The 57671-nt window shown below is 50.3% G+C and carries 39 protein-coding genes and 2 tRNA genes (1 of these 41 running past the window's edge); 13 read left to right on the top strand and 28 right to left on the bottom strand.

From position 1 onward, the window contains the following. The 5 genes from MJZ25_08575 to MJZ25_08555 all read left to right on the top strand — a co-directional run. Positions 1-149, top strand: partial view of a hypothetical protein gene (locus MJZ25_08575; GenBank protein ID MCQ2124221.1) — the 3' end only. 1108 nt of this gene lie to the left of the window's left edge; 149 of the gene's 1257 nt are visible here — the last part of the coding sequence; the start codon falls outside the window, past its left edge; its stop codon occupies positions 147-149. Between the two features lie 78 nt (positions 150-227). After that, a complete protein-coding gene (murD, locus tag MJZ25_08570) occupies positions 228-1574 on the top strand; it encodes a UDP-N-acetylmuramoyl-L-alanine--D-glutamate ligase (protein ID MCQ2124220.1) in 1347 nt (448 codons plus the stop codon). 108 nt (positions 1575-1682) lie between these two features. Further along, positions 1683-1766, top strand: a tRNA-Leu gene (locus tag MJZ25_08565). A gap of 195 nt (positions 1767-1961) precedes the next feature. Further along, positions 1962-2045: transfer RNA gene (locus MJZ25_08560), tRNA-Leu, on the top strand. After that, a complete protein-coding gene (locus tag MJZ25_08555) occupies positions 2019-2165 on the top strand; it encodes a hypothetical protein (GenBank protein ID MCQ2124219.1) in 147 nt (48 codons plus the stop codon). The genes MJZ25_08560 and MJZ25_08555 overlap by 27 nt, the downstream gene beginning before the upstream one ends. A 68-nt stretch (positions 2166-2233) precedes the next feature. Here the strand turns inward: MJZ25_08555 and MJZ25_08550 are convergent, their stop codons facing one another. Both MJZ25_08550 and MJZ25_08545 read right to left on the bottom strand, forming a co-directional pair. After that, the gene (locus MJZ25_08550) at positions 2234-4480 is read right to left on the bottom strand and encodes a carbohydrate-binding protein (protein MCQ2124218.1); all 2247 of its coding nucleotides are present in this window, start codon (positions 4478-4480) and stop codon (positions 2234-2236) included. Positions 4481-4676: 196 nt separating this feature from the next. After that, positions 4677-6965 (bottom strand): carbohydrate-binding protein, encoded by a 2289-nt coding sequence (locus MJZ25_08545; GenBank protein ID MCQ2124217.1) that lies wholly within the window; start codon positions 6963-6965, stop codon positions 4677-4679. A gap of 216 nt (positions 6966-7181) precedes the next feature. Here MJZ25_08545 and tgt point away from each other — a divergent pair, with 216 nt between their 5' ends. Then, a complete protein-coding gene (gene tgt, locus MJZ25_08540) occupies positions 7182-8318 on the top strand; it encodes a tRNA guanosine(34) transglycosylase Tgt (protein ID MCQ2124216.1) in 1137 nt (378 codons plus the stop codon). A gap of 145 nt (positions 8319-8463) precedes the next feature. Here tgt and MJZ25_08535 read toward each other — a convergent pair whose 3' ends face one another. Next, entirely contained in the window at positions 8464-11154 is a 2691-nt protein-coding gene (locus MJZ25_08535; protein MCQ2124215.1) for a CIA30 family protein, read from the bottom strand. Positions 11155-11368: 214 nt separating this feature from the next. Beyond that, entirely contained in the window at positions 11369-13858 is a 2490-nt protein-coding gene (locus MJZ25_08530; GenBank protein MCQ2124214.1) for a pectate lyase, read from the bottom strand. A 363-nt stretch (positions 13859-14221) separates the two neighbouring features. Here MJZ25_08530 and MJZ25_08525 point away from each other — a divergent pair, with 363 nt between their 5' ends. Continuing rightward, positions 14222-15997 (top strand): long-chain fatty acid--CoA ligase, encoded by a 1776-nt coding sequence (locus tag MJZ25_08525; GenBank protein ID MCQ2124213.1) that lies wholly within the window; start codon positions 14222-14224, stop codon positions 15995-15997. A gap of 189 nt (positions 15998-16186) precedes the next feature. Here the strand turns inward: MJZ25_08525 and MJZ25_08520 are convergent, their stop codons facing one another. From MJZ25_08520 to rpsO, 6 genes are all read right to left on the bottom strand, one after another. Beyond that, positions 16187-17353 (bottom strand): 3-phosphoglycerate dehydrogenase family protein, encoded by a 1167-nt coding sequence (locus tag MJZ25_08520; GenBank protein MCQ2124212.1) that lies wholly within the window; start codon positions 17351-17353, stop codon positions 16187-16189. A gap of 112 nt (positions 17354-17465) precedes the next feature. Further along, positions 17466-19217, bottom strand: a complete 1752-nt coding sequence (gene ispG / locus MJZ25_08515; GenBank protein MCQ2124211.1) for a (E)-4-hydroxy-3-methylbut-2-enyl-diphosphate synthase — start codon at positions 19215-19217, stop codon at positions 17466-17468. Between the two features lie 43 nt (positions 19218-19260). Beyond that, positions 19261-19983 carry a tRNA threonylcarbamoyladenosine dehydratase gene (locus tag MJZ25_08510; GenBank protein MCQ2124210.1) on the bottom strand — a complete coding sequence of 241 codons (723 nt, stop codon included), beginning with the start codon at positions 19981-19983 and terminating at the stop codon, positions 19261-19263. Positions 19984-20052: 69 nt separating this feature from the next. Beyond that, positions 20053-21756, bottom strand: coding sequence for an HD domain-containing protein (locus MJZ25_08505; protein MCQ2124209.1), 1704 nt, complete (start codon positions 21754-21756; stop codon positions 20053-20055). Between the two features lie 146 nt (positions 21757-21902). Next, on the bottom strand, positions 21903-24173 hold the full coding sequence (gene pnp / locus MJZ25_08500) for a polyribonucleotide nucleotidyltransferase (protein MCQ2124208.1): 2271 nt from the start codon (positions 24171-24173) through the stop codon (positions 21903-21905). 26 nt (positions 24174-24199) lie between these two features. Continuing rightward, positions 24200-24472: a 30S ribosomal protein S15 gene (gene rpsO, locus MJZ25_08495; protein MCQ2124207.1), complete on the bottom strand. Its 273-nt coding sequence runs from the start codon at positions 24470-24472 to the stop codon at positions 24200-24202. A 247-nt stretch (positions 24473-24719) separates the two neighbouring features. Between rpsO and MJZ25_08490 the strand changes: the two genes are divergently transcribed. Together MJZ25_08490 and MJZ25_08485 are read left to right on the top strand one after the other, a co-directional pair. Next, a complete protein-coding gene (locus MJZ25_08490) occupies positions 24720-25502 on the top strand; it encodes a hypothetical protein (protein MCQ2124206.1) in 783 nt (260 codons plus the stop codon). A 47-nt stretch (positions 25503-25549) separates the two neighbouring features. Continuing rightward, entirely contained in the window at positions 25550-26575 is a 1026-nt protein-coding gene (locus MJZ25_08485; protein MCQ2124205.1) for a histidine phosphatase family protein, read from the top strand. 97 nt (positions 26576-26672) lie between these two features. Here the strand turns inward: MJZ25_08485 and MJZ25_08480 are convergent, their stop codons facing one another. Next, the gene (locus MJZ25_08480) at positions 26673-27203 is read right to left on the bottom strand and encodes a hypothetical protein (protein MCQ2124204.1); all 531 of its coding nucleotides are present in this window, start codon (positions 27201-27203) and stop codon (positions 26673-26675) included. A gap of 216 nt (positions 27204-27419) precedes the next feature. Here MJZ25_08480 and MJZ25_08475 point away from each other — a divergent pair, with 216 nt between their 5' ends. After that, positions 27420-27704, top strand: a complete 285-nt coding sequence (locus MJZ25_08475; GenBank protein MCQ2124203.1) for a hypothetical protein — start codon at positions 27420-27422, stop codon at positions 27702-27704. Positions 27705-27711: 7 nt separating this feature from the next. Here MJZ25_08475 and tsaA read toward each other — a convergent pair whose 3' ends face one another. Beyond that, complete coding sequence (gene tsaA / locus MJZ25_08470) at positions 27712-28422, bottom strand: tRNA (N6-threonylcarbamoyladenosine(37)-N6)-methyltransferase TrmO (protein MCQ2124202.1); 711 nt, start codon at positions 28420-28422, stop codon at positions 27712-27714. 101 nt (positions 28423-28523) lie between these two features. On the opposite strand from tsaA, the gene putP reads away from it, so the two are divergent. After that, entirely contained in the window at positions 28524-30065 is a 1542-nt protein-coding gene (putP, locus tag MJZ25_08465; GenBank protein MCQ2124201.1) for a sodium/proline symporter PutP, read from the top strand. 125 nt (positions 30066-30190) lie between these two features. On the opposite strand, the gene MJZ25_08460 is transcribed toward putP, so the two are convergent. From MJZ25_08460 to MJZ25_08410, 11 genes are all read right to left on the bottom strand, one after another. Beyond that, a complete protein-coding gene (locus MJZ25_08460) occupies positions 30191-31540 on the bottom strand; it encodes a hypothetical protein (GenBank protein ID MCQ2124200.1) in 1350 nt (449 codons plus the stop codon). A gap of 8 nt (positions 31541-31548) precedes the next feature. Beyond that, positions 31549-33630, bottom strand: a complete 2082-nt coding sequence (locus tag MJZ25_08455) for a transglutaminase-like domain-containing protein (GenBank protein MCQ2124199.1) — start codon at positions 33628-33630, stop codon at positions 31549-31551. Continuing rightward, positions 33627-34904, bottom strand: a complete 1278-nt coding sequence (locus tag MJZ25_08450; GenBank protein MCQ2124198.1) for a DUF58 domain-containing protein — start codon at positions 34902-34904, stop codon at positions 33627-33629. Before MJZ25_08450 ends, MJZ25_08455 begins: the two co-directional genes overlap by 4 nt. Before the next feature lie 90 nt (positions 34905-34994). Further along, positions 34995-35906, bottom strand: a complete 912-nt coding sequence (locus tag MJZ25_08445; protein MCQ2124197.1) for a MoxR family ATPase — start codon at positions 35904-35906, stop codon at positions 34995-34997. 28 nt (positions 35907-35934) lie between these two features. After that, positions 35935-36684: a glycosyltransferase family 2 protein gene (locus tag MJZ25_08440; protein ID MCQ2124196.1), complete on the bottom strand. Its 750-nt coding sequence runs from the start codon at positions 36682-36684 to the stop codon at positions 35935-35937. A 14-nt stretch (positions 36685-36698) separates the two neighbouring features. After that, a complete protein-coding gene (locus MJZ25_08435; protein MCQ2124195.1) occupies positions 36699-37766 on the bottom strand; it encodes an NAD-dependent epimerase/dehydratase family protein in 1068 nt (355 codons plus the stop codon). An 8-nt stretch (positions 37767-37774) separates the two neighbouring features. Next, the gene (locus MJZ25_08430) at positions 37775-38221 is read right to left on the bottom strand and encodes a hypothetical protein (GenBank protein MCQ2124194.1); all 447 of its coding nucleotides are present in this window, start codon (positions 38219-38221) and stop codon (positions 37775-37777) included. A gap of 90 nt (positions 38222-38311) precedes the next feature. Beyond that, complete coding sequence (locus MJZ25_08425; GenBank protein MCQ2124193.1) at positions 38312-39973, bottom strand: glycoside hydrolase family 43 protein; 1662 nt, start codon at positions 39971-39973, stop codon at positions 38312-38314. A 15-nt stretch (positions 39974-39988) separates the two neighbouring features. Then, positions 39989-42049, bottom strand: coding sequence for a family 43 glycosylhydrolase (locus MJZ25_08420; GenBank protein MCQ2124192.1), 2061 nt, complete (start codon positions 42047-42049; stop codon positions 39989-39991). A gap of 176 nt (positions 42050-42225) precedes the next feature. Further along, on the bottom strand, positions 42226-43269 hold the full coding sequence (locus MJZ25_08415) for a histidine phosphatase family protein (GenBank protein MCQ2124191.1): 1044 nt from the start codon (positions 43267-43269) through the stop codon (positions 42226-42228). A gap of 175 nt (positions 43270-43444) precedes the next feature. Then, entirely contained in the window at positions 43445-44995 is a 1551-nt protein-coding gene (locus MJZ25_08410) for a carbohydrate binding domain-containing protein (protein MCQ2124190.1), read from the bottom strand. Between the two features lie 313 nt (positions 44996-45308). On the opposite strand from MJZ25_08410, the gene MJZ25_08405 reads away from it, so the two are divergent. Together MJZ25_08405 and MJZ25_08400 are read left to right on the top strand one after the other, a co-directional pair. Then, complete coding sequence (locus MJZ25_08405) at positions 45309-47162, top strand: type IIA DNA topoisomerase subunit B (protein MCQ2124189.1); 1854 nt, start codon at positions 45309-45311, stop codon at positions 47160-47162. A gap of 2 nt (positions 47163-47164) precedes the next feature. Then, positions 47165-49702 (top strand): DNA gyrase/topoisomerase IV subunit A, encoded by a 2538-nt coding sequence (locus MJZ25_08400; GenBank protein MCQ2124188.1) that lies wholly within the window; start codon positions 47165-47167, stop codon positions 49700-49702. 112 nt (positions 49703-49814) lie between these two features. Here MJZ25_08400 and MJZ25_08395 read toward each other — a convergent pair whose 3' ends face one another. The 5 genes from MJZ25_08395 to MJZ25_08375 form a co-directional block, all read right to left on the bottom strand. Next, the gene (locus MJZ25_08395; GenBank protein ID MCQ2124187.1) at positions 49815-51068 is read right to left on the bottom strand and encodes a tetratricopeptide repeat protein; all 1254 of its coding nucleotides are present in this window, start codon (positions 51066-51068) and stop codon (positions 49815-49817) included. A gap of 174 nt (positions 51069-51242) precedes the next feature. Further along, the gene (locus tag MJZ25_08390; GenBank protein MCQ2124186.1) at positions 51243-53267 is read right to left on the bottom strand and encodes a fibrobacter succinogenes major paralogous domain-containing protein; all 2025 of its coding nucleotides are present in this window, start codon (positions 53265-53267) and stop codon (positions 51243-51245) included. 114 nt (positions 53268-53381) lie between these two features. Next, complete coding sequence (locus MJZ25_08385; GenBank protein ID MCQ2124185.1) at positions 53382-55433, bottom strand: NAD(+) synthase; 2052 nt, start codon at positions 55431-55433, stop codon at positions 53382-53384. Between the two features lie 413 nt (positions 55434-55846). Then, the gene (locus MJZ25_08380) at positions 55847-57367 is read right to left on the bottom strand and encodes a sigma 54-interacting transcriptional regulator (protein MCQ2124184.1); all 1521 of its coding nucleotides are present in this window, start codon (positions 57365-57367) and stop codon (positions 55847-55849) included. A 71-nt stretch (positions 57368-57438) separates the two neighbouring features. Further along, the coding region (locus MJZ25_08375) for an LL-diaminopimelate aminotransferase (GenBank protein ID MCQ2124183.1) at positions 57439-57671 on the bottom strand (233 nt) is incomplete at its 5' end.

The raw sequence follows: 57671 nt of genomic DNA, 5'->3' as shown, positions 1-57671 counted from the left end.
TTGATTTCAGATTTCTCATGGAATCTAGTCCGGGTGAATTTGGAGTCATGGCATATCTTTCTTTAAAGGCACGATTCTCCATCGAATGGCTCCCCGGAAATGGTTTCTACAGCAACTTCGGTTTAGGCATCGGTGCACACTTCTGGTAATTGATTGCTAAATTTTCATTGTTGAAAAGGAGATCCCGGCTCTGAGGCCGGGATGACATTTGAAGATAAAGGTTTGATATGAACAACAATTTGGTTTCTCCTGTTGGTATTCTCGGCTTTGGCGTTGAAGGCCAGAGCACTTTGCGTTACCTGTTCCGTGAAGGCGTCAAGGACATTGTCGTGATGGACAAGAACCCGGTGAACTTGCCGGAAGTTCCTGCCGGCGTGAACGTAAAGGTTTGCAGCGGCGAAAAATACATGGACGGTCTTAAGGATTGCGTTACCGTGGTACGTTCCGCAGGCGTGTACCCCATGAGTCAGGAACTGTTCAAGTTCCAGATGAACGGTGGCATGATGACTAGCCAGATCCAGTTGTTCTTGGAACAAACTAAGTCCAACAAGGTGGTCGGCGTTACCGGAACCTTGGGCAAAGGCAGCACCGTCAGCATGATCAGCCACATTCTTGATAAGTGCGGCAAGGCAAACATCATCGGCGGCAACTTTGGCGTGCCCGCTCTTGATTTGCTGGAAGACGATTCTGCAGACCGCATCAGCATTCTGGAATTGTCCAGCTTCCAGTTGATGACTTTGTCTCTTTCTCCGGATGTGGGCGTGGTGTTGCGTGTCTCCACCGAGCACTTGGACTGGCACAAGACTGTTGAAGAATACCGCGACGCCAAGGCCAACCTGGTGCGTTGGCAGAAGGCTAACGGCACCTGCGTGTACCTGAAGGACGCCGCACCTACCGCAAAGATTGCAAGTGAAAGCCCGGCCCGCAATAAGCTGGCAGTAAGCTTCGGCGACGGCGATGCAAATATTGACGGTTCCGTTCTGACCATCGGTAGCGACAAGCTGTACTTGAGCGACTGCAAGGTCCGCGGCATCTACCAGCTGGAAAACATGGCAGCAGCTACTTTGGCATGTACCGCCCTGGGCATCAAGGTTGCAGACGCCTTCGAAGCATTGAAGAGCTATGAAACCCTCCCCTTCCGTATGGAATTCAAGGGAGAAAAGAATGGCATCGAATTCTACAACGACAGCTACGCCACACGCCCCGACGCAACCATCGCAGCAACTGGCAGCATGAAGCGTCCCTTCGCACTGATTCTGGGCGGTTCCGAAAAGAACGCAGACTTTACAGAACTCAGCGAAATCCTGGTGAAGGATCGCCCCAACCTGAAGCGTGTGGCTTTGATTGGCGCAACCGCCGAACGTATGCTTGACGACCTGAAGAAGGCTGGTGTGGACGCAGCAGGCATCCAGACGGCAATCTTCCCCACTCTCGAAGAAGCTTTCGCAGACAGCCTTAACATCGGCGAAGGCGGCACCGTCATCATGAGCCCCGCCTGTGCAAGCTTCGGCCTTTTCAAGAACTACAAGGTTCGTGGACAGGTCTTCGACAAGTTGGTAGCTGAAGTTAAGTAAAGGAAATCCCGGGTCGGGATGACAAAAAAAAAGTCATATTTTTTGAGCAAAAACCCTTTACAAGATTTCAGTTATTAGTTATCTTTGAGCCGTTCCGTTAAGGACCTCGCGGTCGTGGTGGAATTGGTAGACACGCTAGCTTGAGGTGCTAGTGGGAGCGATCCCATGACAGTTCAAGTCTGTCCGACCGCAGAAGAAAAACTCAGCAGAAATGCTGAGTTTTTCTTTTTAATGCAAACTTTGTTTTCTGCAAAAATTTCACGACTATGCTTTCCCACAGTTTCATTTTGCGGACTTTTACCAAAGATTTTTTCAGAAAGATTCTCCCCTTCACATTTACAAAAAATCAAAATGTTGTTATCTTTGTGCCGTTCCGTTAAGGACCTCGCGGTCGTGGTGGAATTGGTAGACACGCTAGCTTGAGGTGCTAGTGGGAGCGATCCCATGACAGTTCAAGTCTGTCCGACCGCAGAAGAAAAACTCAGCAGAAATGCTGAGTTTTTCTTTTTTGATCCTACCGCCTCAACGAGGCTCCAGGATGACGATTTAGAAAGCACAAAAGAACCTCCCGAACATCGGGAGGTCTTTTAATTTTCGTTAGCTAGAAGGTCCCGACCAGGCGAATGTATTATCGCCGCGCGGGCGACCATCCAACAAGATTACTTGGCAGAGTTCACCAGCATCTTCTTGGAGCCGCTAACCTGCTTGAGCATGTACACGCCCTTGGCAAAGCCAGCTGCATTCAGAACCTGAACCGCATTCTTGCCGGTGAGGCTTACAGTGCCCTTCAGGTGGCCCTGGAGATCGAAGACATTGTATTCTGCAGCAGAAGTCACATTGAACTGCACAGATCCGATAGCCATGTCAGGATTTTCTTCTTCCTTGCCAGGAATAGGTTCGGTATCCGGAGCGTCCTTGCCTTCGAGGAAGTTGATGTAGTCAATGTCCATCCAGTCGCCAGTTACGGTGAAGCGGATGATATGAGAGCCAGCAGTGAGAGAAATGTTTCTCTTGACCTTGTTATAGTCATCGTAGTTTTCTTCACCAGATGCAGCCTTCGGAACCATGATGGTATCGGTAAGAGCCTTGCCGTCAACGGAGAGCTGGAAGCCGGAAGTTTCGTTTGCAGAAGCAACTGCGGCGTACATAGTGTAGTCGCCATCCTTGGCAACATTCACTGTGTATTCAAGCCATTCACCCTTCTGGTTGTAGCCAACGATGTAACCGGTAGCCTTCTTGTAGATATCTACGCCTGTACCCTTACGGTATTCGGTTTCGCCATGGTCTTCTTCATCGTTTTCGTAGTAGGAATCGTTACCTGCGCCGTAGCCCGGTTCGTCAAAGTTTTCCATTTCCAGCTTACCCGGAATCGGAGTTGCCTTGCCGCCAAACGGAGTCTGAGGTTCCGGTTCACGCTTGGTGCCCTGGAATTCCCATTCGAGAATACCCATGGTGGAGTCCTTGGAGCCCTTGAACACGAAGAACAACTGGTCAACAACACCGGACAAGCCCTTCAATTCGCAATCGTTGTCAGTATAGGCCTGCCAACCGCTGGTCTTTGCAAGTTCGCAAGTACCAGCCAAAGTACCGGTAACGCTACCCTTACGGATTTCAATCTTGTTGCCATCGCCAACGTTAGCAGCCTTGATACGAACATTTTCTGCACCATTGCCGAAGTCAACGCCAGTCACGCGAATCCAGGATTCCTTGGTGCCAAGCGGAGTAAGCACATGCTTAACAGCCTGACCCTTGGTCCAGTCGGTACGGCTACGAACGTTGCGCTGCTTGGAGCTGGTCAAAGCCTTGTAAGTTCTGTACGGGTCAAAGTTCTTGATCTGCTTAGGACCTTCACGGGTGAAGGAAAGCTTGTTCATCTTGTCGCCGTTCCAAGTGAGTTCATCGATAGAAACGCTACGATGGTTTTCCTTGTTGGGGCTGTTGGTGCAGACGCCTGCCTGGGTACAGGAACCCGGATGTTCGTCAGCAGTGACCAAGCGACGGTCATGATAAACAGCGTACCACTTGCCCTTGAATTCAGCAAAGCCCTGATGGTTGTTACCACCTTCGTTGTGAGCATCAGGTACAGCGGAAATGCCCGGAATTACAGTACCCACAAAGTTGTAGGGACCCATAATTTTGCTGGACATACTATAGTCAATCACCTGCGGCAGGGTATTGAAGCTCAAGTAATAAGTATTATCCTTTTTGTGGATGTAGGGAGCTTCGAAGGAACCCGGTGCATTGATTCTGGTAAGAGAATTCTTGTCGACGGTAATCTTGCCGTTGTTATCGGTAAACTTGATGATATCCAGGTTGTTACCATAGGGACGCTGATTATTTTCGCCGCCACCGAAAACCACATAGCCGGTACCATCTTCTTCGATAAAGATACCCGGGTCAAAGCAGTGAGCGATGTTATCGCAGCCACCAATCACGCTGGAGCCATAGTGGGCAGCGATGTAGTTCACGCCATGAGTTTCCTTAACCGGATCACGATAAGGACCTGCAATATTGTCGGCAGTAATCATACCCACGCCACTAGCACCGTTAGGATAAACGATGTAGATACGGCCCTTGTGGACAGCAATGCCGGAAGCCCAGGTGTTATTCGGATAGTCACCGAATTCACGCTTGGAACGGAAAATCATACCATGGTCGGTCCAGTTCTTCATGTCTTCAGAAGAGAATGCATTCAGACCGACGATGTCGTAGTTATAGTTTTCCTGGGGAGAATGATCATCCACGTCGGTCAAGACGTAGAAGGTATCACCATCAGAAGCTGCAGAAGGGTCTGCCAGATAGTGATAAGTGGAAAGCGGATTGTCAGCAAGGCCAAAAGTAGCGAGGCCAGCGACGAGAGTTGCACCTACAGCACGCGGTAGAGCTTTCTTAAAATTCATATTCATACACACTCCGAAGTTTTTGGATATAAAATATCCCCCACCCAATCCCTTAATCTTTAAATTAAATCCATAATTATTCCAAAGTGAACTAAGCAAACAACCATTTATGGACATTTTATCCATAGGAAGCACGAAATGCTCCCGAGTCGCATGGGCCCAGGAGCCAAAATTTGGCTAAAATCGCCGTTTTTAACGATTTTTAGTGGATTTTCTTGATAACGCCGGTGCTGCGGTTGCGGATCAGGCTAACGCCCTGAGCGCCCTTGGAAGAGGACTTCCACATGTCACGAGCTTCAGCAAAGCTGTTTGCACGGAAGGAAGCCAACTTCTGACCATTGAGGCCGAACACGTCGTACATGGCTGCAGAGCTCATATCCAGGCGGAGAGAGCCCGCAATAGCCTGGGAAGTGTCTGCCGGAGCGGTAGTATCGCCCGGAACCACGGTGGAATCACCCGGAAGCGGCTGATCATCATCAGCACCAGAACCGGAAACGAAGTTGATGTAGTCGATATCGAACCAGTCAGCAGTTGCGGTGAAGCGGAGGATATGTTCACCAGCTTCCAGCTTCACATTGGCCTGAACCTTGTTGTAGTCATCAAAGTTCTGTTCTTCGCCTTCAGCCTTCTTTGCTGCAGGAACCTTCACGTCTTCGGTGATGTCCTTGCCATCCATAGAAAGCTTGAAGGAGGAGCCACCATCGGAAGCTACAGCAGCAAACATGGTGTAGTCGCCAGACTTTGCTACGTTCACGGTGTATTCCAGCCATTCATCCTTCTGGATGTAGCCTACGACAACGCGGTTGTTGGACTTCTTGTAAAGATCAACAGACGGAGCGTCATCCTTACGATAATCGCTATCACCATGGTTTTCAGCATCGTTATCTTCGAAAGACTTCAGATCGCCGCCACGGCCTACACCCGGAACATCGAAGTTTTCCATTTCGATCTTACCCGGAATAGCCCATGCCTTGCCACCAAACGGCTTCTGCGGTTCCGGAGGAGTGGTACCACTGCCTTCGAAGCCCCATGCCTTGATGGCCATGGTAGAGTCCTGAGAACCCTTGAACACCATGAACAACTGATCAACAATGCCAGAAAGACCTGTGACTTCGCACTTGTTTTCTGCATAGGAGGTCTTAGAACCAGTATTCTTAAGTTCGCAAGTACCAGCCAAGGTACCGGTTGCAGAACCCTTGCGGATTTCAATCTTGTTGCCATTGGCAGCACTACCAGCTTCTACAACAAAACCAGTTGCACCAGTACCGAAATCTACGCCAGAAACGCGGATCCAGGATTCCTTGGTGGAAAGAGGCAGCAAGAGGCTACCAGAAACCTTACCAGGAGACCAGAGAGAACGGCTACGAACGCCTCTCTGCTTAGAACTGGTAAGAGCCGGATACCAATCGTACGGGTCGAAGTTTTCGATCTGTTCCGGACCTTCGTTGGTGCAAACCACCTGCTTGATGGTACCATCGGCATTGTAGAACATTTCGTCCACGGAAACGCTACGATGGTAACCTTCGTTCGGCTTTGCCATGCCGTCATCAGCCGGGATGATTTCCAAGCCATCGTGGCCCTTGGCAATACGACGGTCATGATAAACAACGTAGGAATGGCCCTTAAATTCGGCAATACCGTGATGGTTGTTGTTACCGTTAATGCTTCTGCCATTCATGCTGGGGTCACCAAGGATGGTGCCCTTCCAAGTAAAGGGGCCCATAGGGCTAGAACCCATACCATAGTCAATGGTAGGTGCGCCCTGCTGCCAACCGGTACTGTAGGAGAAATAGTAGGTACCCTTGTGCTTATGGATGTAGGAAGCTTCCAACATCTTACGAGTAGAAAGGCCGTTCACCTTCACATGAGAACCTGTACCAACCGGAGCGTCCTTGGCATCATTCAGCTTCACAACGTCAAAGTTATCTGTATTGGGGCGGCTAGTGCTTTCGCCACCACCCCATGTCACATAGGTAGTACCATCGTCATCGATGAAGATACCCGGGTCAAAGCACCAGGAAACGCCATCGCAACCGATAATGCCACGACCACCAACAAGTTTATCCTTACCCTGGCCTACAGCGTTGGACCACGGGCCGGCAATGCTATCGGCCTTGATGTAACCAATACCGCCGCCACCGCCATCGGGGAACACGATGTAGAGCTTACCAGTCTTGGGATCTGCGGCAATGCCGGATGCCCAAATATCGTTAATACCGCTGATCTGACGGGCATCATAGATGATACCGAAGTCAGTCCAGTTCTGCATGTCCTTACTGCGGAAGCCGTAAAGGGCATAAATCTTATAACCGTTAGAATTGTACGGAGCCGGGTCATCGGAGTCCGTAATGATGTAAAAGTATTCATCATCGGCGGCTGCACCAGGGTCAGCCAGGTAATGATAGGTAGAAATCGGGTTATATGCCAGGGCACTTACGCCAAGACCAAATGCTGCTGTCAACCCAAGACAGCGCTTGAACATGTTTTTCATGCATCACTCCATACACGGGAAAGCTGCACCACGCAGACCATCCCACCTATAAATTACCCATATTCCAATATGAAAGAACACATACAAATTCAATCTCTATGGACAAATTGACAACGGCCAAAAGTTTACAAAGTTTAGGAACGGCGTGCGGACTATGAAAAGGAACAGTGTGCGGACTATGGGAAATTTTGGAAAAAAAGCTATCTTTTACGTATAATGAATCGTTTTGAACTTTTGAAGACCTCCAAGAAGTCCAAGGCACGCCTGGGCGTGCTCCATACGGACCACGGCGACATCCATACGCCGATTTTCATGCCCGTGGGCACCGAAGCTACCGTAAAATCGGTAACTCCCGCCCAGCTTAAGGACTTGAAGGCCGAAATTATCTTGGCAAACACCTACCACCTGTACCTGCGCCCCACCACCCCGAAGATCGCAGCCGCCGGCGGCATCCACAAGTTTATGAGCTGGGATCGCCCGGTTTTGACCGATAGCGGTGGATTCCAGGTCTGGAGTTTGAAGGATTTGCGCAAGATCAAGCCCGAAGGCGTGGAGTTCAGAAGCATTCTGGACGGTTCCAAGCACTTTTTCAGCCCCGCCACCGTGATGCAGGCCCAGCGCGAAATCGGCGCCGACATCATCATGGCTTTTGACGAGTGTACCCCCTACCCCAGCACCGAGAAGGAAGCGGAACATAGCCTGAATTTCACCCTGAAGTGGACCAAGGAAGCCATGGACTGGCTGAAGGCCAATCCGGAAATCCACGGTTACGAACAGAAGTTCTTTGGCATTGTGCAGGGCGGTATGCATAAGCACCTGCGTAAACAGGCCATCGAACGTATTGCGGAACTGGAGCCCGATGGATTTGCTATGGGCGGCCTCTCCGTAGGCGAACCCACGGAAACCATGTACGAAATCGCAGATTTCTGCACCGACTACCTCCCCAAGGACCACGCCCGCTATGTGATGGGCGTCGGCACTCCCTGGAACCTGCTGGAACTTATCGGCAGAGGCGTGGACATGTGCGACTGCGTGATGCCCACCCGTAATGCAAGAAACGGCATGCTCTTCACCAGCGAAGGCGTTTTGCGCTATAAGGCCGCCCGCCACGCCGAAGAATACGACAAGCCCGTGGATCCTAATTGCGATTGCTACTGCTGCCGAAACTTCAGCCGCGCCTACCTACGCCACTTGCACCACGCAGGCGAAAGCCTGGGCTTTACTCTGGCAAGCATTCATAACCTTCACTTCTATCTGCACCTGATGCAGGAAGCCAAGGACCACATTGCCGCAGACGATTTCGAAGAATGGTCTAAGGCAAAGATCGAAGTCCTGCAGAGAGATTTGCAGTAAGCGCAGCGCCCCGCGATAAACCATTAAGAAAAAGTCCCGCGATAATCGCGGGGCTTTTTTTTAACGCAATTCGCGCCTTTTTCGCAAAAAAAGAACCTCCGGAAACCGGAGGCCCTTTCAACACTTTTGTGCTATTTTCCGTGAATTAGCGGAGGGTGATGCGAGCAGTCTTAGCTTCGCTACCGCTCATGACGCGAACCATGTAGTTGCCACTGGAGAGAGCCGGCAGAGCAATCTGGTTTGCACCAGCATTCAAGTTTTCGGAGACATTAGCCACAACGTGACCCATCATGTCGAAGACTTGGACGCGAGCCTTGCCAGACTTTGCAACGACAACATTCAGCATGCCGTTCTGGACACTGAGCTTGATGGAGCTCTTTGCAGCAACAGTCTTGATGCCAGCGGACTGAACGAAGCAAGTCACGTCGTCAACATAGAGGTACGGAAGATCCGGCTGATAGTCAAAGCCCTTGTAACCAACGACTTCCCAAGACATCTTCTTGATGCCAGCCTTGTTCAATTCAACTTCTTCACCCCAAGCAGGCTGATAGATTTCATCCCAGGTAAGTTCAACTGTAGTCCAGCCAGATTCAGTAACCTGCTTGGCCTGATGGTAAGCATAGTCCTTAACCTGACCATCCTGAATCTTGAAGATGTGAGCGTTACCCTTATAGCGGTAAGAAATACCGGAGCAAGTGCTCAAGTCAAGACCCTTGGTAGTGTCAGCCATGGTGTTAAGGCCAAGAGCAACAAAGGGAGCTTCCTTATAGGTACCCTGATTCCAGACAATGCCTTCGATACCAACAAAGCCCTGAGTACCATTGGTCGGGTCCTTAGAACCAAGGAAGTTCACCACATAGCCCGGAAGAGTTGCATCGTAGGTATTGGTAATGGAGGACAAACCACCATTTTCCTTATCATTATAAGCATACCAGGTACCGCCGGTCTTCAAAACTTCGTCACCATCTTCCACGTCATCAATAAGAACGGCGGGGCCGAGAACCTGCTGAACAGAAGAAGAAGAAGTCACAGCAACCTGCATAGAAGAGGAGGACTTCGGAGCTGCGATAGAAGAGCTGGACTTAGCAACCGGAGTAGAAGAACCACCTGCAATAGCAGAAACGGTAACACCGTCGCAACGGACATCGTCCACATAGAGGTAGTTGTACTTCGGCTGGTTCATGTTATCGGGAACATCAAGAGCTCCCTTAACTTCCCAAGCAAAGCGCTGAACCTTGTTCATACCGCTCTTGAGGTTAAAGTGGTTAGCCTTATCGCCCCAGTCTTCCTGGTTGAACTGGTCCCAAGTAAGTTCCACTTCCTTCCATTCAGCAGAGCCATCCTTGGCAACGTGATGGAAGTTCCAGTTGGTCACGAGAGAAGTTTCAACGCGGAAGTTATGAGCTGCGCCCTTGAACTTATAGCTAATGGCATTGCACTTGCTCAAATCAATAATAGTGGTGTCACGCTTCAGGTTCAAGCCGATAGCGACATACGGAGCGTACTGGTAAGCACCCTGAGAAAGCTTGATGCCTTCGATACCGGCCATGTACTTGGAAGTATTCTTGTCACCGCTCTTTGTGGGCAAGAGAACGTCGTAGACATCCTTACCGAAATCATTGGTAAACTTACCGTTGGAAATGGAAGTCTTGCCGAGACCGTCGGTATTGTCATCGGAGTCAGCAAATGCAGACCACCAACCACCGGTATATGCAAAACGGTCACCGTCTTCCAAGTCATCGATGATGTCAGTGGCAGCACCATTAGCGACACCAGTAGAGAAGCCGCCGTTACCACCGGAAGAGCCACCATTGCCGAGGCCGCAATCAGAATAGTTGTGGGAACCAGACAAGTAACCCTTAACGATGTTACCAGAGGTTGTAAAAGTCAAACCGTTATCAAAAGCGAGGTTCTTGAAAGCAGCAGAACCTTCGTTCATTGCAGAAGCAGACCAGTTAGCCCAGGAAACCTTGTTGGTGTTCATCCAGGAGTTCCAAGCATCGCTTGCAGACTGGTTTGCACCGCCGTTACCATCAGCAGAAACGGTTCCCCATTCGGAAGCGAAAACGGGAACGCCCTTGCTCATAGCTTCTTCGGCACGGCTGTTGTAGCCACCATTGCCAACGCCATGAGTTGCTGCATAGAAATGCAAGGTACAAGCGTAGTTCCTCTTGGGGTCAGAAATGCTTGCTGTTGCGCACTGTTCCGGATGGCTGGACCATTCCGGGCTACCGATAAGGACCAGGTTGTCGGAATACTTACGGATTGCAGAGATTACGGAGTTTGCGTGAGAAGCGACAGTACCCATATCGGCACCGACAGGTTCGTTCCATACTTCGAAAATCACGTTGTGATACTTACCATACTGCTGAGCTGCATATTCAAAGAACTTGACTGCGTCGCTGGTATAACCGGTACCGCTTTCAATATGCCAGTCAATGATGATATAAATATCGTTGTCCACTGCTGCGGAAACCATGTTCTTCAAGTATGCCTTCTGAAGATCTTCACCGCCAGTGATATAGCCACGACCCTTATCGAAATCACTCTTGACACCCATAGCGAAACGGACCACTTCGATACCCATTTCAGAAACCATGCGGTTCAAGGCCTTTTCAGTGTAGAAGTTCGTAGAGCTATCTGCTGCAGAACTCCAGAAAAGGCTCATACCCTTCACCTGAACAGCAGAATTTGCATACTGGGGGCAAGTGCCAGACAGTTTACCACCGTTAGCCTTGAGCGGACCATAGGTGCTCACAGGACCAACACGGCTTGCACTCAATGCCATTGCAGATGTTGCAGCGGCGAGAAGAGCGGCAGCGACAATTTTCTTCATTTTACATCCTCATTATAGGTTTATTCCAATCCCAGTGGAATTATTCCCAAAATACCCAGCGCAAAAATAGAATTGCTTTCTTATACGGAGTGTAATTATTTGGAAAACTTGTTTTTTTGAAAAAATTTCGCCATTTTGAAAATAGAGTTTTACACGTAAAAAAAAGAGACTTCCGACGTTCGGAAATCTCTTTGAAAAGTTCTGTATACAAGAATTACTTCTTCACGATTTTCTGCACCAGCAATTGGCTTCCTACCAAGGCACGCACCAGATAGACACCCGGCTGAACATCGTTCAAGTCAAAGGTCATTCCATTAGCCCCCTGGGCAGGCAAAGCACGGACCTTGCGGCCATCCATGCGGAGGATGTCGAGGCGACGAACTTCACCACTTACTTCCAAGCGGCATTCGCGGGAATTGTAGAAGAGCGGATTTGCATTGGCAGCAACTGTTGCGGTAAAGGATTCGGTTTCGCCTTCACCGGAGCCTTCGGTTTCGCCTTCACCGGAGCCTTCGGTTTCGCCTTCACCACCTTCGCTGCTGGAAGATTCAATCACAGCTCCATCCAGCTTGATTACGATCAGGTAGAGGTTCGCTACATCGCCCTTGGTAATGGAGTGAGCACCCTTGGCAAGTTCCACTTCAACAACGCCGTTGCTTGCAGAAACCTTGTTGCCGTCAATCTTCACAGCACCGGTAAATCCATCGTTGAATACCAAGGTCATCTTGCCAGCGGATTCCAGAGTGAAATCGATGCTGGTAGCGGATTCCATCTTGAGGCAGCGGGAAAGGGTTTCGCCAGCGTAGTCCACGGTTCCCTTGCTGGTGGAGAGAGTTCCCATGAAGTCAAATACGTCGCTGGAGAGAGCGTCTTCGGTGAAGTTATGAACGATGTCGCCCTTGATGGAACCGGTTGCACCTTCGGAGCCGCCAACGGAACTGGAGCTTGCAGGCTTAACACTGGAGGAACTGTTCACGGAGCTGGAGGAGTTGTTCACGGAGCTGGAGGAGCTTGCAGGAACCACAGAGCTACTGGAAGTTACCGGAGTTTCAATGGGAGCCATGCTGCCTTCGCCCTGCACAGCCTTCAAGGAAGTCTTGTAGGCAACCAAGGCGTTCTTCAGTGGCTGATTGACTTCGTAGAGTTCATCGTCGGCAGCAGTAAAGGTCCACTTGAAATCGCCACCCTGGACGCGGCCCGCATACTTGGTAACGTTAGCCTTGGCATCGGCCGGAGCGTCTGCAGTGTATTTGTACATGGAGCCGCTCAAGTCAAAGTTGTTGTGCTTGTTTCCGCCAGCATAGGACGTTACGGTAGAAGGCATTTCCTGATTGCGGCTGGTAATGACGTAGGCGTCAAAATCCTGCTTGGTATTGATGGAGCCAACAGATACTTCAGAACCCTTCAAGGTGTACTTGCTTGCGCCATAAGGAATGAAGGTTCCGCCCTCGATGTAGTTGTTGAATGCCTTGATGGAACCACCGTTTTCCTTACTGAAAGTTGCGTAGTTGGTGGGATCACGCTTTTCAGTTCCGGCGTAAACATCGGAGCCCTGCATGGAGGTCATCATGGGGTACTTGCAGTTACGGAAATAGTTTGCTTCTGCGAACACAGAGGAGCCCAAGGTGGAGCCGATACCGTACTTGGCGTTGCCATCGTAGTAGTTGTTGTAAACGTGGGCGCTGTAGAAGCGGACGCGAGGATGACGGCTATCGGAATGGTCATACCAGTTGTGATGATAAGTGATGTACAAGCCTTCGGTGGTACCTTCGGAAAGACCCAGCAAATTGGACTTGCCGTTATCCCAGAAATGGTTGTAGCTGAAAGTAATGTAAGTAGACTTCTTGCAGTCCAAGGCACCATCGCCCTTAACCTGGTCCTTGTCGGAACCGGCATCGCCGTAGAACATGTCGTTGTTGTGAACCCAAACGTACTGGTTGTTCTGCTGAAGGCCGATGTTGTCGCCTTCGGAGCTGTTCACGTTCATAATGCCCATGTTACGGACTTCCACGTTCTGGGCGCTCTTGAGACGGATGCCCCAGCCATTGGCCGTAGCGTCGTTACCCACGCCTTCCACAGTGACGTAGGAGTTTTCGGAGCTACCAGTTTCAATGACCATGTCGCCAGCCACGAGAGAATCAGAGTCGGTCACGGTACCGATAAAGCGGAAGTCCACCGGACGGGTTTCGTAACCCTTCTTCATGCAGTTCAAAATACCCTGGAAGCTAAGGCAGGTTTTCTTTGTACCCTTGGAATCCATGGTCACGTCCATAGTCACCTTATTCTTGGTATTTTCGGTGACATAAACAACCACAGCACCACTCTTCAAAGTACCATCGGTATTGTAGGCGCCAGGAACGCGGCCATTGCTGAAACCAAAACCGGAGCGATCGTGAGCCTTGACGGTCACAGTCTTTTCTGCAGAAGCTTCACCATTATCGGACTTCACCTGAAGGGTATGGGAACCAGCCTTGAGACCAAGGACATCGGCACGCATATAGGAGCCGTAGTTACGGATCAACTGGTTGTCGATAGCCTTGCCGTCGGCAAGAACGGTATAGCTGGAGGCGCCACTGACAGGAGCCCATTCCACGAAAGCGGATTCAAGCCAGCCTTCGGCGGAATTCACGGTAATAGCGGCAGAAGCTGCGGAAGCGAAACCAAGAGCGGTTGCGGCAGCGAAAGCGGTTTTGAAAAGATTCATAGTAACATCCCTGTTAAATACACACCCGAGAACTTTATGACGGCTATTTTTAGTGCGTAGTCACATTGTTCTCATTTTCTTTCTCAAATATAAAGCAATTTTTATCAAAAGTCAATAGAAATTTTCTTTATTTTTAAACAATTCCACAAATTTACAAAACAAAATGTTCTCAAAATTTTTAAAAAGTTCTCAAAATTTTCGTTAAATATGCAATTTCATTCAAAAACGACCTTTTCTCGACCCTAGTTATTTTGTACAAAAACGTGTTAAATAACACACACTGCCGAAAAATCCCCTTTTTTGCCCATTTTTAATGTATCTTGTACCAAAACAAGTTTATAGCCCGAACTCCCGGAGATTTTAATGGAACCGCTACAGACTCCTTCCCTCGTCCACCTCTTCTTCACCAACTGCGAACGAGAGGATTTCGCCGGATGGTACCACCGCAAAAACGAACAGTGGGTGCATTTTTCCAGGCAGGATCTCCGCGATCACACCCGTTTCTTGGCATTGGCCTTTAAGAAGCACGGCATCAATCCGGGCCAGAGCATCGGCATTGTAGCCAACAGCTGCCCCGAATGGGTCATGACCGACATCGCCTCCCAAATCAACCACGCGAAAGTCGTTCCCCTGTTCCCCAACATCTCCTCGGAGAATTTCAATTTTCAGTGCGACGATTCAGACGTCCAGATTCTCCTTTTGAACAACGTAAAGGAACTGGATAAGCCCCTTCAGGAATGTCTGGGCAGATTCAAGGCTGTCATCTGCATCGACCCCACCTCCGAGCTTCCGGAAAATGGCGTTTATTGGAACGCCCTTCTGAAGGAAGGCGAAGAACTTTCCAAGGACGAGCAGTCCACCCTTTGGCTGGTCCGCCAGGTTGAAAAAATCCATTCCGACATGCCATTCAGCATCATCTACACCAGCGGTTCTACCGGCCGTCCCAAGGGTGTGGAACTGACCCACAGAAACATGCTGAGCCAGATCCAGGTCATCAAGCGGGAGTACATCCATCTCGACCGCAAAACCGACGTGGCCCTCGTCATCTTGCCGGTAGCCCACGTTCTGGAGCGCATGACCATTTACTTCTACATCATCAACGGAACCAAGGTCTATTTCGGCGACACTCCGAAGAACACTTCCAAGTTGATGGCAGAGGTTCGTCCCACCGTGATGATGGTGGTGCCCCGCATTTTGGAACGCGTGTACGAAAGCATGACCGGCGCAGCAGACAAGCTACACGGCCCGAAGCGCTGGCTTTTGAATCGCGCCATCAAGTTCGCCAAGATTGCAGACCCCACCAAGAAGGGTTTCAGCCTGGGCAAGATTATTTACGACAAGCTGGTCTACAGCAAGATGCGCGACGCTATCGGCGGCCGCTACCGCATTATCGTTTCTGGCGGCGGCGCATTGAACAAGTCCATCTGCCGTTTTCTCTTGAACGTGGGCGTCAACGTGCTGGAAGGCTACGGCCTCACCGAATGCTCCCCCGTGGTCAGCGTCACCAAGAACGGCGAAGTCCGCCCGGGAAGCGTAGGCACACCCCTTTCCCATCTTGAAGTGAAGATCGGCGAAAACAGCGAAGTCCTGGTGAAGGGAGACAGCGTGTTCAAGGGCTACCACAACATGCCCGAACTGAACAAGGAAATTTTCACAGAAGATGGTTTCTTCAGAACAGGCGACCAGGGCCGTTTCGACGAAGACGGTTACTTGTACCTTACCGGCCGCATTAAGGAATTGCTGAAGACCAGCACAGGCAAGTACGTGAGCCCCAATCCCATCGAACTTGAAATCAGCCGCCATCCGCTGGTGGAACAGGCTCTGGTGATTGCAAACGACCGCAAGTTCGCTTCCGTGCTCATTTTCTTGAACCCGGTGAACGCACGCCGCTTCCTGCAGCGCGACAAGTACGATTTTGACATCAACAAGGCAATGGAATCCACCCGCATCAACGAAGCCTTGCAGCGTCACATCACCCGCATCAACAAGAAGCTGAACCATTGGGAACAGATCCGCAAGTGGACTCTCATTGGCGACAACCTCACCGTTGAATCAGGCTTGCTCACTCCCACCCTCAAGATTCGTCGCAAGGCTGCAGAAGAACGCTACGCCGAAGAAATCGAAGAAATGTACAAGTAGGCGCGAGGTTCGAGGCACGAGGAACGAGTCGCGGCGCGCAGTTACGAATTACGAAGCACGAAGTACGAGGTTCGAGGCTCCAGGGGCGAGGCACGAGGTATTAAGTACGAGATTTCGTAAGGCAAAAAAAAATCCGGCGAGTTGAACTCGTCGGATTTTTTCATTTGAGCCGAAGGTCGCTCACTTCTCTTAGAAGTGAATTACGCGGACCTTGATGACCTTTTCCAACTTGGAAAGAACGTCGATGATATCGTCACCGATGGTTGCTTCGGAGTCGATCAGGTTGTAACCGATTTTGCCGTTGCTCTTGTTGGAGAAGGAAGCGATGTTAATGCCAGCAGCGCCGATCACCTTGGTGATTTCAGCAATCATGTTGGGAACGTCTTCGTTAATCACGACAACGCGGCTCTTGATGCCCATGTGGGGTTTGTCCATGAGGGCCGGGAAGTTCACGGAATTACGAACGCAACCGTATTCCAGGTAGTCCTTCAATTCTTCAACAGCCATGACTGCGCAGTTTTCTTCAGCTTCTTCAGTGGAAGCGCCGAGGTGCGGGAAGCACATGATCTTGTCGTTCTGGATCTGCTTTGCATCCGGGAAGTCGCTGAGGTAGCCCTGGAGGGTGCCGTTAGCGAGCATGTCGTAAACCGGATCCATTTCCACGAGGCCGTTACGAGCAAAGTTCAAGATATGAGTACCCTTGAAGTTTGCGAGGTTCTTGCGGTTGAGGAGGTTTTCGGTAACGCCCTTGATGAACGGAACGTGAACGGTGAGGAAGTCAGAATTTGCAATCACGGTGTCGAGATCAGCAATTTCAACCTTGTTGGAAAGTTCGTGCATGTTGAGTGCGTTGGGATACGGTTCGTATGCGATAACGCGCATGTTCTTCCAACGAGCATAGTTAGCAACGAGAACGCCGATCTTGCCGAGGCCGATAACACCGAGAGTCTTGCCAGCAAGTTCAGAACCAGCAAACTTCTTCTTACCGCTTTCAACGGTCTTAGCCATATCCGGGTCATTGAGGTCGAGGTTCTTTACCCAGTTAGCAGCCTGAGCAACGTTACGAACAGCCATACCGAGAACGGTCATCACCAGTTCTGCAACAGCGTTTGCGTTTGCACCCGGAGTGTTGAACACGCAAACACCCTTAGCGGAAGCCTTGTCGATGGTGATGTTGTTAACACCAGCACCTGCACGAGCGACAGCAAGGAGGCCATCGAAATTGTCGGTATCAACCTGAGCGGAGCGCACGAGGATTGCATCCGGATTTTCGACGGTATCAGAAACCTGATAGTATGCTCCAAAGAGGCTAAGGCCCTTCTTGGAGATGTTGTTCATAGTCTTAATAGTTGCCATGATTTTTAGTCCTTTGTTTTGTTTTTTGTTTTTAAAACTTTTGTTTTAGGCTCCAGGTTCTAGGCTTCAGGCTCCAATTTTATCGAGCCTCGCACCTCAAACCTCGTGCCTCCTACGGTTCTACCCAACGGCCACGTTCCTTGATGAGGGCCACCAATTCTTCGATGGCGTCTGCTTCCGGAATATTCTTCTTCACAGCAGTCTTGCCTTCGAACAAGGTAATACGACCCGGACCACCACCAACGTAACCGAAGTCTGCGTCAGCCATTTCACCAGGGCCGTTCACGATGCAGCCCATAATGCCGATGGAAATATCGGACAGGTGACCGAAGCGGGCCTTGATCTTGCCCATGACTTCCTGGATGTTGTAGAGGGTACGGCCGCAGCTGGGGCAGCTGATAAAGTTGGTCTTACTGCGACGGCAGTAGGCAGCCTGCAGAATATCGAAAGCGAGGAGCACAGAGTCCTTGGCGCTCTTGTAACCTTCGATGACGACAGCGTCACCGAGACCATCGGTAACGAGGCTTCCGATGTCAGCGGATACGCGGAGCATATCGTTGTCGGAATCAGAAATATTTGCATAGAGAAGGATCGGGTCCTTGCGGCCGGCGGCTGCAAGAGCAGAAGCCATGGCGCGGACGCCCATCACCATTTCCTTGCCAGTGTAGCAGAAGATGGAGCCGGCCGGAACGGAAGCGGGATTTGCAGCAAAGCCTGCAATATCCATTTCGTCCTTGAAGGTCACCAGCGGCTTTTCATCCAGGCTAGCAAGAGCGAATTCCGGAGAACGACGTTCACCGGTGAGGCTTGCCGCGTCAGACTTGACGCCAACCATCACCGGACGAGTTCCGCCGATTTCAACACCGTTCAAGACAACCGGTGTAGTTTCGCGACGTTCGTAGTGGTACGGATCCTTTTCAAAAACAGGAACCGCATAGCTGACAGGAGCTACACCCTTTTCAGCAGGCAATGCACAGGCCTTGATCAGGTCGTGAGCCACAGGGACTTCGGCCACAGGATCTTCGGTCAGAGAAACGCGGATTGTATCGGCAAGGCCATCCAGGAGGAGAGCACCGATACCAGCAGCAGACTTCATACGGCCATCGGCACCAGCGCCAGCTTCGGTAACGCCAACGTGGAACGGATAAGGCTTGAAGCCTTCCTGCTTAATGCGGGCAGCCAGCATACGGTAGGCGGCGATTGCCACACGAGGATTGCTGGACTTGAGGCTGAGGACAACCTGGTCAAAATGTTCAGCTTCGCAAACAGCCAAGTATTCGATGGCACTTTCCACCATGCCTTCCACGGTGTCGCCATAGCGGTAAATCATACGGGCAGAAAGAGAACCGTGGTTCACGCCGATACGGATGGCGCGGCCAAGGCGCTTAGCTTCCTGAACGAACGGGGTGAACTGTTCGGCAACCTTTTCCTTACCTTCTTCGAACATGGCGTCAGTCTGGTTTTCCAGAGTGAGGATGCCGGTATCTACGAAGTTACCCGGATTGATACGAACTTTTTCAACCCACTTAAGAGCTTCGAAAGCGGCCTTCGGCTGGAAGTGGATGTCGGCGGAAACCGGCACCTTGCAACCTGCAGCGCGAATACGCTTCATGACTTCTTCAAGACCAGCAGCGTCGGCATAGGTCGGAGTGGTAATACGGACGAGGCCGCAACCAGCCTTTGCCAAATCCAAGGTTTCCTGGACGGTCTTTTCGACGTCCTTGGGCTTGGTGGTGGTCATAGATTGAACTAGAATAGGAGCACCGCCCCCGATCAAGGCATCGCCAACGCGAACCTGTACAGTTTCCCTGCGGACTGCGTTGAAGCGGTCGGCAACATACGGGAATTCAGAAAACTTTGTCATGGTCTAAAAATTAGAAAAAGTCGAGAGCCACGGCAAACGGCTTTTAAAGAACAGAACGGATGACGAGGCTGCTCAGGGCAAGGCCAAAGGCGCCAGTCACAGGCATGGCACTGCCAAGAATGGAGGCCCTGGTACTGTCGCCATGGGATTCCGCCGTTTCGGGATCCACCGCAAAGGCCACCGATTTTTCTTCGCTGTACACCGCCATAAAGTCGCCGGCAAAGCCACGCTTGCGAAGACCATTACGAACAAGTTTACCAAGAGGGCAGCCCGTAGTGTTCCAGATGCTCGCGGAACGAACCTTGGTGGGGTCCAGCTTGCCTGCGGCACCCAGACTGCAGAACACCTTGCAGCCAGCTTCGCTAGCGGTAGCCAGCAAGTCGATCTTATGGGCAAGACTATCAATGGCATCCACCACCACGTCAAAACTCTTGAAGTCAAAGCCCTCCTTGTTCCCCATGGAATAGAGGGACTGCACCGGAGTGATGGTAGCGTCGGGCGCGATGTCGCCCAGGCGTTCTGCCATGACAAAGACCTTAGGGTACCCTACGGTAGAAACGAAAGCCGGCAGCTGACGATTGATGTTACTTTCCGCAACACAGTCGCTGTCGACCAAGGTAATGTTCTTAACGCCGGAGCGCACCAGGGATTCAGCGCAAACACTGCCTACCCCGCCAATACCAAAGACGGCCACACGAAGGCCTGCCAGGCGTTCCAGGGCCTTTGCCCCGATCAGCAATTCCATGCGACTCAAGCGTTCATCCATGCGGTCAAAAATAGCAAAAGAGCCTGCGGTCGCAGGCCCTTCCTATCCAAAGTCGTTTCCCGGATCCAACTATTCCGCGTCCACAAGGCTGCTGTAGTAATCTTCCAGCTGTTGGCGGGAATTTTCAAAGCAGGTTCTCAGGCTGGGATCGAACTGAGTCCCCATACCGTCGATAATGATTCCGTAGGCCGTTTCAAAGGAGAATTTTTCCTTGTAGCAGCGCTTACTGACCAAGGCGTCATAAACATCAGCCACAGCCATGATTCGCGCTTCCACAGGAATATCAGTTCCGCTCAGGCCATTGGGATAGCCCTTGCCATCAAAACGTTCATGATGGGACAAGGCCACGTTCTTTGCAATCTGCACGAACTCCGGAGATTCCAGGGACACCAGGAGGTTTTCCACAATGGCGGCTCCCTTCGCCGGATGAGTTTTCATCACCTCGTATTCTTCGGGAGTGAACCTGCCAGGCTTACGCAAAATGGCGTCATCCACGGCAATCTTGCCGAGGTCATGCATAGGAGCGCTCTTGACCAGGGCCGTGTAGAAATCTTCGTCACAGCCGGCAAAGCCTTCCTTGCGAAGTTCATTAACCAGAATGGCAACCACCTGGCTTGTACGCTTGATATGGCCACCGGTATTGCTATCGCGGTTTTCAACCATGTTAGCCATGCCCACGATCATCTGTTCCTGAATGGCGTTAATCTGATGGGCGCTATTCTTGATTTTGCTCTTGAGGCGCAAGTTGCTGGAGCCCAGCATCTGCACGTAATTGTGAACATCCGAGTCGTCTTCAGCCTTGAAGAGATAAACCGCCCTTCTCTGGGTTACCCTCAGGACTTTCACGGAAAACTTGTAATGACGGACTCCAAACTGGAATTCCTTGACAGGTTCAACATTGCCACTTTGGCATTCATCCACCCAGCTCTTCAGGAACTTGACGATTTCAGAATCTCCCGCCAGGGGCTTGTCCACGCGACTTTCCTTAAGAGGTTCAAAGAATTTGTACGCAATCTTGTTGCAACCAAGGAAAGTATGGTCAAAGAACACGGAAATAAAGCCATCGGTATTGCCTTCTTCCAAGGCATTCATGGCACTCTGGTTAATATCGTAATAACGAACACGGAAGCAAATGTACAACAAGGCCAGTTGGTCAAACACATAGACCGCAGGCATCACCAAGGTATCGGTGCCGATGATTCGTGCCACCAGGAAGGACACGATACTTGCAATTTCTACCAAGGTCAAGGCAATCAGGTTCTTGAAGGAAACGTTTTTCTTCTTGATGAAGGAGTAGGTCAGAAGGCTGACATTCGCAACAAGGTAAAACACCAGCATGAAGTTGAACAACAAGTGACCCGGCCCGAAGGTCGCCTCATAGTTTCCAACACCATAAAGTTCCACCCACTTCATAGAGGTGTAGTAAATGTCGCTGTAGCCTGTTGTTGCAGCCAGGCCGAACACCACAAAGGACAATACTCCAAGGAATCCGTTCAGCCGATCGGGTGCCTTAATATCACACACCAAAAGAATCGCCTGGAAAGTGAACATGGGCAGGAACGATGCGCCCAGGTAGCAAATCTTGTTGGCAATGTTGGCTTCGTCAATATTGGTGGAAAGCCCCAGGAACAAGTAGCCCACACAGGAGAAGAAGGCTGCAAAGAAAATGGCGGCGTAGGGACCACGCTGATTATAGTTGGAGTTCGCGTGAGACAACAGGGCTACGTTGACCGCAGCCAAGATGCACATCGCAAACAAATATCCCAAGATCATCGTTCATACTCCATTCAGAACAACTTTCCTACAACCGTGGACTTATATATAACAAAAAGCTTGCTTTTTGTAAACTTTACCAAAACAAAAAAAACGGCCGCCGGTTAAACCGGACGGTCGTCTTTCAATTCTGCGGAATCCGCGAATTAAGCTTCAGCAGGTGCTTCGGGAGCGGCCGGAGCTTCAGCGGCAGGTGCTTCAGCAGCCGGGGCTTCTGCAGCAGGAGCAGCTTCTTCAGCCTTGGTCGGGAGCAAAGCCTTCATGGAAAGCTTCACCTTGCCCTTCGGGTCTACACCGAGGCAGAGAACTTCAACTTCGTCACCGACGTGAACAACGTCTTCGACCTTATCGACACGGTGGTCGGCAAGTTCGGAGATGTGAACGAGGCCATCGCGACCCGGGAGGATTTCGACGAATGCGCCGAACGGCTGGATCGTCTTCACCTTGCCCTTGTACTTGCGACCGGCTTCCGGTTCAGCAGTAAGTTCTTCGATCATGCGGCGGCAAACAGCGGCAGCCTTACCAGTCGGAGCAGCGATATCAACGTTACCGTTGTCGTCGATGGTGATGGTGCAACCAGTCTGAGACTGCATACCCTTGATGACAGAGCCACCAGAACCGATGACGTCACGAATCTTGTTGGTCGGGACCTTCATCTTGATCATGGTGGGAGCCTTTTCGGAAACCTGCGGACGCGGTGCCGGGAGGCCGAGAGTAGTCATCTTTTCCAGGATGTGGAGACGACCCTGCTTAGCCTGTTCGAGAGCCTGACGCATGAGTTCCGGGGTGATGCCGCGAATCTTAATATCCATCTGGAAGGCCGTGATACCTTCAGCGGTACCAGTAACCTTGAAGTCCATATCGCCGAGGTGGTCTTCGGTGCCGGTAATGTCGGACAAGATTTCAATCTTGCCGCCTTCCTTCACGGAACCCTTTTCGGAGATGAGGCCCATTGCGATACCAGCAACCGGAGCCTTGATAGGAACGCCAGCGTCCATCAAGGAAAGGCAGCCACCGCAAACGGAAGCCATGGAAGAAGAACCGTTGGATTCTTCGATTTCAGAGCAAACGCGGATGGTGTACGGGAAGTCTTCCGGGAGCGGAAGAACTGCGGCGAGAGAGCGTTCTGCCAAGTGGCCGTGGCCGATTTCGCGACGAGAAAGGCCAAGCTTCTTGCATTCACCGACGGAGTACGGCGGGAAGTTGTAATGAAGCATGTAGCTCTTGGAGCCTTCGCCCTGCAAGCTTTCGTAACGCTGTTCGTCAGCCTTGGTACCGAGGGTGCAGATAACGAGACCCTGGGTTTCACCACGCTGGAAGATAGCGGAACCGTGAGCACGCGGGAGGACGCCCATTTCGATTTCGATAGGACGAACTTCGGTGGTGGTACGGCCATCAAGACGAACATGTTCGTTCAAGATCATTTCACGCATTGCGGTGCGTTCGTAATCGCTGAAGATTGCCTTAGCGTCAGCAACGAGCTTAGCGTCGGCTTCGTCACCTGCACCGGTAATAGCGGTAATGCGTTCGTCTTCAAGCATGCGCTTGCAGAGGTCTGCCATTGCCGGATAGAAGTCGGTCTTCACCATGTTGGAATGAACGTCCTTATTGAGTTCTTCCCAAACAACTTCCTTAACGGTAGCGAGGAGCTTGTCGTGTTCTTCACCCACATGCTGGGGCTTCAGTTCCATCTTCGGCTTAGCGCAACGTTCAACGAGCTTCTGCTGAGCCTTGCACATTTCCTTGATGACTTCGTGGCCAGCGAGGATTGCGCCGATCATGGTGTCTTCAGAAACTTCGTAAGCACCACCTTCGACCATGCAGACAGAGTCTTCTGTACCGGCGACCACCAGGTCAAGATCGGCCACAGCGAGCTGGTCGTAAGTAGGCATGACAATGTTCTGACCATCAACGACAGCCACGCGAACTGCAGCAACCTGCTGTTCGAACGGGAGTTCGGAGAGGCCGATAGACAGAGAAGCTGCGGACACGCCGAGAACGTCGGGTGCGAACTTCTTGTCAGCGGAGAGAACCTGAACGATGACCTGGACTTCACGAGTGAAGTTTTCCGGGAACATCGGGCGGATCGGACGGTCGATGATACGAGCGGAGAGGATTTCTTCGTCGGACGGACGGCCCGGTTCGCGCTTGCTGTAGCCGCCCGGGAGGCGACCAGCAGCGTAAGACTTTTCGCGATATTCAACAGTCAGAGGGAAGAAGTCGCCATCCTTTTCTTCACCGTAGCAAACGGTAGAAAGGAGGAAAGCATCACCCATCTTAGCAACAGCAGAACCGCGAGCCTGCTTTGCCAGTCGGCCAGTTTCGAACGTGAGTACTCGGCCGTCGGGAAGAGTAACGGACTCTTCCTTCGGATCGAGCATCTTGCCGTACTTGGCTTGGTATGCGTCAATAGACATAAGTTATAATCTCCAAAGTGAGAGAATTAACCGCGGAGACCAAGTTCCTTGATGAGAGCACGAGCTGCAATGATGTCCTTTTCGCTGTAGTAGCGGATGAGGTTCTTGCGCTTTGCAACCATTGCAGTCAGACCACGCAGAGAGTGGTGGTCCTTCTTGTGCTGCTTGGCATGTTCAGTGAGGTTCTTGATCTTTTCGGTCAAGAGAGCGATCTGAACGCGGACGTTACCGGTGTCCTTTTCGTTTGCGCCAAACTTAGCGGTGATTTCTGCAGCCTTTTCTTTAGTAATAGTAGCCATTTTACTACCTGTTCCTTTTGGTTTGTTTGTTTTACTGTTTTACACGTTTGCACCCGAGTATTCTACTTTCACTCCCAGTGGAATTAACTGGACGGGAATACCAAGGCGAAATGACGTTGGTGGAAATATAACTTAATTATTAATTACGAATTACGAATTAAAAGAAAAATTGCACTAAAAAGGCCTCAACTATTCACTTTTCTCTGTCCACTAGCTATTTTTACGCCCGAATTTCAAAAAAAACACCATGCTTGAGTCCCTAAACTTCCATTTTTCCTTCTACGACTGGCTACTGGTCTTCATGGTCACCGCCCTGGGAACCCTCAGCGCCTACCTGAAGGATCCCCAGCTCAAGGCGGTCACGGCCACCATCCCCATCCCCTTCGGATTCGCCTATATCGCCGTAGGACTGCCCATCGGAGCAGCAAACGCTATTTCCGGATTCATGTGCATGCTGTACGCCAACATTGTCCGTGTGCTGCACTACAAGGCAAAGATTCCTATCGTACCCGCCATCGTCATCGGACTCGTCTGCTTTGTCGCCATGGGTACCTTCCTCATGCCCCGCATCCCTAGCAGCGAAGCTTTCTTCATCGGCGTTTGCGCATTCGACTTCATCGTCGGGCTTATCATGTTCCAGAAGCAGAAGTACAAGTCCGGCGTACGATACAAGACTCCCCTACCTATATATATTAAGGCTCCCGCCATCGCAGGAGTGGTCAGCGGGCTCATGTTCATCAAGCAGCTTATGGGCGGATTCTGCACCAGCTTCCCCATGATGAATTCCATCGTGAGCTACGAAAGTAGGTTTTCCCTGGGCGACCAATGCCGTCAACTTCCGCTGTTCCTGATTGCAGGTCCCTTCATGTTCCTGGAAATGCACTTTATCGAAACCCGCCTGGGTTGGAACCATTGGCTGGTATTGCTTTCCGGATATGTTCTTTTCAGCCTCATCTACGTGCCGCTGAACAACGAGTTGAAACGCAGAAACGCCTGCAACTACAACAATAAAGAAGAGTTTACAAAGTAAGCAATCCAAATAATTTATATTAGAGAAGTATTAATTAAGGATTAACTATGAAGTCCAAAATCTTCTCTAGCGCAATTTTAGCATCCGTAGTTGCCGCAGGTTTTGCATTCACCGCCTGCGGTGACGACAATAACCCGGGTAACGCACCTACCGACACCCCGGTCGCAAGTTCCTCTTCCATCGTTCCCGTCGCAGGAGAATCTTCCTCCTCCGCTGGCACCAGCGAAATTCCGGGCTCCAGCAGTTCTGCAGGTCAGGTCCTTCCGCCGGAACAGCAGACCGACGCCGGCTGCGCAGCAGGACAGGTGGCCACTCCCGTAGACTTCCCGCTGAACGACTTTGTCGACATCGGCGAAATCTATAAGAACATCCAGTGCAACGAAAAGGTGGTCTTCATCGTACGCCATGGCGAACGTGAACGCTTTATCGGCAACGAATCCTGCCTCACGGAAGACGGTTTCGACGAAGCTGTCGCCGCAGGAAAGAAGATTGTCGGTACTGAACCGTTCAAATACATTTTCTCCGGCATGACCCGTACCTACCAGACAGCCCTAGGCTTTGCTGTAGGCCGCGGTGAAGCCGTCTACGACACCACCACCGTCGAAGACGAAGACGGCGTCAAACATCTCGCATTCGTCTCCCCCGCATTCGCGCCGGACACCTTGAAGCAGCTTAAGGACGGCTGGTACATCAAGGACAAGGACATCCGCGACGCATACGTTGCACGCGACACCATCAAGAACGTGAACGTCATGTACACCGCCTGGGCTTACGAAGGTACCTACGCCGACGCATTCTACGACATCGAAGAACGCAGCCTTGAACTCATCGGCCTTATCGTAAAGGACTACGCCAGCATGCCGAAGTACACCTTGGCAGCATCCCACGACCAGGTTCTCGCACCGCTGGTAATCTGGGCAACCAACAAGCAGGTTGACTTGAAGCTCCACGCCATCAACGAACCTCCTCCCCGTAACTGGCTGAACTACCTGGCAGGCGTCGCCATCATCATTAACGACAAGAACGAAATGCGCTACGTTGCCGTTAAGGGTGGAGATTCCGGAGTGCAGTAATCTGCCACCGAACAAAACCTTTGGTAAAGAAAAAGCCCTGGTCAAGAACCAGGGCTTCTTCAATTTTATTCCGTCAACGACGGCTGAGTGCTAACGATTACTGAGCGCTAATGGAGAACACTTCTGTGTAACCGGCACGGTCGGAAGCTTCGTCTGTTGCGTTGTACAGGAAGAACAACTGACCAAGATCCATGTCGACAGTAGCACCAACGGTAATCTTCGGGGAACCGGTGAAGACCTTAGTAGCCATGCAGAGGTTTCTCATCTTGGTGGTCATGGTCAAAACGCCTGCGTCAACACTCCAAGTACCATAAATGGGGTTGCAGTCTACAGAAGTAAATTCAGACGGAGCACCTGTCGGAATATCAACCTTGAACTGACCATCATCCGTGAAGGTAAGCTTACCCGGAGCGGAAGTATAGTCATAGCCCGGATGCATAGCACCACCATCCTTGGATGCGAAGCCCTTCATGGACCATTCGCCAACCATACATTCGGTGGAAACGCCAGCAGCACATTCTTCAGCCTTGGAGGGCTTCTTGGCTTCGGTGGAACCGGAATCGCAAGCAGTCATCAAAGTTGCAGCGCCCAAACCGGCGATAGCAAGCATCATAGAAACTTTTTTCATTGTAAAACCTCGTTATTTACAACGGAATATAAGAAAAAGTTCTGAACAGCGGATTCATGATGAACATTATTTTACCGAAAAACGCAAATATTTGGCAACATTTGTTGTAAATGCCAACAACAAAAGATACCGCCAAGGGGTGGGAACCCAAAACCTAGGGTTCTATCTTTGGGTTGTGTTAGGCGGAAAGGGGATCCGCTGTTTATGGAGAACATTATGGATCGGATTCGGTACTGTGGAAAAGCACTGGCTTTTTTCACTCTTTTCGGGGGATTGTTTTCAGCAACATCGCACGCAAGCATCGCTGGAGAAGCCCCAAGTAAAAACAAGGCCTACGTCTATACATTACTGGGACAGGAAATCGTGCAGTTCAGCGAAAAGAACATGAGCTATGCAGAAGCAATCAAGCTCTGTTCCCAAAAGCTTTCCTCGGGAAGTTATATCGTGCGAATTTCCGTGGCCGGAATAAACAAGATCGTACCGCTCCACGTTAATAAATAACGTTTCTTTAAAGCGGGGCGAGATCCACAACCGTCAATAAGTCGTCCTGAACCCTGAACTTAACGTCAAAGCCTGCAAACTTGAAACCGTAAATACGTTCGGGATCGTTCTGGTAGGCGGGGCGCGGGTCCTGAGCAAGGATTTCCGTCAGGGTTTCAAGCTTATCGCCAATCTTAACCGCAAGCGCCTCCGGGAAATCCACATCCACATGCCTTTTGCGAACGGCTTCCGCAAAACCGCCCAACGCGTCGGGAATGGAATCCGCATAAGGCAGGTAAGGTTTCACATCCACAATGGGGGTTCCGTCCATAAGGTCGGCGCCGCTGACAATAATTTCTGGCCCGTTGGGACCATCCAGGCGGACTTCCTCGATCTTCACGCAGCTCATGGCCAGCGGATTAGGGCGGAAGCTGCTACGTGTGGCAAAGACACCCAGGCGTTTGTTCCCGCCTAGACGCGGGGGACGTACCGTGGGGCTCCAGCGGTTATCGCCGTTTTCGTCCAGTCTTACATTTTCTGAAAATATCCACAGGATCCAAAGATGGCTAAAGCCCTCGAGACCACGCAAGGCGTCGGCAATGCGGAACTCAGGTTCAAAGACGATGGAGGACTTCATTTTCTTCAGAAGACCGCTCTGGCGGGGAATTCCGAATTTGTCGGGAAAGTCGCTCCTGATTTTTGCAATGACCTTGAAATTGTACTCGCTGGGATTTGACATGGTGTGCTATATAGAAAATATTTCTATCTTCCAACTTGGAATAATTAATAACACAGGCGAAAACCTCGAGATGGGTTTCGCCACAACCGGAAGAGGAACAAATGACCGTTGTAGTCTTTATTCTTTACTTGTTGATGATGCTAGGCATCGGTGCCTACTTCTCAAAGAAAGCCAACAGCCTGAATGCCTACTACCTGGGCGATCGAGGCATGAACAAGTGGGTGGTGGCAATGTCCGCCCAGGCCTCCGATATGAGTGGCTGGATGCTCATGGGTCTCCCGGGCGCCATCTTCGTCAGCGGTTTCTCCGAAGCTTGGATCGGCATCGGCCTCGTAATCGGTACTTACTTCAACTGGAAGATTGTGGGCCGTCGTCTCCGCAAGTACTCCCACTTCTGCAACGACTCCATCACCCTCCCCGACTTCCTCTCCAACCGTTTCCGCGACAAGAAGGGCGTTATCCGCGTAATCGCATCCTTCTTCATCCTGGCCTTCTTCCTCTTCTACACTGTGTCCGGCTTCGTGGCTTCCGCTAAGCTCTTCGGCACCATCTTCGGTCTGGACTACACCACCGGCCTTATCATCGGTGCTGTGGTGGTCGTAAGCTACACCTTCATGGGCGGCTTCTTCGCAGTCTGCTGGACCGACTTCATCCAGGCTTCCATGATGCTCATCGCCGTTCTCGTGATTCCCACCATCATCTGCGTTACCGGCGGCGGCTTTGCTGCTACCATGGATGCAGTGAACGCACAGAACCCCTACCTCATGAGCCTTTTCACCAACGCTTCTACCGGCAAGGCCATCGGTTTCATCTCCTTGATTTCCAGCCTCGCCTGGGGTCTTGGCTACTTCGGCATGCCCCACATTCTGGTGCGTTTCATGTCCATCAAGAACGCCGAGGAAATCAAGCACTCCCGCCGCATCGCCATGACCTGGGTTATCATCTGCCTCGGTGCAGTGATCATGATCGGCCTCCTGGGTAACTACTATGTAAGCGCCAACGGTCTCTCCATCCAGGACCCGGAACGTATCTTCATGGTTCTCTGCCAGGCCCTCTGCCATCCGGCAATCGCTTCTATCCTCATGGCTGCAATTCTCGCCGCTATCATGAGTACTGCAGACTCCCAGCTCCTGGTTTCTGCTTCCGCTTTCAGTAACGACATGTACAAGCACATCTTCCGCAAGAACGCATCCAACAAGGAACTCATGTGGGTTAGCCGTATTGTGGTGGCCGTCATCGCTATCATCGCTGTTCTCGTCGCTCTCCAGGGCGCACCGTCTGCCGACGGCGTCAAGCAGGGCAAGAGCTTCCTTGATGTGGTCATGAGCCTCGTTAGCTTTGCCTGGGGTGGCTTTGGCGCTACCTTCGGTCCGCTGGTTCTGTTGGCCCTCTTCTGGAAGCGTACAACCCTCCCCGCAGCCGTTTCCGGTATGCTGGTCGGCGGTATCACCACCTTCGTCTGGAAGTTCTACCTCTCTGGCCTTAGCGCAGAAATCTTCCAGATCTACGAACTGGTTCCGGGCTTTGTCTTCAGCATGATTACCATCATCGTGGTAAGCCTTTTGACCAAGCAGCCCTCCAAGGAAATCCAGGACGAATTCGACGCCGTGGAACACACCCGCCTTTCCGACATGAAGCTGTAAGCGCTTCGCGCAATTATGAATTATGAATTACGATTTATAGTTTGTAATTGACGAGAATTTTAAACAAGAAAACCCGGACCTCTCGGTTCGGGTTTCTTTTATTACCATTTTTGCAACAGGACTTATTAATCCTTCAAGCAACGCACTCCAGCATAATAGTTTTTGTTCATACTATCGCTTTCGGGACGGGAATCAAGTTGCAGCCAAAGTGCTTTCGCACTGGCGCTATCAGAAGCCTCAGAAGAAGACCAATACGCGGCAGAACCTTTGTAAGTGAATTCGCCTCTAGGATTATCAAAAGGCGAAAAATCATACTTGGCACCAAATCCATAAGCATCATAGGTTTCCGTTTCCCAGCCATATTGTTCACCCAACAAGCTCAGCACTCTATAGTCGGGCCAATCCTTCAATACAAAGTTCTTCAATGTTGTAAATTCAGCCTCTGTCGGCAAATGCCAACCCTGGGGGCAAGCTTCCATGGCTGCAGTCCAAGTATAGAACCTGTGATACCTGGAACAATCCTCGTCAAAATCGTTGCAAATGCTGGTTGAATCGGACATATAGTAGTCCAAGTTCTCGGCCATCCAGGTCTGTTCACCAATTTTCACGGTCTTGTAAGTTTTATCATCGCGAGAATCAGTCAAAGTCCCAAAATTACCTTTATATTTCTCAGGCCAGGGAATCACCGGTTCCACATGAACACCCTCGCCCTTCAAACAACGAACCGGTGCAAAGGATTCAATAGGGTAATCAAACGAATTCACACATTCTTTGCGAACACCGGATCCAGAAAAAAGACCAAAGCCCAATTCTGTGCTTGTCCAGAAATAATCACTATCTTCGCATTCGCTTGCACTAGAGGAATGGTAAAAAGCAGCTTCGGCATCGCTATTACCTTTCAATATAGAAGCGAAATGACTAGCCTCTTTAGAGGAAGGCATTCGCCAACCATCGGGGCAGATTCCTTGGAAATTTTTGGGAAGTATACAATACCAAATATCGGCTAAGTCCAAATAACCGCAACCCGATTTTAAGGAATCCATTGCCGCAGGCATGGCATAAAGATGTACTCCATTTTCAACAATGACTTGATCGGCATATTCTGCATTGTACGCAAGGTCTTCGGCCATCCAGGTATCGCTGGTTATAGAATCCTCGCCATCAAAATATTTCAAGGTAATGGTCTTATATGTTTTTGAGTCTCGCGGGTCAGTCATTTCGCCGTAAGAAACAACAGTTTCATACTTCGTTCCTTTACTTGACGAAGACTTTGCCGTAGAATCAACCTTAGATATTGAAGAAGATGAACCTGCAGAATCAGCCTTAGATACCGATGAAGAAGATTCTACAGAATCCACCTTAGATATAGACGAGGATGATTCTACATCTTCCGCATTCGACACATTATTCGTAGGCTCATCACCGCAAGCAACAAGTACCGCGGCGACAGCAATTGAACTCCATAAATATTTCATGATTCCTCCTATTTAACCCATCTTTGTTCTTCGTAGTCTTGAAGAACCGATATGGACTGTTGTAACTTTTCTTTCGACGTAGAGTCTACGACATTTACCTTCAGCAATCGTTTAACAAACGCACCTACGGTTTCTCCATCTTCTCGATGGAAACCCAGGGTCGCTAGGGTTAGTTCAGCCTTGGTCAGCCTACGGGCCCATTCGATAGCGGCGGCATTCTTCGGGGTAATGATGTTGCGACGGCGGCCCTTTATGTATCTGCGAATCTTAAGACCCACAAAGGCGAGGATTGCAATTACCAGAGCCACGTAAATGGCAACACCATCCGTAATCTTTTGTGTGTAGTTCTGCCAAGCGTCTACAGTACGGCGCCATTCCCCTTCCTTGAGGAAATGCATGATGCGAGCTGCACGACCTTGCAGGCCTTCCCACTTTACGGCAAACCAGTTGGGTTCGGAACCTAACGGAGCCAGCATCATTGGAGGAGTCGGGTCAAAGATCACCCAGTGACCATCCACAAAGGCTTCCACCCAGGAATGGGAATGCTTTCGACGGAAGATGGCGTAAGGCCGTCCCTCCACCACTTCCGGGTGCGCAAAACCAGTGACGTAGCGGGCAGGTATTCCAACACGACGCAAGGCCAGCACAGACAAGGTGGCGTAGTATTCGCAGAAGCCCTGCCTAGCATGCCAGAAAACAGACAAAGGATCGTTGTTTGGATTGGAGCCACCTTGCCAACGGTTCAATCCAGGAACTTGCAAGGAGTAAGTAAAGTTATTTTTGAAGTACGCAAGAATTCGCTGAAGATTTTCTTCATCACGAACCGGTACGGAACCTTCCAAGGATTCATTCAAGGAATCGCCGCGAACAAGGCCCATGGCGAGAACCACAGAATCAACCAAAGGTTCATATCGTTTTCCAATTTGCAAATCACCGGCCCTGTACGCAAGCAGGGAATCCGGAACTTGGCAATCGGAAAATTTTGCAGAGTCAGTGGATTCGACATATCCGACGGAGCCTGCACGGTCATCACAAACAAAGTAATGCCAGTCCGAACGTTTTCCATTTTGGCCCAGGCCATTCACCATACCGCCGGCAAAATACTGGAGGGAATCTACATCCTTGGCAGCAAAGCCCACAGTTCCATAGGGGGCAAATACAAATCCAAAATTATTGATGGTGGACTGCACCCAAACCTGGCGAACAGGGCGTGGAGCCCCCGTTGTATCAAACGGCTTTGTTAACGAATCGGCAACTTCAAGAACCGCGTAGTCCACCTGGTAATAAGCGGGAGTCAAGGTTTTGGCCGGTTCCGTGGGGAGTTTCCAAATGCCCGCCACATACTTTTCATAGCTGGCAGCCTTCAAATAAGTGGACGGCAAAGAATCCCAGACACGAAGCACCACCTGGTCATTGTACTTGCCGTTATAGTTGCTACCGAAGCTTCCCAGGGCCGCAACCTGATCAAAGCCCATGACGCGTTCACGCTGGTAATAGTCGTCGGCCCACTTAGCACCTCTTTCGTAACGGTGAGCCCGCCAGTAACGCCAGCCCCCGTAGGATGAAGCGCTGAGCATGGCTACGATCAGCAAGAAAAGCACATACTTGTACCATGCGGTGCCACGACGGCTGTAGGAGAACACCGCCAGCAGAAGCGCCACAAAGCCCACAGGGGCCCAGCCTCTTGGAATCGAGAAGAAACTAAACAAAAGTGCGGCCACACCATCAAAGGCGACAAAGGCTTCAAAGCCTCCATTTCCACGGCTTCGTTCCTGGAGGGCGGCGAGGAACAGCAAATACAATCCAGGCAAGAAAACCATTACCGGATTCACCCCGCCTTCAACCCCCGGAGTCATGACCCAGTAAAGCGCCAGCGGAACAATGGCACCATAAGCGGGAATCTTGTTGTACTTGGGGCGCTTCGAAAATTCTCGTCGGCTTGAGGCGTTTAAAAATCCTGTGACGGCAAAGAAGGCTGTAAAAATCAGGCCCAGCCAAGTCACTCCAAAGGTATGACCCAGATTGAAGGAGGTCAACACAAGGAACAGTACCTTGGTCACATAGCGGATGTCTACGATTTCTTTTTTCATAGAGACACTCCGCCAGTGGTTTTGGCATCAACGTAAAGGATCTTGTCTGAACTGGATTCACCGTTGGCAGGGACGTCGCCCTTGAAGCGGGTGACCACAATGTGCTTGTGGACCAGAGGTTCTTCCTTGGAGAAAAGCCCGACGCGTAAAACAGGATCCATGGGACGAGCCGCAGGGGACCAAGGCGTAGGCTTTTTCGCATTGGTGAGGCTTGCCGCAGGAATGCGAGCAAGGGCATCAAGCAAGTTCTTGCGGCGTTCACCATCGGCGGCACCGGAACCTGCAAGAGAAATTTCTTCGTCATCGATAAAGAAACGGCCCAGGATGTTTCTTTCCATAAGCCACAGGCCAATGCCTGCAGTGAGCCTGATGGCAGCTTCCAGATGTTGACGTTCCGCAAACGTCGGTGCCGCCGTATCAAGAACGAGAATTGCACCCGCCCCTCGTTCTGTTTCAAATTCCTTGGTGAAGGGGCGGCCATATCGGGCAAAAGCCCTATGGTGCAAATCGCGAAGAGCGTCGCCCTCACGATATTCACGTACACCGACAAAATTCATTCCGCGGGTAAGGCTTGGCATTAAAAGCGGAGCAAATACCATACCGGATGCACCTGCGGTCAAAAACGGAAACTCACCCACATTTACAGGCCGCGGATAGACCAAAAGCTCAGCAGAACCTCTGAACGGATAAGGCCACTGCAGGATTCCCATGATTTCAAGAACACAGGCAGAAACTTTTTTCAGAGGATAGGCGCCACGATCCTTTGTCTGAATTTTGCATTCCAATTTTTTCAACCCATCGGCTTTCGAAATTTGGACGAATTCAGATCCTTCACATTTTAAACTTGGATCCATTCGGAAGGAAGCTAACTGAACGGAATCCAATCGAGAAGGACCTTTACCACGAATTTTACGACGGCCTATGGCATTGACCGAGTCTTCCAATCCAACGCCAACTTCCGCGGTAACCGTCGCCACCTCGCCTTCATAGGCAGGCGCCACCACCACGTTATCTACCGTCACATAATTGAGTTTGCAGGATACAAACAGGGAGATAATCGTTCCCAGGATCAACAGGAAATCAAGGCCACAAAAAATCCAGGCAGCCCAGAATCCGGGAATCATACCAGAAGCCATCGCAAGAGGGAACAAGGCAAACGCAGCACGCCCCGCGGTAGTCAAGTATTCTTGCCACAGGTAGTAAGCATGCATCAACAAGCCCGCACGCTTAGGCGCACGGGGGACGCTATTTACAAACCATTTGGCGAAAGACATTTGAGGTTCCAGGTTCGAGGGGTGAGTTATGAGTTTTTGATCGGTGAGCAACAAATTTTCAAACAAACATTCTTCATTGTTCACTGTTCACTATTTCGGAATAGCAACCTTCTTCAGTATACTCTGCAAAATATTCTTGCTAGCTTCAGGATTGGCGCTGTCCTTGGCGAACACGCGATGTTCCATTACCGGGAAGAATACCCTCTGGATATCATCGGGATTCACAAAGTCACGGCCATTCATAAAGGCGCAGGCCTGAGCCATACGAATCAGGTTTAGGCCAGCACGAGGGCTTGCCGCCAAACGGACACCGCCATCGTTTCTTGTCGCCTGCACCAAGGAAACCACATAACGCTCCAGGGACTCGTCCACATGAACCTTCATCACCTGGGCACGAGCCTTCAGAATGTCCTCGGGGCGCGTCACCGCCACCACCTTGTCAATGGGCCTGCCTTCGCGATGAGAACGCAGAATATCAAGTTCCGTTTCCTCCGACGGGTACCCCACAGAAATTCTCACCATAAAACGGTCCATCTGAGCTTCCGGCAGCGGGAACACCCCGTGGAATTCCACAGGGTTTTCTGTAGCAAGAACCATAAAGAGTTCCGGCAACTTGTGGCGTTCACCTTCCAAGGAAACCTGGCGTTCTTCCATAGCTTCCAGCAAAGAACTCTGGGTTCGGGGCGACGCACGGTTGATTTCATCAGCCAAAAGGATCTGAGTAAAAACAGGACCTTTCTTAATATTGAATTCGCCAGTCTTGGCATTATATACGGCACCGCCAGTCACATCAGCAGGGAGCAAATCCGGAGTAAACTGGATTCGGGCAAAGTCGGCACCCACCGCAGCAGCCAAAGCCTTGCTCAAAGTGGTCTTACCTGTACCAGGAACATCTTCAATCAGCACATGGCCATCGGCCAAAAGTGCCATGAGTAAAAGTTCAACAGTATCGTTCTTTCCAAGAAGAACGTTATTCAAAGCGGAAGTTAAGGACTTGATCATGTCCTTAAATATATAATCAAATCAGCCGTTAATTCATCCACAAACGTCGCCAAACCAACCGAAGGCAACGTAAGCCGTAATTAATCACATTCAAATTGGATTTTTCATCGGCATAAACCGTGGGAATAGGCAATTCACCCAAAGCAAACCTCGCATCTGCAATGGAAATCAATTCCAAGTCAATGTCGAAACTGGGACTTAATTTATCTACATCTACCTGGCGGAGAAATTCTGCATTATAAAGAATAAATCCGCTATGGCGGTCCGTTAGCTTGTATTTAAAAGCAACGTTTTCAAGCGCCGTCAAGAAGGCTCCGCCAATACGTTTGTGCAAAGGCATATTCCCCGCCTTGGCTCCCCCTGCAACAGCGCGGCGACTTCCCTGCAAAAGAGCCAAGCTACGCTTTTCAACGGAGCCGTCAGCAACACGGACCTCAGCCTTGAAATTTTCCAGATGTTCAAGAAACTCATCCAACAGATTCGCAGGATATTGGCCATCTCCATGCAAGCAAGCAATGTATTTCGCCCCACTTGCCAGCCCCTCGGCAATTCCTTTTTTTACAACAGCTCCATAACCACTATTTTGTTCAAACGCGAAATATTCTACAGGATATTTGCGGGCAACATTTCCCGTACCATCCTTGGAACCATCATTAATCACAAGAATTCTGGAACGTTTCCAGACAGATTCCGGAATCTTTTCAAGAACTCCCGCCAACGTCTTTTCCACATTATAGGCAGGAACAAAAATAAAGGTATCGAAAACAGGTGCGGACATTATTCCTGCGGACATTATTCCGCCGCCATCGGGTTTACAACAACCTGGTAATGGTCCACAAACCACCTCAAGGATTCTTCCAGCACAACATCCAAAGGAGTCGTAGCCCTGAATCCAAGGATCTTTTCAGCCTTTGTCACACTAGGCATGCGGCGCAAGGAATCTTCATAACCCTTGCCGTAATATTCTTCACCATCAATAGCGACCGGCTGCGGTACAGCCGACTCATCAACGCCCTTGATTTTCGCGTAAATCTTTCGCATACGAGAAGCAAGTTCCGCAATGGTCAATTCATTATCAGGATTGCCTACGTTGAACGCATGACCTTCAGCAGCAGCGCCCGCCCTAAACAAGCAAAACATAAAATCCACAGCGTCATGAACGGATGTAAAGCTACGCTTCGCGACACCGCCATTCACCAATTTCAAAGCCACGCCGCGAACAAGTGCCGAGGAGAAATTTGCCAGCACGCGAGGAATCCCTTCCCCATCTACACCCGGCATGAAATCCATGTAGGGGCCAACAAAATTAAAGGGACGCACAACTGACCAACGCAAGCCTTCCAAACCAACTAGGTAACGTTCCGTCAAAAGTTTTGCCGTGGCATAGCTCCAACGGCTAGCCGTTACCGGACCAAAGGTAATTTCGGAGCGATCCTCATCAAGCAAACCAGAATCAGCTGCCGTCTTACCATAAATTTCCGAGGTCGAGAAATGGATAAGCCAGGAACCACTCTTGGCACAAGCATCGGCCAAGCGCGCCGGGTGATCATAGTTACTGCGGATTACTGTTGCCGCTTCAGCCATATATCGGCTAGGCGTACAAATGGCAGCCAGGTTCACCACAATCGGGTACCTAGCCAACCGATCAACGACACTACGCTCGTTCAAGTCTGCACTTAAAAATTCGAAGCGATCATTAGACAAATGTTCCTGAATTCTGTAGGAATCCAGGTCCACGCCAAATACACGCCACTGGGTGCGTTCCAAGATAGCCTTTAAGAGATGGCTACCAATAAAACCACCGCAGCCCACAAGAGCCACGGTGATAGAAGGATCTTCAAATTTCAAGTAACTATTCAAGGCAGATACTATTCTACGACCTTAAACTTTTTGGAATTTCCATACTTCTTTTCTAGGACGTAAGGAATCACGCTAATGAGGGCGGTATTAGACGGTTCGACATATTCCGCATCCAGCACAACCTTAACGGTGTTGCAAGTCTTTCCGTCAATCTTCAGATCTTCTGCCTGAACAGACTCTTCAGTCAAATCCCAGCCTCTATCTTCATCCGAGGTCTGATACACAATTCTAAAGGAGCCATCAAGAACGTCAACGCCAAAAACGACTTCAATGGTATCACCCACCTTAAAGGTTTCGCCACCCTTAGGAGAGACAACCTTAATCCCATCGGAAACAGTGCAATCGAAGGCGACTTCGTCATCACCATTGGAGCCTGCAGTTTCTTCGCCACAGCCAACAAGAGCGACAAAGCTCATTGCCAACAGGGAACGGGTCAACATTGTGGAAAACTTCATAATAAACCTCATTTACTTAACGTTCCTAATATACAAAACTTCAATAAAAAAAGAACGCTACGAAAAACCTACGTAGCGTCCTATTTCTCATTACATGCGGATTCTTTGGATTTTTCCGCCGAATTTCAGCAAGAACACTCCGGATTTCATTATTGCGGCAGGGATTTCAGCCCCAAAACCCTTATGGAGAACGTTACCCTGAACATCCATCATCATATAGTCGACAGGTTCAGAAAAACGGATTCCAGCATTACGGGAGAACGAAACCAACTGCGGATTACCTATTTTTTCAGCAGAAACAAAGGATGCGGTACCACTACTGCTGCCGATATCATACGAACTGCTAGAGGTAATAGCAGAGCTGGAGGATGATTCCGGCGGCTCGGGCAATGTTACCGCATCAAAGCGGACCTTCTGATTATCAGTTCCAGAGCGAACCCAAGTAATCACCGGCATACCAGGCTCCTTGGAAATATTCAGCACGTCACCGAGATAATCGTCATCATAATTTGCGAAAAGGTAATAGCCCTTCTTTTCAGAAGCATTTTCAATACGAATTTCGCAGGGAGTTTCCTTGGTACGAACGGTATCCAACAAAGTATTGGACGGGCAGTAATACTTCTTGGTAGCAAAGTTCTGCAATGTGTAATGGCGGGCATTCTTGCCTTGGGCAATAACCCACATCTGGTTTTCAGCAGTTTCGTCAGCAACCTGCTGCACAACCATATCACCATCATCCTGCAAAGTCAAATTGCTATGACTTACCGTAAGACGGTAGCCGCCATCCTTGATTAAGGCGTTATTTACTTTATCTACACCATCAGTACGAACGATTTTCTGAATCTTGCCATCTCGATCATAGTACAGGTAATCAATATTCACGGAACGGCGATAAGTCCAGCCTCCGGGAGAATTGGCACCATGATGCATAAAGTACCAATGGCCCATGTACTTGAAAATAGCCTGATGATTGGTTTCAGAATTGTCTTCCTTGGCATTAATCACCCCCATCTGGGTCCAAGGACCATTGATGGAAGGAGCCATGGAATAATTTGTTGTAGAGGGATAACCGGAAGCATAGCTGAAGTAGTAATTACCACGGAACTTATGCATCCAGGGAGCTTCGAAGAAATCCTTGATTTTGATATCTTCAGGCTTACTGGCAAGCTCGATCATGTTCTCTTTCAGCTTTACACGGCGGCCGGCGTTCCAGGAGCCCCAATACATCCAGATGTCATCACCATCATAGAAGATGACGGGATCAATATTCAGCTTGACGTCGTTTTCGGTAAGGTCCGTAATCAGCGCATGACCGAGAGCGTCTTTCCACGGGCCAGACGGATGATCCGCTACGGCCACCCCAATAGCAAAGCCTTCGTCCTGCTTGATGGAGCCGTGGTGAACGGCCACGTACCAGTAGAACTTTCCATTACGGTATTCGCAATGACCAGCAAAGGCGCTGGCATCGGCCCATGCAAAAGTCTTGTAGTTAAGGACAGCACCATAATCATGATAGCTCGCCATGTCATCGGTAACCATCACATGCCAGTCATTCATCAGGAAGAACTTGTTGTTCGTACCTGCAGGGCCCTGTTCGTCGTGACCCGCAAAAATAAACAAGCTGTCGTGATAAACCAACGCTGCAGCGTCTGCAGAATAGAAACTGGTAGTCAACGGATTAGCCGCGTGGGTTGTAGAGCAAAGCCCTACAAGCCCAGCAGCAATAACCCCCAAACTCTTTTTCAACCCCATCTCTCAACTCCCCTTTTATTTTACTCTCACCACAAAACGACCCTTGGGCAGATTTTCAAATCGAACCTCGGCACCGAATTCATCTGCATCAATGAACCTCATTGCAACAATCTGGCCCATGGTGTTCATCAAGACAACCTGATGTTTACCGATCATGTTCAAACGGACAAAGAAATCATTACCTTGGCGAGCCACCGTGTAGCGAACTGTTTCCGGAATATCAAAGGAATGAATTGCATACGGCTGGGAACTAGAAGATTCCTCGACTTCACTGGAACTGGACATAGGAACAGGAGCGGACTTAAACATGATGTTGCCCACAGCCACTTCGCCAGAGACACCACTTGCAGTAAGGTAGAAGTCCTGAACGCCCTTCTGGGACTTCATTTCGGAACATTCCACCACACTCCAGCCATTTTCATCCGTTTCAGCCTTGCTTAGGTCACATTCAGAAAGTACTGTGCCAGACTTGGAACCAGAACGGAGGCTCAGTTTACCAGAAGCATTCTTCACCTGAATGGAAACTTTGTTAGAAACAATGGAGTCGGTAATCACGTTTTCAAAGATTGCGTAAGCGCCATCCTTCATGGCGAGGGCGTCATCCTCGTTTAAGCGGACACGGATACCGTTATCAAAGCCGTTACCCGGAATAGTATCGCGAATGACACGGAGGAAGTCGATACGGTCCAGTTCTGCAAAGTTTTCGCCATCAGGTACGGGGCTTACATCAATGAAGTTGCCACCACGCTTGAGGGTTGCAGGAATCATGGCTACAGAAGTTTCCGGGAATTCACCCCAAGCGCCCGTGGACGGCAGTTTCACATTCTGAGCCTTGCCATTCACAGTCACGCTGTGAGTTGCAGTTCCGGTACCACCATTTGCATAGCGGTAACGGAGGATATATTCACCAGCCTGCATGATGTTCATGGGAAGATGGATCACAGAACCCTTGGTATTGATGTAACCCAGGTATTCGCTGCCGGAAGCCTTGTTACCACGAGTCACAGCCAAGTCACCAGAAACAGCACGAGTCAAAACACCGTGTTCAGCTTCGGCACTCAAATAGCGACCGAAGAACGGCTGACCCATTTCGGCCCAGTTGTCATCGGTAAATACAATATCACGAATATGGATGTGATTGTACTTATCACCAGCATTGTCATAATAGTGATGCACAAAGCGCACACGGTTCACATCCTGGAAAGGTTCACCACCGCCCGGGCCTACGTAACGACCATAACGTTCAAGAACAATAGTGCCGCCGCCAGAAGTCATGCTGTAACCAGCGCGGTCCTTGTAGGGGCCCGTAATGTTATCAGCACGGCCATAGGCAGTCTTATAAGTCGTCTGTTCAATGGTTGCACCCTGCTGGCAGCACTTGTCCCAAGCGGTAAACAGGAAGAACTGACCATTATGTTCAATGAGGCTGGGGCCTTCTTCGGCGCCACCGCTTTCCTTGCTGGTACGGCGGGCGATGTTATACACAGTCTTGTCGTCGCTAGCCTGCAGGCCTGTGGTGGGGTCCAACTTGATCAGCTGAATACCCATGCCGAAAGAGCCAAAAGCCATCCAGAATTCGCCCTTGGAGGTCTTGATGACATCGGGGTCGATGGCGTTATAACTATCGGCACCCTGCTTTGTATGGAACACGTGGCCACGATCAGTCCAGCCGTAACCTGCGGTACCCGGCACAATGGACTTGGAAGCGGTATAACCGATGGCAGAATTACGAACACCGAATTCGGAACCGCAATAGTAGGCTCGGAACTCATTGTTCATCACGTACAAATCGGGAGCCCAAACGTCTTCCATCTTGGGAGCGTAGGTATAAATCCACTGAGGGAACGAGGTCATGGTCTTGCCGTGAGCCTTCCAACTAACCAAATCTTCGGAAGTCCAAAGAGAAAGCTGGTTATTGGTGGTCATGAGAGCATAACCATCATCAAAACGAATCATGCTAGGATCGTGGCCCGGCTGAAGGTTATCCTTGGCGAACCAATCTGCAGCAAAAGCACCCTGAGCAACAAAAGATGCACAGAAAGCCATAGCGAAAGACTTTAAAGTTGCAGTACCCATAATCACATCCTCTTATCTTTACGTCCACAAATATACAATAAAAAGTCTACATTTGCTACATATTTTTACGTTACAAACGTAATTTTGTAGACATTTTTACAAATAAAAAGTCTACATTTAAAAACTTTTTTTTGTAAAATGAAAAAAGATCCCTTTTAAGGGGTCCAAAAGATCTTTTACATCGTTCCGGAATACAAATCCGTCACACCAGGGTAAACCGGGATATAGCGGACATGACCCGTTTCGTTCACGACCATGGCCACGCCCGACATGTAATTAAGCCACTTATTCGTTTCATAGTAGCGCAAATCCACCAGACGATTCGTTGCCCAGGCGACAAAAGGAACCAGCAGCTGGTCATGGGAAACCGCGATGGTGTACTTGGGCATATCTTCGTAATCCAGGACCAAATAAGAGTCCATCAGTTCCTGGCTAGCCTCGTCAATATCCTTGAACGCGTCAGAATATCTGGAAGTAAATGCCCAGCGCGAGAACACAGGCCAGCCACCCTGATTATTGTTTTCGGACTTGTACTTAGCCAAAAGATCAGTATCCTTCACATACCAGGAATCCGTCAAATTAGCATACTGTTGTAGCGAGAAGTTTCCCTGTTCCTTGCCCTCCGCGATATAGCGGCAAGTTTCCGCAGCTCGTTTGAAATTTGAACTGATAAAGGCAAAATCGCCATAGACCTTCAAGCCTTGGCCCAGTTCTCGAGCTTGGCTCTTGCCCTTGTCCGTCAGTTCGCCATTGATGCTGGTGTCATCTGTACGAGCGGAATGGCGGATAAAGAAAACAACCTTTTCATTCGTCCTCAGGCCAGACAAAACATCACGGATGCGGACAAAGTAGCCTACGGCATCATGGGCTGGGCCCTGATACACTGAGCTATTCAAATAAAGGGTGTCAATTTGAACAACCGTATCTTTAGAATAAACAGTATCCTTCGTTACCAGGGTATCCTTGAAGATCAACGTATCCAGAACCACCAAGGTATCCATCTGAACCAAGGTTTTCACTTCATGAATAGTATCAATTTTCACCAAGGTGTCATAGACGTACTTGACATCCTTAAGCACCAAAGTGTCCTTGACAACCAAGGTATCCACCCGGCTCACATAATTCTGGGATGAATTTTCGCTAGCACTTGTAGCGTCTTCACAGGCGGAAAGCAAAACCACAAGCGAAAGCAACGCGGTCCATAGAACGCATTTTTTCATGTTACACCCTTTCCTATTTTACACCAAAACACCAAAAACAATTGATGTAAAATTCCAATCCGGGCGGAAATTTAGAAATTCTCATTACTTTGTACAAGGATAAAATTTTTGTACAAAGTATTCAAAAAAAAAGCCCGACCTTTAAAAGGCCGGACTTTTGAATTACTTCATGAAATTACTTCACCGAGATTTTATAGGCAGCCATCCCCTTGGTTTTCACCAAGTAGACACCAGCCCTCTGAGTAATCAGCTTCACTTGAGCGCGAACGCCGTACATATTGGAAGCCTTCACTTGTCCTAAACGGGCGCCAGAAAGGCTAAACACGTCATAAGTTCGCATTGCGCCGTCCATCAGGTTCAACTGAGCACCGATAGACTGCGTTTTCGGATCTTCACAATCTGCGCTTTCACAAACCGGCTCCTGAACTGCGGGAGCTTCAATCTTTTTGATAGAAACGTTATCCAAGGTAAGCCTGCCTTCTGATGTACCGGCGTTAAAGCTCAGTCGGCTATTGGTATCTGTGGCAGCAGTCATCTGGAACTGCAGCTTATAAGTCTTAGCTTCAGTACCAATATCGAAGTTGCCCTTTTCCTTCAGGTAGCTATCCCACGGAGATTCATGCTGTTCCACGTTGACTTCAAGCTTGCGGGCAGCATCAGCGCTAGCTTCAAAACTTACTTCGTACCACTGATTCTTTTCAAGATGCAGGTCATGCTGAATTAACTGCACAGAATAAGGTTGGTCACCAACAGAGGCAATGTCCATTACATACTTGCCATTCTTGATTTCGCCCACGGCCTTAGCACTATGCAGCTGCAAGTCCCAGGCCACATCGGTAGAATCAAAGCCACCATTGAAAATGGAATCGCGGTTAGTCGGCACAACAATAGCCGGAGTAACAGGAGCACCTTCACCAGTAGCGCCATCCAGGGAGAATCGCTTCACAAAGTTCCAGATTTCATCGGAAGTATTGACGCTGGCCAAGTCCATGGAATACCAGTGGCCCTTGCCTGCAATGGTCATGAGGCGGATTTCGCTACCGCCCTGGCAACCCGTCCACACTTCAAGAGATGCAGCAGAAGAAGCCTTGCCTACCGGATACTGGGAATACTTGGTAGAATTGGTGTTGCACTTTTCGTAGTTCACCCAGTTCTTCAAATTGCTTACGCCGCCATTATAATTTACCACGTCGTCAGTAGTACCGTGGGTATGGATAATAGGCATGGGGCGGCTGCCGGAAGGAGTTCCTCCGCCCAGGGGATAACCGGAGCAAGGTGCGATGGCTGCAATCTGGTCGGCCATCTTGGTTGCAGCGTAGTAACTCATCATGCCACCCATGGAAAAGCCCGAAACATAAACGCGCTTCTTGTCGATTCCATAACGGGTATACATATCGTTAATGATGGCCTTCAAGAAATTCAGGTCCTTGGTTCCACCCAGGTCCCAGCCCTTGTTAATTCCATTGGGGAAAACCACCACGAAACGGGCGGTATCTGCAATAGGCTCCCACTTGGCAGCATTCCTCTGGTAGGAGGCATCCTGGTTCATGCCATGCATCTGAATAATGAGGGGACGGTTTTTCTCGATACCAGCCGGAGCGTACACCTGCATATTTCTGGTGGTACCATCTACAGTGAGATTATCTGCGGCCGCCACGGAGAAACATCCAGAAACAGCCACCAAAAGTGCGGACACTATGCCCGTAGCAAACTTTTTGCCCAACATTCCATACTCCTTTTTCAATAGGAAGCACCCTATCTTTACCGCACATTGGGCACCACCCCGCCGTGCACCCTATAAAGTAAATAGGTACGTGAGCAAAATCACCACCCCTGCCGAAGGTTCTATTGATAAAATATCAACGCCAATATAGTGCACAAATTTTCACTTTTTATTGCAAATTTTTGTTATATTTGTGAATGTGCACGTTTTTGACACGGAAAAATTCCTAAAATTGCCGAAAACTAGCGAAAGCATTCAGTAAAACGCTTAAATACCTATAGAAAAGGATCGCAGAAAAGCGCTTTGAGATATTGATATGGCTACTGTAAAATACGACGAAAGTAATATTAAGACATTGGATTGGTACGAACATATCCGCATGCGTCCGGGTATGTACATCGGTAAGCTGGGCGACGGCCAGAGCCCCGATGACGGTATCTACGTTCTCGCCAAGGAAGTGATCGACAACTCCATCGACGAATTCGCCATGGGTGCCGGCAAAAAAATCGAAATCACCATGGAAGACCACGCCTGCCGCGTCCGCGACTATGGCCGTGGCATCCCCCTGGAAAAGGTCATCGACTGCGTAAGCAAGATGAACACCGGCGGTAAATACGATTCCGAAGCCTTCCAGAAGTCCGTGGGTATGAACGGTGTGGGTACCAAGGCCGTAAACGCCCTCTCCACCACTTTCGTTGTCCGCAGTATTCGCGACGGTCGCGTGAAAAAGGCCGAATTCAGCAAGGGTATCCTAGTCAAGGACTACAAGATCGAGGCTACCAACGAAAAGAACGGTACCGAAATCTACTTCGTGCCCGACAACGACCTTTTCAAGAACTTCAGGTTCCTTCCGGCCTACATGGAAGAAAAAATCTGGAACTACGCTTACCTGAACACAGGCTTGTCCCTCATCATGAACGACAAGACCTACGTAAGCCCCAACGGTCTTTTGGACCTCTTGCACAGCCGTACCGACGATACCATCCGCTACGACGTCATCCACTGCAAGAGCAAGGATATCGAGTTCGCCATCACCCATTCCAACCAGGAAGGTGAACATTACTTTAGCTTCGTGAACGGCCAGCACACCACCCAGGGTGGTACTCATCAGGCAGCCTTCCGCGAAGGCGTGGTCAAGGGCATCCGCGACCATTTCAAGAAGGAATTCGACGCCAGCGACGTACGTAACTGCATTATCGGTGCCATTTCCGTGCGTATCCAGGAACCGGTTTTCGAATCCCAGACCAAGACCAAGCTGGGCAGCACCACTACCGCACCCAACGGCCCCGCACTTCGCTCCTGGATCGTGGACTACGTGGCCAAGGAACTGGACAACTACCTTCACAAGAACGAAGCCGTTGCCAAGGCAATGCTGGACCGCATCAACCAGAACGAAAAGCTCCGCAAGGACCTGGCTGGTGTAAAGAAGCTGGCCAACGAACGCGCCAAGAAGGCAAATCTTAACAACAAGAAGCTTCGTGACTGTTCCGTACACCTTACCGATGCAAAGAACCCGCTGAAGAACGAAACCATGATCTTCATTACCGAAGGTAACTCTGCATCCGGTACCATCACTACGGCACGTAACCCCAAGACCCAGGCAGTGTTCAGCCTTCGCGGTAAGCCGCTGAACAGTTTCGGCCTGAGCAAGAAGATTGTTTACGAAAACGAAGAATGGAACCTGCTGCAGGCAGCCTTGAACATCGAAAACGGTCTGGAAGACCTGCGTTACGACAAGGTGATTATCGCAACCGATGCTGACGTGGACGGTATGCACATCCGCCTGTTGCTCATGACCTTCTTCTTGCAGTTCTTCCCGGAACTGGTGGCAGAAAAGCACCTGTACATTCTGCAGGCTCCCCTGTTCCGCGTCCGCCATAAGAAGGACAAGTCCAAGACCTTCTACTGCTACGACGAAGAGGAACGCGACCGCGCCGCCAAGGAAATCACCAAGAAGGACCTGGAAATCACACGATTCAAAGGTCTTGGCGAAATGGACTCCGAAGACTTTAAGCTTCTGATCGGCGAAAACATGCACCTGGAAACAGTGACCATGCCTACCGACGCTTCCCTGGGTAAAATGCTTGAATATTACATGGGCAAGAACACCCAGAGCCGTCAGGACTTTATTGTTGAAAACCTTAGAACTGAAGCCGTTGAGGAGCTGTAATCATGGATGAAGAACAGAAAACACTAGGCCTCTCCAACGTAAATCATCTGGAAAAGCTGTATAACGGCTGGTTCCTGGACTACGCAAGCTACACCATCCTTGACCGTGCCGTGCCCTACTTCGAAGACGGCCTCAAGCCGGTGCAGCGCCGCATTCTGCACACCCTTTTCGAAATGCACGATGGCAGTTTCCACAAGGTGGCAGGTATCGTAGGTGATACCATGCATTACCACCCCCATGGCGACGCTTCTATCTACAGCGCCCTGGTGAACATGGGCCAGAAGAACCTGCTCATCGAGCCCCAGGGTAACTGGGGTAACCCTCTCACCGGTAACGAAGCTGCAGCTCCCCGTTACATCGAAGGTAAGCTTTCCGACTTCGCTGTAGAAGTGATGTTCAACCCGGAAACCACGGAATGGATCCCCAACTACGATGGTCGTTCCAAGGAACCGGTTTCCTTGCCCGCCAAGTTCCCCATTGTGCTTGCACAGGGCGTCGATGGTATTGCCGTGGGCCTTTCCACCACCATCCTCCCCCACAACTTCAAGGAACTTTGCCAAGCAAGCATCGACTACCTGCGCGGCCGTAAGTTCCAGCTTTTCCCGGACTTCTTTACCGGCGGCATCATCGACGTCAGCGAATACGACGACGGTCGTCGCGGCGGCCGCCTCAAGGTCCGCGCCCGCATCGAAAAGGTAGACAACAAGACTCTCGCCATTCGTGAAATTCCCTTCGGAACCACTACGGATAGCCTGATCGACTCCATCGTCAAGGCCAATGACAAGGGCAAGATCAAGGTGAAGCAGATTGTGGACCACACCACCGAAAACGTGGAAATCCTGGTTCATCTGCAGCCCGGTACCGACCCCCAGGTGGCAATCGATGCCCTCTATGCATTTACCGACTGCCAGACTACCTTGGCAGCCAACTCCTGCGTCATTATCGACAAGAAGCCCAAGTTCAGTAGCACTACCGAACTTCTGAAGCTTTCTACGGACCACACCGTTCACCTGCTGGACTGGGAACTGAGCAACCAGCTCAAGCACCTGCAGGACCAGTGGCACATGACCAGCCTTGAAAAGATCTTCATCGAGCACGAAGTCTATGAAGTGATCAAGCAGGCCAAGACCCACGAAGAAATGGTGCAGTTGATCGACGACGGTTTGAAGCCCTATGTGCGCAAGCTCCGTCGCGAAGTGACCCGTGAAGAAATTCTCAAGTTGGCAGAAATCCCCGTCCGCAGAATCAGCCGTTTCGACCGCAAGAAGGCCGACGAATTACTGAAGGAACTGGATGCAAAGATTGACGAAGTCAACTACAACAAGGAACATTTGACCGACTACGCCGTCAACTACTTCAAGAACATCCTCAAGAAGTATGGCGAAGGTCGCGACCGCAAGACCGAAATCGGCGAATTTGGCACCGTCAGCGCAGTCCATGTGGCTCTGGCCAACCAGAAGCTCTACGTGAACCGCAAGGAAGGCTTCGTCGGCACCGGCATGAAGAAGGAAGAATACCTCTTCGACGTGTCCGAATACGACGACCTTATCGTGTTCAAGGCCGATGGCAGTTTCAAGGTGGTCAAGGTCAGCGACAAGGACTTCGTCGGTAAAGACATTATCCTGGTTGAAAAGTTCAAGAAGGACGACGACCGCCATATCTATAACGTCATCCACCAGGATGGCAAGGAAGGCACCGCCTACATCAAGCGCTTCAACGTGGGTGGCGTTACCCGCGACAAGGACTACTTCATGGGCAAGGGCAAGCCGGGCAGCAAGATTCTTTACCTGTCCAGCAACCTGAACGGCGAAGCCGAAGTGGTGGAAGTCACCCTGAAGCCCCGCCCCCGTACCAAGCTGAACTTCGAAGTGGATTTCAGCACCGTGGAAGTGAAGGGCCGTGGCGCCATCGGCAATATCGTCACCAAGTACCCCATCAAGAGCATCAAGCGCACCAAGAAGGGCGTTAGCACCTTGGGCGCACGCGTGCTGTACTTCGACGCCCCCAGTGGCATCATCAGCACCCAGAAGAAGGGCGACCGCATCGGTGAATTCGGCGAAAAGGACAAGATCCTTATCGTGAAGGAAAACGGAACTGCACGAGTCCACGACATGGCCGACCCGATCTTGATCGGTACCGGCATCAAGTACATCCACAAGTTCGACCCCGCACAGGTCTTTACCGTTCTGTACTTCGAAGGCGGAAACTTCAACTACATGGTCAAGCGTTTCAACCTGGAAGGCTGCCCCATGACCGCTGAATTCAGCCTGATTTCCGACCACAAGGATTCCCAGATGATCGAGTTCTTCGCAACAGACGACGCTCGCCAGCTGATGGAATACCAGGTTGGCCGCGAAGTCCAGAAGGAAGAACTGGACCTGACCGAAATCGCCGACGTGAAGGGCTATAAGGCTCTGGGCAGCAAGTTCACCGCCAAGAAGGTGAAGCGCACCAGCCGAATCTCCCCCGCCGATCCCTTCTGCGATTCCGTAGAAGACGATGGCGCTGAAGATGACGGCGACAACGACCTGTTTAAATAACTAGGAACGTCGCGGACCAGTTCCGCGACAATCCCAGCATACCCCTTAAACAAAAAATCCCGACGTTTCTGCGTGAACGCCGGGATTTTTCTTTTATCTACCCACGGGTAATTTAGCCTCGTGTAGCAGGACTTCTGGGAGGTGCGTTGGTGGAAGGAACATACTTTCCCTTAGGCTTCCCATTAGTATTTTTTGCAGGAGGTTTTAAAGGAACGGGTTTTTCCGTCTTTCCTTGCGCTGCTTTTTCTGCGTCCTTCAAAGCCTTCGACTCAGCCACAGCTTTTTCATAGGCTTCCTTATTTTTTTTGCTAGCTTCCGGCAAATAGGTTTCGTTATACCAAGTAAAGAAGCGCTGAGCATCCTCATCGTTCTTCAGGCGCCACTGGGCAAAGCTAGGACGGTCCACATCTGCAAAACAAAGATTGACAAAGGCGTCAATAAGTTTTTCCTTTGCCAAGCCCTTGTAGAAAGACTGCAACGGGCTATCGTAATCCTTCTGTTCGAATTCCGAAAAGATCTTGATGGCAGTGGCGGAAGTGGTGGTCATGAAATGGAACTGTTGTTCCCCATTAGAATCAGGTTCGTACAGACGATGATTTCCCACAGAATCAGCAGCAATAGTAGTAGCAATTGTCAGCATAAAAGCCATGTGGACATCAGATCCATTAGATGGATTCAAATTAATGGAAATGTGTTTTTTCCCATCTTTTCCTACACTGTCCATTGACACCATATTTTTAGGAATTCGATGCAAAAGCTTTACAGTCTGCTGCTTAATTTCAGTTTTCTGAGTAATAAACTTGGTATAAAGACCGTAGGCAAACAAGTCTATCCATAGGCCAAGTTTAGCGCTGTTCTGCATCAAGGAGGCGTAAGTCGTCTCATGTGTTTTAGTATTTTCTGCACTTCTCAGAAACCACACCCGAGCCAGGCTATCATTTTTCACACTGTTGCAAGTAACACCTGCGTTATAAGACAGCATATAGTTCCAAGGAGAACGAGAGTATCCATCATCGAAATACTTAAGGGCTGTTTTCTGGTCGCCCATCAAGTCGTAAATGGAACCCAGCATGCCAATAATCTGACCATCGAAAATGGGATCATTATTTGCTGACAAGGCCTGCTTTCCGTACTCTGCGGCGTCCTTGTAGTTTTTCTTTGCGTAGTTGCTAAATGAAATTTCGTACAAAATAAACGCGTCATTAGGAGTTAGCTTATCAGCTTCCTTATATTTGGCAATTGCCTCGTCATAGCGTCCAGAATCATGTAACTTACTCCCCTCCGCCAGTAAATATGCGGCTTCATCATATTTATCAGCAAAGGAAGCCACCACCAACAAAGTCAACAGTAGAACAATCTTTTTCATACCAACCTCCTTTTCAAATCAACCTATTTTGAATTCTATGAATCCGCCAATAAGTCGGACAATTCAAAAATTCTTTACAAATACAGAAAGGCCCCTTTGGGAGCCTTTTCCATATTCCATGTTGGATGTATTTTGATTTTCTTCAGCGATTTTTGGGTTATACTCACAATCGCGTTAGTCCTTGAGGCAACGCAAACTTCGACCGAGGTCCTTGGCGGATTGGCCTAAATCAAAGTTTGGTGCATTTAGACCCAGGCTCCACGCTCTGTAGCTAGAGTCCTCAGAGGCTGTCCAAAAGGAGGTGACGGCGCCCCGAAGTTCGAAAGAGACACTGCTCCACATGAAACCGGCGGGGAGCGCCGAGAACCCATACATGTCGGTACCATTTTCGCTGCCACCCCAGCCGTTCATGGATCTCAACGATCCAGGAAAACTGGATCCATCTATGTAAATGTAAGTGAGCAGAGAGCTGTACCCCTCGTTCGTGGGCACATGCCAGCCTTCTGGGCAAATGCCGCGGTGGGGGCTATTGGGGGTACAGGTCTTACCGTAGCCGCATTTGGTTCCTGCGTTTACGCTGAACTGGGCAGCACTGTCCATCACGGCGCTCCAGGTGTAAAGACGACCATACTTGTCGCAGTTGGAAGCTTCATTTTCATAGCACCAGCTGGTGGAGTCGGAGGTGTAACTGTCGTAATTGTACTTCACGCCGGTGTATGCGTAATTCAGGTTCTCCGCCATCCAGGTTTGGTAGCCAATTTTTACTGTTTTATACACTTGGCCGTCGCGTTCATCAGTAAACTCACCGTAGTCAATATTTGGGTTCAAGTAGGCCCATGCAGCCTTCATAGAAGAACTGCTTGCAACAGAGCTGCTACTCTTTGCGGAGGAACTACTTGCAACCGACGACGAGGACTTCGCGGAGCTGGACGACGCAACAGAGCTGCTGCTCTTTGCAGAAGAGCTGCTAGATCCCCGATCGGAGTCGGGGATGACACTGGAAGATGAGCCAGGAACACTGGTGGAAGAACTACTTACGACAGAAGAAGAGGATGTTACGGAACTTGAGTCCTTGAGGCAACGCAAACTTCGACCGTAGTCCTTGGCGGATTGGCCTAAATCGAAGTTTGGTACATTTAGACCCAGGCTCCACGCTCTGTAGCTAGAGTCCTCAGAGGCTGTCCAAAAGGAGGTGACGGCGCCCCGAAGTTCGAAAGAGACACTGCTCCACATGAAACCGGCGGGGAGCGCCGAGAACCCATACATGTCGGTACCATTTTCGCTGCCACCCCAGCCGTTCATGGATCTCAACGATCCAGGAAAACTGGATCCATCTATGTAAATGTAAGTGAGCAGAGAGCTGTACCCCTCGTTCGTGGGCACATGCCAGCCTTCTGGGCAAATGCCGCGGTGGGGGCTATTGGGGGTACAGGTCTTACCGTAGCCGCATTTGGTTCCTGCATTTACGCTGAACTGGGCTGCGCTGTCCATCACGGCGCTCCAGGTATAAAGGCGACCGTACTTGTCGCAGTTGGAAGCCTTGTCATCATAGCACCAGCTGGTGGAGTCGGAAGTGTAACCATCGTAATCGTACTTCACACCTACGTAACGATAGTTCAAATTCTCCGCCATCCAGGTCTGGGTGCCAATGGTGACTGTCTTGTACACCTGGCCGTCGCGTTCATCAGTAAACTCACCGTAGTCAATTTTGGGGTTTAAGTAGGCCCATACAGCCTTCATAGAAGAACTGCTTGCAACAGAGCTGCTAGATCCCGGGTCGGTGCCCGGGGTGACACTGGAAGAGGAGCTTGCAACCTCGCCAACAACATCCCAGGAGCCTTCCACGCAATTCAACTCGCGGTCTTCTTCATAAAGGTAAGCTGACAGGCCTTCTCTTGAGCCAGTACAGCCAGGCAGATTTTCTTCAACGTCAGCAATCATATCGTAATGATCCCACCTACGATTCTTGCAAACAAAACCTTCCTTTGTCCCATTAATAAAGTTAACGAAACCTTCCCTGCTTTCTGTACAGCTGGGCAAATTTTCTTCAGACTCAACCGAAGAAACATTTGCCCCCTCATGATTATTCGACGGTCCGTTTGTAGAGCCTCCGTCGCCACAGGCCACAAGGCCCAAAGCCAGGGCAAAAGCTACAAAGCCAAACTTAACCAAACTATTTCCAAAAATTTTTCCATTCATCGAATCTACTTCCTCGGGCCAGATTTACATACTCGCACCATACATTTACGTTTTAAGTATAACTTAATTTACAGGTTCTTGCCCGTGACTGGAATTCCAACAACGTTTGTCAAGCTATTCCCTAAAGCTTGCGTTCAGGGAATTGGTGAGCCAGTCGCCGAAGCTTGCGTCCGAAGGCATTCTCCAGTCGGCGCGGGGAGACAAGCTGATGGTACCCACCTTGGGGCCATCGGGAATGCAGCTACGCTTGAATTGCTGGGTAAAGAAGCGGCGTACAAACAAAGTAAGGCAGCGTTCCAGTTCTTCGTCGGGATAAAGACCGGCGAAGGCGTGCTTTGCCAGGAACAGCATCTTTGCAGGTTCTGCGCCGTACTTTGCAAAATGGTACAGATAGAAATCGTGAATTTCGTAGGCGCCAAGGATGGATTCGGTTTTCTGGGCAATCTGGCCGTTGGCGTCGGCAGGCAGAAGTTCCGGAGAAACCGGCGTATCCAAGATGTCGCGAAGCACTGCGGAAAGCGCATCGGCGGACTTGAAAGCAGCAGCCTCGTCGGCGGAGCCAGCGGCTACATCTGCGGCAAAGAAATTGCGGGCGCGGTCAGCGTACCAAGCCACCACGTGACGGACCAAGGTCTTGGGAATATCGCAGTTCACGGCGTACATGGACATGTGATCCGCATTGTAGGTGCTCCAGCCCAAAGCGATTTCGGAAAGGTCGCCGGTACCTACCACAATGCCGCCTTCCTTGTTGGCCACATCCATCAGAATCTGGGTGCGTTCGCGGGCCTGGACATTTTCGTAGGTTACGTTCAGCACAGCAGGGTCATGACCGATGTCGCTGAAGTGCTGCATACAGGCGTCCTTGATGGACACGGTGCGCAGTTCAACGCCCAAAAGGTTTGCCATTTCCACCGCATTGTTCTTGGTGCGGTTGGTAGTTCCAAAGCCGGGCATAGTCAGCACCAGAATTTCGGAAGCGGGTCGTTTGAGCAGCTTAAACGTTTCTGCAATAACCAACAGCGCAAGGGTGGAATCCAGGCCGCCGCTCAAGCCCACAACAGCACGCTTGGAACGGGAAGCCTCCATACGCTTGGCAAGGCCTGCGCACTGGATATTGAAAATTTCCTTGCAGTTAATATCGCGGGTTTCAATGTTTCCGGGCACAAAAGGCGTTGCACAAACATAGCGGTGCTTCAAAACATCGATATCCTTGATGTTTTCAAAGGAAGCGGCGCGGGCAAATGCTGCAGTAGAATCGTAATCCTGGAAAGAGCCTTCGCTAAGGCGCTGCATATTCAAGCGCTGCACATCCACATCGGCGTAGATGATTTCGGATTCACGACCATAATTCTTGTTTTCCGCCAGCATGGTTCCGTTTTCGGCAATCATCAGGTGGCCGCTGAACACCATGTCGGTGGTGGATTCCTGCACGCCGGCGGAGGCATAGACGTAGGCTGCCATGCAACGGGCAGACTGGTTCATGACCAGGTTGCGGCGGTAATCCCCCTTCCCCACCAAGGCATCGCTTGCAGAAAGGTTCAAGATAACGTTGGCACCAGCCAAGGCAAGTTCACCACTGGGCGGCATAGGAGTCCAAAGGTCTTCGCAAAGTTCCACGCCAAAACGGATCTCGGAGCCCTCGCCCTTAACAGTAAAGAAGTTGGTCACTGGCACTTCGCCAAAGCCATCGATTTCGGCGCGGACGGCTCCATAGTTGGCGCCACATGCGCAAGCGGAACTATAAACGCCGGCGCCTTTCAACAAGTCGCGACCGCTGGAGAAATGTCTCTTTTCGTAGAATTCACGCTGGTTGGGCAAATGAATTTTCGGAGTCACCGCAATCAGTTTACCGCTTTGCACAAAAGCTGCGCAGTTATAAAGGCGGCTCTGCAAACGCAGGGGCAAGCCCACGGCCAGCACCATGTCGCTATCCTTGAAGGCATCGGCAATTTCACGCAGACTACGCAGGGAGTTCTTCAGCAGAAGTTCCTGGTGGAACAGGTCGCTACAGGTGTAGCCTGTAATGCAAAGTTCCGGGAACACCGTCACAGCGGCGCCCTCATTTTGGGCAATCTTGCCGCAGCGAATAATTTCGGCGGTGTTAAACTCAGTATCCGCAACCTTCAGGTTGGGGCAAACAGAAGCAAATCGATAAAATCCGAACATGTTTTAAATATAAAAAACAATTGAAATTATCCATTACCTGGAACGAGCTACAACCTCAAAAGTCACCCAAAGCCCATATTGGAGGGCCGTAAAATAGAGTCGGAAATAGAGCCGGAAATAAAAATCGCAAAAAAAGGTTACTAAACGAGTTTTTTCAAAAACTTTAGTAACCCAACATTTACTTTATTCAAACAAAACCGATGTTATTTACAACATTCGAGGTTACTAAAGCTGCTCAACAAAAGTATTTAGTAACCCTGTTTTCTTCGACTGCAACAAACAACAGCCTGTTTTGAAGCAAATCTGTTTAATTTGTATAAAAAACAGGTTACTAAACCAGCAAATTTTAGCGATTTAGTAACCCAATTTTCAAAAAGCACCTTTCAAAAGCAAGATACCGCTTTCAGAAGCATTTACTTTCCGGACTTGATGCCCAGCTTGTTCATGCGGTAGTTCATCATGCGGGGGCTGACACCAAGTTCGCGGCCTGCAGCAGAAAGGTTTCCGTTGTGGCGCTTGATGGCTTCGGTGATCAGCTCACGTTCGTAGTTGTTCATCATCACGTCCAGCGGAGCGCTCTTCATTTCTGCAGAAATCACAGAACCGGTGCTCAAGCTTGTCTGTAACGAAGGCGGCAAGTTGTAGCTGTGAACGCAGTCGTCGCTTGCCGTAAGCACGGCACGTTCCATGCAGTTTTCAAGTTCACGGACGTTACCCGGCCAATGATAGCTCATGAGCAAGTTGATGGCGGTTGTAGACAAACGAGCCACCTTCTTGTTGTAGCGCAAGTTCATCTTTTCGATGAAGTGTTCTGCCAGCAAGATAATGTCGCTCTGGCGCTTTGCCAGGTCCGGCATGGAAATCGGGAAAATGTTCAGGCGGTAGAACAAGTCTTCGCGGAACAGTTTCTTTTCCATCAATTCTTCAAGGTTGCGGCTAGTTGCAGCAAGGAAGCGAACATCGGAATGAAGTTCTTCGTTACTGCCCACGCGGCTGAAAGTCTTTTCCTGCAAGAAGCGGAGCAACTTCACCTGGGTCTGCATGGTGAGATCGCCAATTTCATCCAGGAACAAGGTTCCGCCATTTGCAGCCTCTGCACGGCCAATTCTGCGGTTCACTGCACCAGTGAACGCACCCTTTTCGTGACCGAAAAGTTCGCTTTCCACCAAGTTCTCGGGAAGGGCGGCGCAGTTCAAGGTAATGAAGGGTTTGTCCTTACGACCCGACATGTTCACAATGGCGCGGGCGATCATTTCCTTACCCGTACCGCTTCCACCGCGGATGAGCACCGTGGCATCGGAAGGAGCCACTTGGCGAACCTGTTCGTAGACAATCTGCATTTCGCGGCAGTTGCCCACCAGGTCGGAGGGATTGTTGGAAAGCATGTCACGGAGCTTACGGTTTTCTTCGCGCAGCGCATCCTGTTCTGCATGGATTTCAATACATTCGTTGGCAGCATCACCAGTGATGTTTGCAATAATTTCAAGCAGTGCCACGTCGCGATCCAAGTCCGTAGCGCCATCCACCGGGCGGTCCACGGAAAGAGTACCGATGAGGTCTTCATCGTGAATCAGCGGCACGCAAATGAAGGCCACCTGGCTATCGTAATTGCGGGAGCCAGTGCGGTTCAAAAAGCGGGAATCCTTGCGCAGGTCCGGAATCACATGGCTGCGGCGAGTTTCTGCCACATGGCCCGTAATACCTTCACCAATATGATACTGGCCCAGCTGCTTTTCGGCATCATCCAACCCGTGGGAGGATTCAATCTTCAGGGTATCCCCGAAACGCAGCGTAAAGGTGCCGCGGAGCATACCGAGTTCCGTATCCAAAATGGAGAGCACATTGTCGAGGAGCTTTTCCACATTCCTTTCGTGAATGATGGCAGCGCTGATCTTTTGGATTACGGCAATTTCTGGGCCGATTGGTTGTTTCATAGGAGTCTCTTGGTTCGGAATCTGACTTTACATAAAATGTAAAACAAGTTTTTTTCTAAGTCAACTTATTTTTAAAGTTTTTCCTTAATACGCTTCAGGGCAACCTTGGTCTGTTCGTGGTCGCCAAAAGCGGTCAGGCGGAAATAGCCTTCGCCGCAGGGGCCAAAGCCACTACCCGGGGTACCCACAACTTCGCAAGTGCCAAGGAGGCGATCGAAGAAGTCGAAGGACTTTTCGCCTTCGGGCAGTTTCCACCAGATGTAGGGAGCGTGTTCGCCACCAAATACGGTGTAGCCGGCGGCGG

This window comes from Fibrobacter sp. (assembly GCA_024399065.1).
Lineage (GTDB): Bacteria > Fibrobacterota > Fibrobacteria > Fibrobacterales > Fibrobacteraceae > Fibrobacter.
Note: the sequence above shows the minus strand (reverse complement) of the source record. Positions and strands in the feature narration are given on the sequence as shown.

Bases quoted from the DNA above. Each gene is read 5' to 3' on its own strand.
- murD (MCQ2124220.1), top strand. From the start codon at position 228: ATGAACAACAATTTGGTTTCTCCTGTTGGTATTCTCGGCTTTGGCGTT.
- MJZ25_08555 (MCQ2124219.1), top strand. From the start codon at position 2,019: ATGACAGTTCAAGTCTGTCCGACCGCAGAAGAAAAACTCAGCAGAAAT.
- MJZ25_08550 (MCQ2124218.1), bottom strand. From the start codon at position 4,480: ATGAATATGAATTTTAAGAAAGCTCTACCGCGTGCTGTAGGTGCAACT.
- MJZ25_08545 (MCQ2124217.1), bottom strand. From the start codon at position 6,965: ATGAAAAACATGTTCAAGCGCTGTCTTGGGTTGACAGCAGCATTTGGT.
- tgt (MCQ2124216.1), top strand. From the start codon at position 7,182: ATGAATCGTTTTGAACTTTTGAAGACCTCCAAGAAGTCCAAGGCACGC.
- MJZ25_08535 (MCQ2124215.1), bottom strand. From the start codon at position 11,154: ATGAAGAAAATTGTCGCTGCCGCTCTTCTCGCCGCTGCAACATCTGCA.
- MJZ25_08530 (MCQ2124214.1), bottom strand. From the start codon at position 13,858: ATGAATCTTTTCAAAACCGCTTTCGCTGCCGCAACCGCTCTTGGTTTC.
- MJZ25_08525 (MCQ2124213.1), top strand. From the start codon at position 14,222: ATGGAACCGCTACAGACTCCTTCCCTCGTCCACCTCTTCTTCACCAAC.
- MJZ25_08520 (MCQ2124212.1), bottom strand. From the start codon at position 17,353: ATGGCAACTATTAAGACTATGAACAACATCTCCAAGAAGGGCCTTAGC.
- ispG (MCQ2124211.1), bottom strand. From the start codon at position 19,217: ATGACAAAGTTTTCTGAATTCCCGTATGTTGCCGACCGCTTCAACGCA.
- MJZ25_08510 (MCQ2124210.1), bottom strand. From the start codon at position 19,983: ATGGATGAACGCTTGAGTCGCATGGAATTGCTGATCGGGGCAAAGGCC.
- MJZ25_08505 (MCQ2124209.1), bottom strand. From the start codon at position 21,756: ATGATCTTGGGATATTTGTTTGCGATGTGCATCTTGGCTGCGGTCAAC.
- pnp (MCQ2124208.1), bottom strand. From the start codon at position 24,173: ATGTCTATTGACGCATACCAAGCCAAGTACGGCAAGATGCTCGATCCG.
- rpsO (MCQ2124207.1), bottom strand. From the start codon at position 24,472: ATGGCTACTATTACTAAAGAAAAGGCTGCAGAAATCACCGCTAAGTTT.
- MJZ25_08490 (MCQ2124206.1), top strand. From the start codon at position 24,720: ATGCTTGAGTCCCTAAACTTCCATTTTTCCTTCTACGACTGGCTACTG.
- MJZ25_08485 (MCQ2124205.1), top strand. From the start codon at position 25,550: ATGAAGTCCAAAATCTTCTCTAGCGCAATTTTAGCATCCGTAGTTGCC.
- MJZ25_08480 (MCQ2124204.1), bottom strand. From the start codon at position 27,203: ATGAAAAAAGTTTCTATGATGCTTGCTATCGCCGGTTTGGGCGCTGCA.
- MJZ25_08475 (MCQ2124203.1), top strand. From the start codon at position 27,420: ATGGATCGGATTCGGTACTGTGGAAAAGCACTGGCTTTTTTCACTCTT.
- tsaA (MCQ2124202.1), bottom strand. From the start codon at position 28,422: ATGTCAAATCCCAGCGAGTACAATTTCAAGGTCATTGCAAAAATCAGG.
- putP (MCQ2124201.1), top strand. From the start codon at position 28,524: ATGACCGTTGTAGTCTTTATTCTTTACTTGTTGATGATGCTAGGCATC.
- MJZ25_08460 (MCQ2124200.1), bottom strand. From the start codon at position 31,540: ATGAAATATTTATGGAGTTCAATTGCTGTCGCCGCGGTACTTGTTGCT.
- MJZ25_08455 (MCQ2124199.1), bottom strand. From the start codon at position 33,630: ATGAAAAAAGAAATCGTAGACATCCGCTATGTGACCAAGGTACTGTTC.
- MJZ25_08450 (MCQ2124198.1), bottom strand. From the start codon at position 34,904: ATGTCTTTCGCCAAATGGTTTGTAAATAGCGTCCCCCGTGCGCCTAAG.
- MJZ25_08445 (MCQ2124197.1), bottom strand. From the start codon at position 35,906: ATGATCAAGTCCTTAACTTCCGCTTTGAATAACGTTCTTCTTGGAAAG.
- MJZ25_08440 (MCQ2124196.1), bottom strand. From the start codon at position 36,684: ATGTCCGCACCTGTTTTCGATACCTTTATTTTTGTTCCTGCCTATAAT.
- MJZ25_08430 (MCQ2124194.1), bottom strand. From the start codon at position 38,221: ATGAAGTTTTCCACAATGTTGACCCGTTCCCTGTTGGCAATGAGCTTT.
- MJZ25_08425 (MCQ2124193.1), bottom strand. From the start codon at position 39,973: ATGGGGTTGAAAAAGAGTTTGGGGGTTATTGCTGCTGGGCTTGTAGGG.
- MJZ25_08420 (MCQ2124192.1), bottom strand. From the start codon at position 42,049: ATGGGTACTGCAACTTTAAAGTCTTTCGCTATGGCTTTCTGTGCATCT.
- MJZ25_08415 (MCQ2124191.1), bottom strand. From the start codon at position 43,269: ATGAAAAAATGCGTTCTATGGACCGCGTTGCTTTCGCTTGTGGTTTTG.
- MJZ25_08410 (MCQ2124190.1), bottom strand. From the start codon at position 44,995: ATGTTGGGCAAAAAGTTTGCTACGGGCATAGTGTCCGCACTTTTGGTG.
- MJZ25_08405 (MCQ2124189.1), top strand. From the start codon at position 45,309: ATGGCTACTGTAAAATACGACGAAAGTAATATTAAGACATTGGATTGG.
- MJZ25_08400 (MCQ2124188.1), top strand. From the start codon at position 47,165: ATGGATGAAGAACAGAAAACACTAGGCCTCTCCAACGTAAATCATCTG.
- MJZ25_08395 (MCQ2124187.1), bottom strand. From the start codon at position 51,068: ATGAAAAAGATTGTTCTACTGTTGACTTTGTTGGTGGTGGCTTCCTTT.
- MJZ25_08390 (MCQ2124186.1), bottom strand. From the start codon at position 53,267: ATGAATGGAAAAATTTTTGGAAATAGTTTGGTTAAGTTTGGCTTTGTA.
- MJZ25_08385 (MCQ2124185.1), bottom strand. From the start codon at position 55,433: ATGTTCGGATTTTATCGATTTGCTTCTGTTTGCCCCAACCTGAAGGTT.
- MJZ25_08380 (MCQ2124184.1), bottom strand. From the start codon at position 57,367: ATGAAACAACCAATCGGCCCAGAAATTGCCGTAATCCAAAAGATCAGC.